Here is a 57,671-nt window from a genome sequence, read left to right as displayed (position 1 = left end):
CGCAGGGCTACGCGCTTCCTGACTACCCGGACGACCCGCGGACCGACGAGGACAAGGACGTCCGCGCGCGGTACGACAAGGTCAAGGGCAGTGCGGTCAACCCCGTCCTGCGTGAGGGCAACTCCGACCGCCGCGCCCCCGCGTCGGTCAAGAACTACGCCAAGGCCCACCCGCACCGCATGGGTGCCTGGAGCGCCGACTCGAAGACGAACGTCGCCACCATGGGCGTCGACGACTTCCGCTCGACCGAGAAGTCCGTCGTCATCGGTGAGGCCGGTTCGCTGCGCATCGAGCTCGCGGGCGACGACGGCACCACCACCGTGCTGCGCGAGTCCGTACCCGTCCTCGCGGGCGAGGTCGTGGACGCCGCCGTCATGCGTGTCGCCGCGCTGCGTGAGTTCTTCACCGCCCAGGTCGCGCGTGCCAAGGCCGAGGACGTCCTGTTCTCCGTGCACCTCAAGGCCACGATGATGAAGGTCTCCGACCCGATCATCTTCGGTCACGTGGTCCGCGCCTTCTTCCCGAACACCTTCGCCAAGTACGGTGACGTGCTCGCGGCGGCCGGTCTCACCCCGAACGACGGCCTCGGCGGCATCCTCAAGGGCCTCGACTCCGTGGACGCCGGCGCCGAGATCAAGGCGTCCTTCGAGTCCGAGCTCGCCGAGGGCCCCGCCCTGGCGATGGTCGACTCCGACAAGGGCATCACCAACCTGCACGTGCCGAGCGACGTCATCGTCGACGCGTCCATGCCGGCCATGATCCGCACCTCCGGCCACATGTGGGGCCCGGACGGCGGCGAGGCCGACACCATCGCGGTCCTCCCCGACAGCAGCTACGCCGGTGTCTACCAGGTCGTCATCGACGACTGCCGCGCCAACGGCGCCTTCGACCCGTCGACCATGGGCTCCGTGCCCAACGTCGGTCTGATGGCGCAGAAGGCCGAGGAGTACGGCAGCCACGACAAGACCTTCGAGGTCCCCACCACCGGCACGGTGCGGGTCGTCGACGGCAACGGCGACGTCCTCCTGGAGCAGGCCGTCGGCGCCGGTGACATCTTCCGCATGTGCCAGACCAAGGACCTGCCGATCCAGGACTGGGTCAAGCTCGCCGTCACCCGCGCCCGCGCGACCGGCAACCCGGCCGTGTTCTGGCTCGACGAGGGCCGCGCACACGACGCCAACCTCATCGCCAAGGTCAACACCTACCTGGCCGAGCACGACACCGACGGCCTGGACATCTCCATCCGTACGCCGGAGGAGGCCACGGCGTTCTCCCTGGAGCGCATCCGCCGCGGTGAGGACACCATCTCGGTCACCGGCAACGTGCTGCGTGACTACCTCACCGACCTGTTCCCGATCCTCGAGCTGGGCACCAGCGCGAAGATGCTCTCCGTCGTCCCGCTCATGAACGGCGGCGGACTGTTCGAGACCGGTGCCGGCGGCTCCGCGCCCAAGCACGTCCAGCAGCTGGTCAAGGAGGACTACCTGCGCTGGGACAGCCTGGGCGAGTTCCTCGCGCTCGCGGTCAGCTTCGAGCACCTCGCGACCACCACGGACAACGCGCGCGCCCGGGTGCTCGGTGACACCCTGGACCGGGCGACGGGCACCTTCCTCAACGAGGACAAGTCCCCGAGCCGCAAGCTCGGCGGCATCGACAACCGCGGCAGCCACTTCTACCTTGCGCTCTACTGGGCCCAGGAGCTGGCGCAGCAGACCGACGATGCCGCGCTCGCCGAGGCGTTCGGGCCGCTGGCCAGGACGCTGTCCGAGCAGGAGCAGACCATCGTCGACGAGCTGGTCGCCGTCCAGGGCAAGCCGGTCGACATCGGCGGCTACTACCAGCCCGACCCGGCGAAGGCGGAGGCCGTGATGCGTCCGTCGGCCACCTTCAACAAGGCCATCGCGACCCTGGGCTGACCCCTGGCCGCACCCCGCACGGACGACCGCCCCGGCAGGCACCCAGCCCGCCGGGGCGGTCGTGCGTCCGGGGTCGACGATCCTCGACGGCCGGGTCCCCGACCTGCGTGTCACCGAGCCGGGCCGCACCGGTTGCTGACCCCGTCGGCACCTCAGGGCCCCGTGGCTACGGCACCCGCGCGGTCCACTCCTCCGTGGCGAACTTCGTCTGCACCAGCTCCTCCGCCCGGGCCAGCTCCTCCGCGGTGACGTGACCGGTGGCCAGCCCGTAACGGCCGCGGAAGGAGGCGATCATGTGCTCGATCACCTGTTCACGGGCGAGGCCGGTCTGACGGCGGAGCGGGTCGACGCGCTTCTTGGCGCTCCTGGTGCCCTTGTCGGACATCTTCTCCTTGCCGATGCGGAGGACCTCCAGCATCTTGTCGGCGTCGATGTCGTACGACATGGTCACGTGGTGCAGTACGGCTCCCGGGCCACCGTCGGGGCCCACCATCCGCTTCTGGGCGGCTCCGGCGATCTTGCCCGCGTCGGTGGCGATGTCGTTGAGGGGCTGGTACCAGGCCTTGATGCCCATGTCGCCGAGCGCGCCCAGGACCCAGTCGTCGAGGTAGGCGTAACTGTCGGCGAAGGTGAGGCCGGACACCAGCGACTCCGGCACGGACAACGAGTAGGTGATGGTGCTCATGGGTTCCACGAACATGGCCCCGCCTCCGGAGACCCTGCGCACCACGGTCATCCCGTGCCTCGCCGCCCCGTCGGGGTCCACCTCGTTGCGCAGTGACTGGAAGCTGCCGATGACCACGGCGGGCGAGGCCCACTCCCACACCCGCAGCGTGGGTGCCCGCCGCCCCGCCGCCACCTCGGCGGTGAGGACCTCGTCCAGCGCCATGTGCAGGGCCGGGGCCTGCGGCGCCATGTGCACCAGCTGCCAGTCGAAGTCGCTCCATTCGGTCGCGTGCGCCAGAGCTCGCCGCACGGCGACGCCGACTCCTTCCGCGGTCAGCCCCAGCATGACGGCCGATTCCGGCAGGGCCGCCGTGATCCGGGCCGCCAGGCCGGCGGCATCCGTCGAGGAAGGGGCCCCCTCCAGGGCGCCGTTGATGGAGAGGATCGCCTCGTCGGGCTCCAGGAAGAAGTCCCCGGCGACGCGTACGTCACGCAGTACGCCTTCCCGGACGTCCAGATCCACGACGACAAGCTTGCCGCCGGGCACCTTGTACTCGCCATGCACGGCTTCGGTCCCCTTCCCGTGTGCGCGTGCCCGTGTGCGCAACGAGTCCGAGCCTGTTGCTCGCGATCCGGAAATACGCGCACATACATCGCATCGCACCTTAACGCTCGCTCGGGACCGGTGGCCACGCGGCCCGGGCTGACGCAACGGCACCGTGCGCGAGACGAACGGCCGGGCAGCGGCCCGGGCACACCTCCACACCCTGCCTCTTGCCGGGGAGCCGTGCGAACTGCTCTTGTGTACCCGCAGGCCACAGGCGCGGGCGGCGGGCCCGGGTGACGGGCGGCGTTCGAGGAATGGTGGCGGCATGGGCTCGGAGACGGATCGGGGGAGGGATGCCCGGGGCACGCTCTCCGGGCGCCTGCCCGAGGGGCTGGCCGACGCGCTGCGTGCCACGGCCGAGGAGATCGCGGAGCTGTTGCGTCGCGCCCCGGACACCGGCGCCGCCGTGCCGGGGCTGGTGTGGACGGTGGGGGAGGTGGCCGCCCACCTGGCGCAGGCCAACGAGCTGATGGCGGAGGTGGCGGCGGGGCGGTCCCGGCGTCATGGCGACGGCACCGCCGAGGGCATCGCTTCGGCCAACGAGCAGGCACTCGCCGCATTCGGCGAGCGGCGGGCGGAGCCGCTGGCCGCGATGATCGTGGCGCAGACCGAGGCGTACCTGGACGCGGTGGCCACGCGCCCCTCGCAGGAGGCGCTGCTGACGCCGATGGGTCCGATGGGCCAGAGGGCCCTCGGCTCCTACCTCCTCACGCACATGCTGGGCCATGGCTTCGACCTGGCCCGTGCGCTGAATCGTCCGCACATGGTCGACCGGGACCGGGTCGCGCTGACGCTCCCGTTCATGGTCGAGGCCATGCCCCGGGTGACCGACGCCGCTGCCACGGCGGGGCTGAACGCCCGGTACGCGGTCCGGCTGTGGGGCGGCGGCCGGTTCGGGGTGACGTTCACCGACGGTGCGGCGACCGTGGGCCACGAGTTCCCCGACCGCCCGGACTGCACCATCTCCATCGAGCCGGTGACGTTCCTGCTGATGGTCCTCGGCCGCTGCTCGCCGGCGGGCGCCATGGCCCGGGGGCGGGTCCTGGCGTGGGGACGCAGGCCGTGGCTGGGGCCACGGTTCCCGGAGTACTTCAAGGCTCCGTGAGCACGGCGCCGTCCGCTGTACGGCGCCGGCGGTGTGTCCGTGAGCCCTGTGAGGCCCTGACCGCGCTCGGGGCGCGCATCGGCGCGGAGCGATGGGCTCCGGTTCCGTATACGACCTGGCGCCCCGGCGGAGGTCCGGGCGCAGGACCTGCGGAAGTCGTGCGCCCCGCAGGGGAGCGGTCTCTCCGGTGGCCGAAGCCCGGGCGCGGCGGCTCCGTTATCCGATCGTCAGGTAAAACCTGTCCGCTATGTGAGCGGAGGTCTTGCCCTGCGGACTGTATGCGAAATACGGTCTGCGATATTCCTTGATCACCCCTGGCGGGAGGTAGGCCCCCGTGCGCCGAAAAGCGGTTGCCCTGGTGGCGGTTGCGTTGGTGTCCCTCACCTCGGGCTGCGCGTCGTTGCAGTCCTCGGCGACCGAAGTCGGTGGTGTACGCATGACCGACGACCGGTCCGTACGCGACGGCGGGACACTCACCGTCGCCCTCAACTCCGACCCCGACAAACTGGACCCCACCCTCGCGCAGACACTCGTGGGCCGCACGGTCTTCGCGGGCATGTGCGAGAAGCTCTACGACATCGACGAGGACGGCACCGTCGTGCCGCAGCTCGCCGCCTCGCTCCCGGACACCTCGGCAGACGGCCGCACCGTCACCTTCCGGGTGCGCCCCGGGGCGAAGTTCAGCGACGGCACCGCGCTGGACGCCGAGGCCGTCGTCACCTCCCTGCTGCGCCACCGCGATCTCCCCGGATCCGCGCGCGGCACCGAACTGGCCCCGGTCCGCAAGGCCGAGGCCACCGGACCGCTCACGGTCCGCCTGACGCTCGACCACGCCTACGTCCCGCTCACCGGCGTGCTCGCCGACCGGGCCGGAATGGTGATGTCACCGACCGCCCTTAAGAAGTACGGGAAGAACTTCACCAACCACCCCTCCTGCGTCGGCCCCTTCCGCTTCGTCGAGCGCGTCGGCGGCGACCGGATCGTCCTGAAGAAGGACCCGAACTACTACGACGCCGACCGGGTGCACCTGGACGGCGTGGTCTACAAGCCCATACCCGACGGCAACGTCCGGCTCGCCAACCTGCGCTCCGGCGACCTCCAGGTCGGCGACCAGATGGCCCCCGTCGACGTACGGAGCGCCCTGACCGAGCCGAAGCTCCAGCTGTTCAACTCCCCCTCACTCGGATACCAGGGCATCGGCCTCAACGTCGGCAACGTCAAGGGCCTCGGGGAGCAGCCCGGGAAGATCGACACCCCGATCGCCCGGGACGTCCGCGTCCGCGAGGCCTTCGAGCTGGCCATCGACCGCGAACTGCTCAACAAGGTCGTCTTCCAGGGCATGTACGAGCCCGCCTGCGGACCCATCTCCCCCCAGTCCGCGATCGCCCCCGGCATCAGGCCGCAGGACTGCCCCCGGCGCGACGTCGACCGTGCGAAGGAACTCCTGGAGGAGGCCGGGGTGAGGACCCCGGTGAAGATCGAGCTGAAGACCTCCACCACCCCGGAACAGGGACGCGTCGGACAGGTGCTCCAGGCCATGGTCAAGGAGGCGGGCTTCGAACTCTCGCTGCGCCCCACGGAGTACGCGACCATGCTCGCGGAGACCGACGCCGGCGACTACGACGTCTTCACCAGCGGCTGGTCCGGCCGGCTCGACCCGGACGGCAACGTCTCCAACTTCCTCAAGACCGCCGGCGCCATGAACGCCTACGGTCTCGGCGACCCGGAGATCGACAAGCTCATAGCCGAGGGCCGCAGCGTCGCGGACCCCGCGCGGCGCACCGAGATCTACGACCGGCTCACCCGGCGGGTCCAGGACGCCCACGCGCTGATCTACCTCTACCGGCAGAAGAACTACGTCGTCGCCGGCAAGGACGTCGCGGGCCTCCACGTCTACGGCGACGGACTGATCCGGGTCAAGAACGCGGGGTACACCCGATGACGAAGTACCTGCTGACGCGCCTGCGTCAGTCCCTCATCACCCTCTTCCTCGTCAGTGTCGTCGTCTTCGCCGGCATCCGGGCCCTGCCCGGCGACCCGGCGCTCGCACTGGCCGGTGAGGAACGCAGTCCCGAGGCACTCGCCGCCGTCCGCGAGAGCTACGGCCTCGACGACAACGTCGTCGTCCAGTACGGAAGGTTCATCGGGCACGCCCTCACCGGCGATCTCGGCACCTCCTCCCGTACCGGTCTCCCCGTCGCCGACGCGATCGGGCAGGCCCTGCCCGTCACCCTGGAACTGGCCGCGCTCTCCCTGCTCCTGGCGATCGTGGTCGGGATCGGTGCCGGAGTGGTCGCCGCGGTCCGGCGCGGGAGGCCGGAGGAGTGGATCGCCAACGCCATCGCGCTGATCGGCCTGTCCATCCCCACCTTCTGGCTCGGCATCGTGCTCGTCCTGGGATTCGCCATCGCCGTCCCGGTGTTCGCCGCCTCCGGTTACGTCCCCTTCGGCACCGACCCCGTGGACAACCTGCGGCGCATGGTGCTCCCCGCGATCGTGCTCGGCTCCGGCCTCGCCGCCGTCGTGATGCGCCAGACACGGGCCGCGATGCTCGACTCGCTCTCCGCCGACTACGTCCGGACCGCTCGCGCCAAGGGGCTCTCCCAGAGCTCCGTCGTCGGCGGGCACGCACTGCGCAACTCCCTGGTCACCGTCGTGACCGTGCTCGGACTCCAGCTGGGGCACCTGATCTCCGGCGCAGTCGTCACCGAGCAGATCTTCGTCCTCCCCGGCTTCGGCAAGCTCACCATCGACGCGGTCTTCACCCGCGACTACGCGACACTCCAGGCCGTGGTGCTCTGCACCTCCGCCGCGTACATCCTCATCAACCTGCTGGTCGACGTGGTCTATTCGGTCATCGACCCGCGCATCCGGCTCGGAGGTGCCCGGTGACCACCGCGACCACAGCGCTCCCCACCCCGTCCGGGACCGGCCGCCGGAAGCCCGGCGGCGGCAAGCTGCGCGCCCTGCGCCGGAACCGGCTCGCCCTCACCGGCGCGGTCATCGCCGCCGTCTTCGTCATCGCCGCCCTGTTCGCCCCGCTCATCGCCCCCTACGACCCGTCCCAGCCGGACTTCGGCAACGTACTGGCCGAGCCGAGCGCCGCGCACTGGCTCGGCACCGACGACCTCGGCCGCGACCAGCTCTCCCGGATCGTCCACGGAGCCCGCGCGTCCATGCAGGTCGGCCTCGTCGCCGTCGTACTGGCCTTCCTCGTGGGGGTGCCCCTGGGGCTGCTCGCCGGGTACTACGGCCGGTTCGCGGACACCGCCGTGTCCCGCCTCACCGACACCATGCTGGCGTTCCCCTTCCTGGTGCTCGCCGTCGGACTCGCCGCGATCCTCGGCCCTTCGCTCACCAACGCGACCATCGCCATCGGCATCTCGCAGATCCCGGCCGTCATCCGGATCACCCGGGCCGAGACCCTGAGGCTCAAGCACGTCGACTACGTCGCCGCGGCCGTGGCCAACGGAGGCGGTGACGGCACCGTCCTCTTCCGGCACATCCTGCCCAACGCCACCTCCGCCCTGATCGTCCAGGCGACCGTGGGCATCCCCGCCGCGATCATCGGCGAGGCACTGCTGAGCTTCCTCGGCCTCGGGGTCCAGCCGCCCGACCCGTCGCTCGGGGTGATGCTCTCCGGGGCACAGTCCTTCCTGGCCCCCGCGCCCTGGCTGGCGGTCTTCCCCGGACTGGCGATCGTCGCGGCGACGCTGGCCTTCAACCTGCTCGGCGACGGGTTGCGTGACGTCCTGGACCCCCGAGGAGCGACCCGATGACCGAGACCGTTCTCGAACCCGTCCCGAGTGCCGCGGCCGAACCCGTGCTGAGCGTGCGCGACCTGTCGGTCTCCTTCCACTCCGACACCCGCACCGTGCACGCCGTGGACAAGGTCTCCTACGACCTGGCGCCCGGCGAAGTGCTCGCCGTGGTGGGGGAGTCGGGCTGCGGGAAGTCCGTCACCTCGATGGCGGCCATGGGCCTCCTCCCGCCGACCGCCCGGATCGAAGGCTCGATCAGACTCGGTGGGCGCGAGCTCGTCGGCGCGTCGGAGAAGGAGCTCCGGCACGTCCGGGGCAAGGACATCGCGATGATCTTCCAGGAGCCGATGACCTCGCTGAACCCGGTCCTCACCGTCGGCCGGCAGATCGGCGAAGTACTGCGCAGGCACCAGGGTCTGAGCCGCAAGGAGGCCAAGGCGCGGGCCGTGGAACTCCTCGAGCTCGTCGGGATCCCGGCGCCGGCCCTCCGCGTCGACGAGTACCCCCACCAGCTCTCCGGCGGCATGCGGCAGCGCGTCATGATCGCCATCGCGGTGGCCTGCGACCCTGCCGTCCTCATCGCCGACGAGCCGACGACCGCCCTGGACGTCACCGTGCAGGCGGGCATCCTGGAAGTCCTCCAGTCGCTGCGCGAGCGCCTCGGCACCGCCATCGTCCTGGTCACCCACGACCTCGGGGTCGTCGCCGACGCGGCCGACCGGGTGCTCGTGATGTACGCCGGGCGTGCCGTCGAACAGGCGCCGGTGCACGACCTGTTCGCCTCAGGCCGGCACCCGTACACGCGCGGTCTGCTCGGCGCCGTGCTGCGGCCCGGCGGCGAGGGCAAGCGGCGACTGCCCGAGATCCCCGGACTGGTCCCCAGCCTGGACAGCCAGCCCGACGCCTGTACGTTCGCACCCCGCTGCTCCCGCGCCGACGACACCTGTACCGGCGGCAGGCCTGCTCTCCGGGCCGTCGACCGGCGGTCCGGGGAAGACGCGTCGCACCGGGCCGCCTGCTGGCACCCGCACGAGGAGACCGCCCCCGGCCCCGGCCCGGTCCCCGCCCCCGGCACCGAGCCGGACGGGCCCACCGGCCCCGTCGGCACTCCGAGCGGTGACCTCGAAGCCCGACCCGACCAGGAGGCCGGAAAGTGACCACCGCACACACCGTCCCCGCTCCGCGCGATACGGACGGAACACACCCCCCGGTGCTGGAGATCAGGGACATGAAGCGGCACTTCGGTGCCTCCGGCGGGGGCACCGTCCGTGCCGTCGACGGCGTCTCCATCACCATCGGCCGCGGCGAGGTCGTCGGCCTCGTCGGCGAGTCCGGCAGCGGGAAGTCGACCGTCGGCCGCTGCGCCGTGCGCCTCGACGAACCCACCGCCGGCACCGTCCACATCAACGGCACCGACGTCAGCCATCTGTCCCGTCGCGCCCTGCGGCCCCTGCGCAAGGACTTCCACCTGGTCTTCCAGGACCCCTCGTCCTCGCTCGACCCCCGGATGACCGTCGGCCAGATCATCGCCGAACCCGTCCGGCTGCACCGCTACGCCCGGGGGACGGCCGTACGCGAGCGGGTCGAGCAGCTGCTCGGCCAGGTCGGGCTGCGCCCCGAACACGCCGACAGGCACCCCCACGAACTGTCCGGCGGGCAGCGCCAGCGCATCTCGATCGCCCGGGCCCTGTCGTGCGACCCCGATCTGGTCGTCGCCGACGAGCCCACCTCGGCACTCGACGTGTCGGTCCAGGCGTCCGTACTCAACCTCCTGGCCGACCTCCAGCGCGACCGCGGCTTCGGCTGCCTGTTCATCACCCACGACCTGGCGGCCGTCGAGTACCTCGCGGACCGGATCGCCGTGATGTACCTCGGGCAGATCGTCGAACAGGCCCCGACAGCCGAGCTGTTCGCCTCGCCGAAGCACCCCTACACCCAGGCGCTGCTCTCGGCTGCCCCGGTGCCCGACCCCGTCGTCCAGCGGTCCCGCGAACGCATCGTGCTCCACGGGGACCTGCCCAGTCCGCTCGATCCGCCCACCCGTCGCGCGGCGGCCACCCCCGCCGGAGGCGCCACGGGCAGTGTGTTCGACGGCTGCCGCTTCCACACCCGCTGCCCGCTCGTCACCGACCGCTGCCGCACCGAGGTCCCCGCCCTGCGCGAGATACCCGGCGGCCGGCAGGTCTCCTGCCACCTGGTCACCGACGACGGCACCGCCCCCGACGCGGCAGCCTGACCCGCTCCCGCCCGGGCCGCGCCCGGGTCCGTACGATCCGCAGGCCCCACCGAACGCCGCAGCAAGGAGCAGTACCCGTGTTCACCACCCGCCCCACGCTTCAGGGCACCTTCGGCATGAAGTTGTCCACCGGGTGGCGCTGACCTGCATCGATGCGGCCTTACCCGCCCCTGACCTGGGCGGATAGGTCTTTCAGCTCTTTCGGGATCGTGCTGCGTTACGCGGTCGATTCTCCCCGCGCGCTCCCCAGGGCCGTCGATCCTCCCCAGATCCTCCCCAGGAAGTGCCGTTGCGGCGGGCACGGTGGCACAGGACCTCGTGCCACCGGACCCGCTGGCAAGGGTAAGTTGAGTGACTGCCTGTGCGGGCGGGGCAGGAGCCTGGCGTCGAGCGGATGAGCGCCAAGTGTGACTGATTCTGCTTGGGTAGGAGTCAAGTTCGAGCCCTCCGTTGGAAGCCGACATCTTTCCGATGACCCATCATGTCGAGTGCGTCGCGATCCTTGAACCGGCCGCGAAGGGCGTCTGACCTGCGGTTTCGCCGAGTGGGCGTTATGTGCGTTGTGTGCGTTACGGGCGATATCTTGACGCATATTCGACGCACGTGACGCACGTCTGACGCACGTTTGACGCACGTCCTGATGAGGCGTCAGGTGGTCATACCTGCAGGTGGCGGTGTGTCGAGTGCGGCTTGAGGGGGCTCCCTCTTTACCGCCTCTTGGTGAACCGGTGCTCGATATGGCCTGATTTAAGGCTCAGTAGGCACGGGGTCCGTAAGGGCTCCAGTGGCCGAGGAATGGCTTGAGGTCGTCGGCGCTGGGCTTGGGTGGGGTGGGCAGCTTCGGCGCTGCGGCGGACTCGGTGAGGTGCTGGAGCCGGGCGTCCGTGAAGGCGAGCCACGCCTCGATCTCTGTTCTTTCCTGTCCGGGTGGCAGCGATGTGGCGTGGTCGCGTACTGCTGTGACGTATCCGGTCAGGCGCTTGGTCTGGTGCCAGGCGTCTGCTTGTTCTTCGAGGTGCTTGACGCGATAGGCGTAGGCGTATGCGGTGCGCGCTTCCTCCATGGCGGTTTCCCAGCGCCTCTGCTGGGCTTCCCTGGCTTGCTGGTCTGCAAGGCGTTTGTGTTCTGCGGCTTTGCCGCGGAGGTCGACTTCTTGTGCGATTTCGGCGAGTTGGTCTTCCAGTGGCCTGTCGGGGACATCGGCCCATTCGCTCGCACGGTGCGGGCTGCCGCCGCGGAGGATGAAGCGCAGGCGGTTTGAGGGGGTGTAGTCGAAGTGGGCGATGCGCATCCATGAGTGCTTCTTGGCGTCGGCGAGTTCCTTGTCGGTGGGGATGTGTTCGCTGCGGTCCTGTTCTTGAAGGACGAGGAATCCGACGCTTTCGCCTTGGGCGGTGATGGTGAAGTGCGGTGGTGCGCTGCGGCGACGGTGGGGTGGGGGAGCGCCTTGCGTGGTCCCGAGTGCTGCCTTATGGCCTTGTGATTCGGTGGCAATGATGAGGGCCTGAATGATGCGCAGGGCTCGGCCTTGGATGGATTTGGTGAGCCCCATGGGCTGTGGCCGTTGTTGGAGGGCGGCCACGAGGGAGTGGGGTTTGGTGAGTCTGGCCGGAACGGGGAGCGGGGTGAGTTCGGCGAGCCGCCAGGCGGGGATGTCGGCGAGTTTGATTTCGTAGCCGCGATGGGTGCGGTATGCGTAGAGCTCTTGTGTGCGCGGGATCTTGCCGGACTTGCGGGCGGTGTTCACCCGTGATGTCCAATTCACTGCGTGTGGGCCGGGTTCGATGGGCTTGATGAGGCAGCCGTCGTTCGCGGCCAGGTCTTCGAGGAGTTGGTCTGTGTAGTTCGTACGGGCCCTGGGTGCGGTCTTGGGGCGTGGCGGTGCCGGTTTGCGGCTGGGCTGCGCGGGTGGTGCAGTGTTCTGCTCGACTGGGCAGATGCCGCGGTCGGTGAGATGCTGCCGCCCTTTGTCGGTGAGGTTGGCACTCCAATGCCCTCGGCGTTTGGTGATTCTGATGAGTCCGCGACTCTGCAGTGCCTGAGCGCTGACCTTGAATGTGCTGTCCTGCCAGACTCCGTCGGGACACCCCTGGCCCACCCAATCGAGCACGGTCTGCTGCCGCTCGTTGAGGGTCTGGTGCATGTGGACCTCTCGCGGTTCCCGGGTGTGTTGCCCCGGAGACGATGCCCGTAACTTCCGCGGTGATTCCGAGCGTTATGAGAGGACGGTTGTTCGGATGGGACGTGTTGCGTGGCCCGCGCATCGGAGTGCAGCAGGCTACGGAAGCGCGCTCGCCCTCGCTGACCCGCCCGTCCCGCAACAGGGCCCGGTTATCCTTCGGGTTGCCCGGGGCGCGCAGGTGGGTGTAGGCGATGCCGGCCGCATCGACGGCGCGTGTGAGGTGGGTCTTGGTAAGCCCGGCTTGCGGCTGATGGGCGTCAGGCGGACGTCGGCGACCATGCTGATCTGGGCAGAGAGCAGGGCGGCAACGAATGACGCGATGTCCCGCCCCTCGTACCCAGCGGACCACAGCCCGCGGCCTGCTGCCTCGGCCTGGCGGAACAGGTCGTCGAGTGAAACGTGAGTACGTCGGCAACACCACCCAGCACCTGTCGCAACCTCCAGCGCAACACGGGGCCGTATGAGGTGAGGCGGCGGCCGGGCCGACTCGTCACCGTGTCGCCTTGCGATTGGTGCCCACGATCTGGAGTTGGTCGCCGGTTGCGCGCACTACCAGGCCAGCGCGAGCCGCAGTTCGCGTCCGTCCTTCGACACGGCATGGTCGGACCCGTGGTCGGGGCGATGGTCTGGCGTGGAGAGCTCTTGGGCGGGCCCAGACCTCCGCCCGGGCCGGATCAGACAGCTGGATTATGGGCTGCCCCGGTGCGGGGCGTGGGAACTGCGGCCGGCTGGCGCAGTTGGTCGGGAAGAAGATCGCCGTGGCGGTGACGGAGGTAGGCGAGGGCCTGTTCGAGGGAGGGGTTGTGGTCGATGCCCTTCTTGACGAACTCCAGCCGCTGCTTGGCCTCTCGCAGGATTTCGGACCACGTGCGCACCCAGACCCGGACACTGGCGTGCTCGTACTGGGTGGGTTCGCTGTACAGGCCCTCGGGCTTGTTCGCCTGGCGAAGAGCTGGCATAAGCCTGTCCTTGACCGAACGGACGACAAGGTAGAAGTCCCAGGTGGTTTCGACGTTGGCAAAGCGCGGCTCGTTGAGGACGGCCTGCATGTAATCATCGACCTGGAGAGCCTGCTCGCGGTCGGCGTCGACGGCGGGCGCCTTGAGCTCGATCACAAGGTGCCGGACGCGATCGTGCTCGTGACTTTCAGCGGAAAGCATGAGATCGACTCGCCGTATGCTGCCGTCGACCGCGCGGACGGGCCCGTCTGGGGTTGGGTCCCAGCCAAGGGCGCGCCGATGGTGTTCCAGCATGCGGGTCAGACCGATCTCGCTGCTGCGCATCATGTTGAACTCTTCGCCAAAGATCCACAGTTCGCGTTCAAGGATCTTGTGAAGGTGATCGCGTTCCTTTACCACTCCGTAGATGTCCACGTCGAAGACCAGATGCTCAAGGGCGGTCAGGAACTGCAGCCGTGAGGTGACGATGGACGATGCACGGATGATGTTCGACAGGCTGGTCTGCTGGAGGAGGCCGTGCAGGTGGCTGACGTCGTCACCTCCCAGGCTCAGCACCTTCTCCAGGATCTCCACCATCTCGTCAGGGTTGTGCCGGAGGGAGTTCTGCAGCAGGGACAGAGTGAGTCGCTTCTTCGTCCTGTCGCCTGTGATGTGGCGGTTGATGGAGGTGGCGACCAAGTCGAACGTCGCCTGTTCGGCACGGGCCTGATCACCCTCCGCCCGGCGCGGGTAGGGGTAGACGCCTTCCTCTATCCACCGCTCGACAAGCTGGCGGCGCTGCCGTCGGCGCCGTTCTTCGAGCCGTGCGCCAATCCATTCGCGGGCGGTCCGCAACAGGGGCGTCAGGGGGGTGTCGCCACCTAACGTGATCAAAGGGATTTCGTTGCGGTGTCGGGGCATCGGTTCCCACAACACGTAGGCCGTGTAAGAGAAGTCAGCGTGTTCGGTGGAGACATCGAGGCTCTCCACCGGGGCGCTGGCGGCGTCGCACAGAGCGATGGTGCGCTCTGCGCCCGTGCGCCAGTGGATCAGCCGGATGTGGAAGGGATACGTCTGGCCCTCGTGATCGAAGGTGAGGTTCTCGAATTCTTCGGCCTGGATCTGGGTCTGTGGGTCGATGCGCTGGCCGTCGTAGATGACCCGGACATCGGTCCAGGTCAGGAGATAGGGCGCGAGGGTCGCCGTGATCTGGGTGGCGGCTTTGGGCTCCAGGAGCTTGTTGAGGTGGTTTGCCTGCTTTCCCCAGAGCTCCACCTTCGTGCCTGGGCTGTCCGTCCCCGGCATCGGCTGCGTGTCGATCCGCCACGTCGTCCGACGGCTGATCGCCGACTCGATCGTCGTGCGCATCAACTGGCCGTCCCCTGCGCGAGCTGTGCTCGTCCAGCGCGTCGCATTACCCAGCGCGAAAGCCCGCAAGCGTCCGCGGCCGGCTTTCCCATGGAGCGGACGCTGCAGCCGGTCGGTTGTGCCGCCTACCCGCTTGTCGGAATTGCCGACCTGTTTGAAGGCAGTCCGAGCCTTCTCCGGGGTGATGCCGTCGCCGTTGTCGACAACGACGATCTTGTCTATGCCCGTGGTACCAGATCGCTCGATGGTGGGCCTTGACCCCGAATTCTGAACACGGGTTATGCGGCTTGTGGCAGCGTAGTTGGTGTGCGGTGGAGGGCGTTCTCGAAGGCGATGGGTGATCGTTGTCCGAGGCGGGAGTGTCGGCGTCGGGTGTTGTAGCGGTGGAGCCATCGGAAGGCGTCGAGTCGGGCCTCGCGCTCGGTCGGCCAGCTTTTTCGTCCTTGCAGGGTCTCGCGTTTGAAGGTCGCGTTGAAGGATTCGGCGAGTGCGTTGTCCGCGCTGGACCCGACCGCGCTCATGCTTCGCCGAACCCCTGCTGACCTGCAGGCTTCGGCGAAGATTTTGCTCGTGTACTGGGCTCCGTGGTCGGTGTGCATGATCGATCCGGCGAGGCTGCCGCGGGTTCGGATCGCTGCGGTCAGGGCGTCGGTGACGAGGTCCGCGCGCATGTGGTCGGCGATCGCCCAGCCGGCCAGACGGCGTGATGCGAGGTCGATGACGGTCGCCAGGTAGCAGAACTTCCCGTCCTCGATGGGCAGGTAGGTGATGTCGCCGACGTACTTCGTGTTCGGCCTGTCCGCGGTGAAGTCGCGGCCGATCAGGTCCGGGGCCTTGGCGGCGGCCGGGTCGGGGACAGTGGTGCGGTGCCGGCGGCGCAACCGGATTCCTTCGATCCCGGACGCCCGCATGATCCTGGCGACGCGCTTGTGATTGACCGCGACACCGTTCTCCTCGCGGAGCTCGGCGGTGATCCTCGGGGCTCCGTAGGTGCCGTCCGATTCCTGGTGCACCGCCCGTATCCGGGCGGCCAGGCGGGCGTCGGCCACCTGCCGGGCGGCGCGGTCCGCAGCCGTCCGCCGCCAGTAGTAGAAGCTCGAGCGGCTGACGCCGAGGATGCTGCAGAGCCGCTTCACGCCGTGACGGCGCTGGAGGTCGGCGACACACTGGAAGCGGTTCACCAGCGCGTCTCCCCGGCGAAATACTTCGCCGCTTTGCGCAGGATCTCCCGTTCCTCCTCCAGCTCACGGACCTTCTTCCGCAAGGCGGCGTTCTCCGCCTCCAGCGGTGCCGGCGGCAGGCCTGGTTCCTGTGTCCGCCGTCCTCGGGGACGGCTCACCCCGGCTGCCCGGACCCAGTTCCGCAGGGTCTCCGGGTTGATCCCCAGATCGGCTGCGACCGACCTGATCGTCGCTTCCGGCCGCGACTCGTACAGCGCGACCGCGTCCGCCTTGAACTGTGGCGGGTAGTTCTTCATGACCACGAGATGTCCGTTCTCAGATCCTCAGGATCCAGTGTCTCGTGTGTCCAACATCCGGGGTCAAGGCCCCCCGGTCAGGTTACGACGATTTGGACGTGCGGGCTCCGGCATTTTGGGTTCCTGATCCGGGACGGTGGTTGGAGATCGGTGCCCCACCCCCCCGGCGGGTCGCGAACCTGTCCGAGCTGAGAGCCTGAGGTTGCCGCCCGAGCGTCCGAACGCTATAGCCGGGTGCGTGAGCACGGGGCGCCGGTCTGCCCCTTGGAGCGGCTAACACGGCGCCGTGTAACGACTGGTTCTGCGCCTCCCTGGCCAGGTACATGGCGTCATCGGCAGCGAGGGTAGTCGCTCCGTACGTGTGCCCGAATCTCGCTCTGTTCTTGGCCGTCGCTTCGGCCGGGAAGCGGTGCGCTTCCTCTTGGAGTTGTGTAGACGTAGCAGCACAAGGTTGCCAGGCCGATGCCGAACCCGGCGGCGAACCGGGCGCAGGTGTCGCCGCAGTGTAGATGGGCGGGGGCAAGGAGGGCCTGCCGTCCCAACGCGGGGTGCCGCCGACGGTTGACAGTTCGCTGCCGCCCGACGGCGAGTTGGCGGGCGAGGAGGCGTTAGGCCGAGCTGTACGGGTCGATTGCTGACGGGTACACAAACACCAGGGCTCCTGGTTTTGCGGTCGCTCTTGCTCGACAACCCGTCTACCAGGAGTTTCGCCACGTCCACCAGTCAGCCCTCGAGCCTCCCCCACCGCCAGGACGAGGGGCTCAGTCTGCGCCTTACCCGAGCCGCGCGCCGAGTTCGGTGGCGGCGGCGATGACAGCGCCACTGAGGAGGGCGAGTTTGGCGTCGGTCCGCCTCGCCGGGCCGGATACAGACCGAGCACCGCAGGCCAATCCTTGCCGGTTCCGTACCGTGGCGGCCACCGCGCAGAGGTCCCGTTCTCTTTTCCTCTATGTTGGTGACGTAGCCGGTCTCCCTTACCTTCTCGAGCTTGGCCTCGATCGCCCAGCGTGTACTTACCGCGCGCTCGGTTCCGCCGCAGTGAACGCTTCCTCCTCACGCGCGACGGGGTGGGACCGGCTGTGAATAGGCCAGTCCCACCGGCTATGAGACGCCGAGTGCGCGGTGGCGCGAGCGGTTGTCGCCGGACTTCGTCCGATCGCATCGCCGATGCGATGTGGTCAGGACCGGTGGACTATTGGGCGCGGCGTGCTACCTGGTACACCGCCGTGTTGATGTTGATGCCGTCGTAGAAGTTGACTGCTACGTAGTGGCGGTCCTGGAACCAGGGCTGATCGTCGTTCAGGGTGATCGGGTCGCTGTGGAAGCTGCCGTCCGGGTTCAGGTGCACGGCGATGGGGGTCGTGTCGCGGTCGAGGAAGGCGCGGATGGTGCCGGTCTGCGGGAAGTTCGGGTGGCCAGTCAGGTCCACGGCGCCGTCGAGCGTGAAGGTGCCGGCGGGTACCTGGGTGATGGCGTCTGGCTGGTCGATGCTGACGGGGGTCAGCTGGACGTCGGTGTTCGTGGAGGTGTCGCTGACGGCTCGGGTCCGGTCGAGGAGGTTCAGAGGGGTGGTGTCGTACCGGGTGGTGGCCCCGGTGTCGGGGTCGACGTAGGTGACGTTGTCGACCACGAAGTTCTTGATGATCTTGACGCTTTTGAATCCTGCTGCCAGGTTGCTGGTGGTGTGGAAGGTTGAGTCGCGGTAGTAGACGCCCTCCACAGGGCTTCGGGAAGCTGAGCTGGAGAGGGCGAAGGTCGTCTTGCCTCGGGACATGGTGGGGGCGGTGTTCACCCGGTCCACGTAGATGTTGCGGATGGTCGGGTTGAAGGCATCGGCGTTCGGGAACGGCACGGTTTCTCGGTAGTTTGCGTCGAGCTGCACCAGGCCGTGATTGGACTGTTCGAGGAGGCAGTCGCGCACGTAGACGCGTTCCACCAGGCCGCCGCGGTTTGAGTTGGTTTTGATCTTCAGGATCAAGGACAGGTCGGGTCCGCCGAAGACGCTGTCGTGGATGAAGACGTCACGAATGCTTCCCGACATCTCGCTGCCCATGGAGATGGCTGCGCCGTCTCCTCCGTCGTTGCGGTAGGCGGAGTCGCGGATGATGATGCGTTCGCTGGGGGCCCGGTGTTCACGCCCGTTCACATTGCGGCCGGCCTTGACCGCGACACCGTCGTCGCTGGTTGTGACGTGGTTGTTCTCCATGACGACATTACGGCACGATTCGGGATCGATGCCATCGTCGTTGTTCCAGTTCAGCTCGAAATCGGTGGTCTTGTTGCTGTAGATGTCGAGGTCGCGGATCAGCACGTTGGTGCAGTTGAGGGGATGCACAGTCCAGAAGGGGATATTGCGTATCCGTACCCCCTCGATCAGGACGTTGGTCGAGTCGTTCGGCTGGATGAACGAGGGTCGGAACGACGACCTCATGGGCTTGGCGTCGGCGGGCGGTGGTATCTGGCGCACACGTCCGTTGCGGACCACCGGGATCGTGGCCGGCCGGTGACCGTCGTCGGAGAAGATGCGTGTCTCTATGGGTGTGTCCTGGAAGTTCATCTGGTTGAGGATGCCGTTCTGCCCGTATGAGGCCGTGGTGGTCTTGTCCTCCACCGAGGGCTCGCCCCAGTAGCCCTTCTTCCAGGGCCGCCAGTTCCACATGTCCTCCTGCCCGTCGAGCGTCCCGTGTCCGGTCACCGCGATGTCGCGCTGGTGCAGGGCGTAGATCAACGGTGAGAACCCGTACATGTCGGTGCCCTCGTAACTGGTGCGCACGACCGGGTAGTACTCGTTTGACTTGGTGCGCATGAACTTCACGACGGCGTCTTCGGCCACGTGCAGATTCACACCGCTCAGCAGGTTGATGGCACCCGAGTAGTAGGCCCCGTCATCGTTGCGGGAGCCTCCAGCCGGGATGACGACGATGCCGCCGCCGGCGCGGTGGCAGTCCTCGATGGCCGCGTTGATGGCCTCGCCGTAGAACCACACCCGACGCGACTTGTAGACCAGGGGAGAGTCCTTGACCGCCGGGTCGCCGGCCTCGTTGCCCTCTGCGTACGTCTCTGTCGCCCTTCGGACGAACGGACGGTATGTGGGTGAGGTGATGTCGAACCGGCGGTCGGGGAAGACCGGTGTGTGAGTGTTGACGATGCGGTCGATCTCTTCGTAGAGCGCGGCGTTCCAGTAGTCGCCGTCTCGTTCAACGGCTTCGGGGTCGTGGACCGTCAGGGCGTAGCTGCGTGTCGAGTGGCCGTCCGCGGCTCGGACGACCAGGCGGTCACCGTTGCGGATTTGGCCGATGGACTTCGCTGTACCTGTCGTGTCCACCACCGTGCGCAGCTGATGGGATCGGTCGGACGCGGTCAACTGCGCCAGTACTTGACGCACGGTGGTGCGTGGTTTCACCGTGACCGTGGATGTGCCGACGGTGTGCAGGGCAGATGCGGATCCGTGCTTGGCCACTACCACGGTGCCGCTGGAAGCGGCACGGGTGGTGGTGCCGGCGTGGGCGGTTCCGGCCAAGGCGGCTTGTGCAGTCAGTGAGAGGCCGGCGGCAACGAATGTACGGCGCTTCATGTTGATCGCTCCCTGAGTTCGGACGGGTCCGGGGCGGATGCCCGGACGGGGTTCGGGCCACAGTGGGATACGGCCCGGCTCTGTTCGGCTGCTTTCGCCATCAGGATCTTGGCGGGGCCCGTCACCGGCGGGTCAGTGCCAGGGCGTCGAGGGTGATCCATCGACTGCCCGTGGTGCTGCGTACCTCGATTGCCACCGTGACGGGTCCGGCGGGGAGCAGCAGGCTGTCGAAGCTGAGGGTGTGCCACTCGCTGGTCGGCTGGTTGAGGTCGAGGAGATGTTCCTTCGCACGGCTGGTGATCCTTATGCGGGCGTAGTCGAGTCCGCCGTCGGCCCGGGCCTTGGCCGAGAGCCGATACCTTCCCGCGGGCACGGCGATTTCCTGGGACAACGAACCCGAGAACGGGCTGCTGGCGCCGAGTTTCAGAGCGAACCGTGTGGAGTCGGACCCCGGTGAGGTGTTCGCGACGAAGTTGCTGGCCGAGACGTCGGTGTCGATCCGGGTGGTCCACCCGGTGAGTGTGGTCACCGCGACCCGGTCGGCGGCGAACTCCGGGTTCAGCAGGTAGTTGTTGTCGCGCCCGGTCCTCCAGGCTCCCGTGACGGCGTTCAGTTCCCAGTGGCTCAGGGACTCGAAGGCCAGCCCGTCGCCGGTGTCCGACAGGGGCATCCACTGGTTGTAGCCGAGGCCGTTCCAGGCGAAGTCCGCCCAGCGGTCGCCGGCGAAGATGACGGCGTCCTGCTTCTGCCCCTTGACGGTGATGAAGAAGCCGGTCTGAGTGACGTGGCTGTAGTCCTTCTCGGTGCCCGGGAGAACGTACTCGGCTGTGTACTCGCCTTGGATGTCGGACGTCTTCGACTTGATGACGTATGCCTGGGAGGAGTTCCAGCCGTGCAGGTTGGAGGTGGCCACGTAGTAGTGGCCGTCGTACTTGAACATCGCGTTGCCTTCGCGGCCCTTGGCCACGTAGCCGATCTGGACGGCCGGCTCGATGCTCAGGGAGTCGGCCTCGGCGATCTTGCTGACGTAGGAGTAGACGCGGCCGGTGCCTCCGGAGAAGACGAGGTATCCGGAGCCGTCGTCGTCGATGAAGACCGTCTGGTCCTTGGTGGACTGGGTAGGGACGCCGACGATCTGCGGCTGGATGTTCGCGTAGGCGAAGTCGTCGGCCGGGTGGTCGCCCTGGAGGAAGAGGACGGCGCCGTTGTTTCCGTCCGTGTCGAGGGCGTTGCCCATCTGGATGAGCAGGACGTACTTACCGGTGTTCGGGTTGTGGACTACGCCGAGCCGGCCCAGCCATGAGGTGTCGGCGAGGTTCTTCATCTGCGAGAAGGTTGAGTCGTTTGTCTCCTTCTCCGAAGGGACCCAGAGAGGGGTGGAGACGGTCGCGATGTTCTTCTCGAAGGTCCAGCTCGTGAGATCCCGGGACGAGTAGCACGTGATCGCGACGAACGTCGAGTCGTAGGTCCGGGTGGGGCTGTTGTAGTACTGCTCCGCACCGGTGTAGCGGACGCCGTACCAGTAGTAGGTGTCGCCGAAGCGGAAGACGCCACCGCCCTGGGAGTAGATCGGGTTGCCGACCGTGTCGTGCCAGAAGGAGTCGTTTCGTATGTCGCCGAAGGCATGTGCTGCTGTCGGCGTCAAGCCGGTCGCCGCCTCCTGGAGTGTGTTCTTGGCCTGGACGACGTCCTCGCGGGTGGCGTCGTCCGTTCCCAGGACGGCTCGGGCTGCGGCGAGCGTGCGGGGCAGGTCATGCCAGGAACGTCGGGTGTAGTCGGCGTGATTCCGGTTCTGGTACTCGGCGATGAGGTGGCGGAGCCCCCTGATCATGACGAGGCGGTCAGCTGCGGTCGCGAGCGCTTGCTGGGCTTCCTGGCGTTGTTGCGGGGTCGGTGAACCTGCGAGCAGCGTGCCGGCCGCCGTGCGGACGGGGGCGAACGCACGCCACGAGACGGGCGTGTAGTCGTCTGCGACCTCGCCGGCCAGCGAACCGTACAGTCGCTCCAAGTCGTCGCCGTCCGCGGTGGCCGCACTTGCCCCGCCTGTACCCAGGGCTACCGCTGCCGCCCCGGTCGCCGCGCCGGCGAGCAGTGACCTGCGTGAAACGGCGTTGTCCCACATGGCATCCATCGGGTTTCCGTCCTATCGGGTGATGGGAGTTCCCTGGCTGCCCAGGGGAGAGTGCGGAGCCGCGCCGAGGGTCTGTTCGTCGACGCGGTGCCGTCGTGAGCGGTGTGGTCAGTGTTCGTGGATCACGGCGCTGTCCAGTGCGGACACGTGGAGTGTGCCGGTGACGTTCTGGTCGCGGAGCAGGTCACGCCCGCTCGTGGGTACGTCAACGCCGTGTTCGGTGTGGTTGATGACGAAGAGGAAGCTGGACCCGTCGGCCGCGTGGCGTCGTACGGCTTCGACTCCCGCCGGCAGCGTGGCGAGGGTGGGGGGAACTTCTGCCTCGGCGAGTACCTGGTCGACAATTCTGCCGATGGCTTCGTCGTCGGGGCGGGTGGCGACGTACCAGGCGGAGCCGTGGCCGACGTCGTTGCGGGTGACGGCCGGGAAGCCCGCCAGGGGCCCGTCGGCCCAGGTGCGTACAGCCTTGGCGCTGTGGAGGTGGGTTTTCTCGCTCCACAGATCGGCACGGGTGCCGTCGTCCAGGGTGAGCAGTTCACCGTCCTGGAGCGGGTGGAACTCTTCGGACCTTACGCCGAGGAGTTCCCGGAAGGCTCCGGGGTAGCCGCCGAGCCGGATGTGGTCGTGCTCGTCCACGATGCCGCTGAAGAAGGTGATCAGGACGCCGGCGCCTGCGTGTGCGGCCTCGGCGATGCGGGCGGCGTCGTGATCGGTGACGCTGTACAGGTTGGGGACGAGCACCAGCCTGTAGCCGCTGAGGTCGGTCTCCGCGGAAACGACATCGACCGTGATGCCCCGCAGCCACAGCGCGCGGTACCAGCGCAGCACCTCGTCCGGGTAGCTGAGGTCGTGGACGGGGTGGCCGTCCAGTTCGGTGCCCCACCAGGAGGGATAGTCGAACACGAGGGCTACGTCAGCCCTGACGCGGCTCTCCCTGACCGGGGCCAGGGCTTTGAGACGTCGTCCCAGTTCCACGGTGTTGCGCCACACGTCGGTGTCCTGGCCGGCGTGCGGCAGCATGGCGGAGTGGTACTTCTCCGCGCCCGCGACGGACTGGCGCCACTGGAAGAACATGACTGCGTCCGCACCGCGTGCCAGGTGACCAAGAGAGTTGCGCAGCATCTCTCCGGCGCCCTTGGCGCTGTTGCGCGGCTGCCAGTTGACGGCTGACGTCGAATGCTCCATCAGCATCCACGGCTCCCCGCCGGCGACACCGCGGCTGAGGTCAGCACTGAAGGCGAGCCCGATGTGCGCTTCAGGGTCACGTGCGATCAGGTAGTGGTCGTTGGCCACCACGTCCATGTCGTCGGCCCAGGAGAAATAGTCCACCCACTTGTTGTGCGTGTTCATCATGAAATTCGTCGTTGTCGGCACGCGAGGGGTCACCTCGCGCAGCACGTCACGTAGAGCGCGGTAGTGCACGAGCTGCTCGTCGGACGAGAACCGGGCGAAGTCCAGCTGCTGTGTCGGGTTGACATACGTGGGGGCTGAACGGGGCGGCAGTATCTCCCCGAAGGAGTCGTAGCGCTGTGACCAGAACGCCGTTCCCCATGCCGAGTTGAGTGCGTCGATGCTCTTGTAGCGCTCCTGGAGCCAGCTCCTGAAGGCCACCGCGGCGTTGTCGGAGTAGTCGTGCGGTACGTGGCAGCCGAGTTCGTTGTCGACGTGCCACAGCGCAAGTGCCGGGTGATCGCGGTAGCGCTCCGCCATCCGGCGGGTCATGGCCAGAGCGTATTGGCGGAAGACCGGCGAGGAGACGGCGTACGACTGGCGGGAGCCCTGGTGCAGGACGGTGCCGTCGGCCTGTTCGGGCAGGATCTCGGGATGCTTGCGGGTCAGCCACGGGGGCGGTGAAGCGGTCGCCGTGGCCAGGGCGACGCGGATGCCGCCGGTGTGCAGTCGGTCCAGGACCTCGTCCAGCCAGGCGAAGTCGTAAGCGCCTTCGCGGGGTTCGAGATGTGCCCAGGAGAAGATGGCGACGCTCACCAAATTCACCCCCGCCTCCTGCATCAGCCGGATGTCCTCCAGCTGGGTCTCCAGCGGCCACTGCTCGGGGTTGTAGTCGCCTCCGTAGGCGATCCCCGGCACGTCCAGCGGCCATGGGCGGTCGTTCGGCATGCACTGCCTCCTTCTTCGTTGACGATGGGGTCTCGCCCGCCCTCAGGAGCGGTGAGGCCCTCAACGTGATGCTGAGCCGGGCCGCTTCCCCCTCCGGACACGGGGCGGACGGAACGGCTTCAGCCGTTACGGGGCCACTGAGCGTCACCGGGCGGGAGCTCGTTGCCCAGGGTCAGATAGAGGCGATCCACGCGAAGGCGTGCTTTGCGGGCGAGGACGGACACCGTGTGCCGGCCTACGGTCAGGGTCAGTTCGCTGAGTTCGGCCCATACCCACGCCTGGGCGGAGGCGAAGGTGAAGAGGTCACCGCCGCCGAACTGTTCGCTCGCGGGCTGCGGGGTGCCGTCCAGGGCCAGCACGCAGGAGTCGTCATCGGCCCCGTCGAATTTGACGAGTGCCCACACGTGATAGCTGCCCGGCGTTCTGACCTGCACGGCGAGGTGGATTCCAGGGGCAGACCCGGGGTCCTCCCATCGGCGTCCGGGGGCGTCGACATGCAGGGCAAGGCCGGTGCCGCCCTCGGTCTCGGCCTGCGTGTGCGTCCAGCCGACGACGGGCTCGTCGATGCTCGGGGTCAGCCAGCCGTCCGCGCTGGCGAGGAGCGCCCGCTCGGCGTCGATCGCCAGAACCCCGTCGTGTTCCCGGACGGGTCCGGGCGTGAGGTCGGCCAGGAGGTCCTTCGTGCCGTCGGGCCGGGCGGGATGACGGGCGGGTCCGAGACTCCTCTGCTGAGTGGTGAGGTTCGGTGTGAAGGTGGTGTCACCGTCCCAGTAGCCGCGGGGAACATGCACGAGGGGAGGCAGCTGCAGAGTCTCCGGATCTATCCGGTAGACATCGCGGCACAACTGCTCCGGCACGGTGGTGTCGTGGGCGTGGGGCAGCGGGTCGGGCGCGTCCTGGCGCCGCTCGCCTGCCAGAGGGCTGGAGGGCGGGCCGAGCGCGGTGTGCCGGGGCGGTGCCGTGTACAGGACGAGACGACCGAAGGCGAGGTCGGCGTCGAGGGCGCGCAGGTGCAGGGTGTGCACCCCCGGGTCGGCCCAGGGGAGGCGGATCCGCAGCCGCTCGACGTCCTCGACGACCGCGTCGCTCCAGGTTCCCCGGTACTCGTCGGTGGTGGGGGACTCCAGCACGGCCGCCTGCCGGTCGTCGAGCGCGACGGCGAGCCGCATCCGGCCCGTGGAGTTCAGGGTGGGGAGGCGGTGTATTTCGAGGAGGTGTGCGCCAGCCGTGCTCAGGTGCACGTCGTACTCCAGCGCGGCGGGGCCGTCGCTCCGGTTAGTCGTGCCTGGGGTGTCGCCCTCGGGGCGCCGTCGGACTTCGAGCAGGCCACCGCCACCGCGGCCGAGCCGGTCGACCTCCACCCAGGCGGTGTCCGGACCGTCCTGGCGGGCGGCCGTGTCCGTCGCGGACATCGACACGTAGCCGTCTGCTTCCACGTGACAAGGGCGGGCGAGTTCTGGTATTGGCGTCGAAGGCTCTACGTTCACGGTCACAACGACGGTGCGCCCGTCCGTGGGGCTGTGCAGGGTGATGCGGCCGGTGCCGCCCTCGGCCCGAGCTGTGTCGGAGATGCTTACTTCCAGGCGGCGTTCGGTCCGCACGCTGCCGCTGGTTTCGGTGATGCCGATCCAGGGGTCGGCGGTGAGGGTGTAGTCGATCGTGCCGGCGCCGGTGTTGAAGACCTCGATCCACTTGGTGCCGGTGCCGTGCGCGGAGAAGCTCAGGCGCGGGTCGTCACTGGCTGTGTCGTCGCCCCAGACGATCACCCCGAGGCCTGGGTCCCCGAGCGTCAGCGCCGGCTGGCCAGCTGCGTACTGTGCCGTGGCCGGCGGAGGGAAGGAGTCGGGCGTCATGATGTCCCGCCACCGCCCCCCGGCCATAACCGTGTTGTAGTGGGCGATCAGGGCGCGGCGCAGCGCGTCGAAGCGGCGCGAGACGGCCAGCCAGTGGTCGGCGGCCGGGAACTTGCCCTGTTCGTGCGCCAGGGTGCTGCGGTCGGCGAAGTAGAACTGGGCGTTCGCAAGGTACGCGGCGTGCACCTTGAAGGCGACCAGTTGCATGAAGGCGTCGCGTTCCTCCTCCGGGAGCGCGGCCCGGACGGCGTTCACGTCGTCGTAGAGGCGGCGCAGATGCGCGAGCCGCCGCCCGCCTTCGTCGCCGTAGGCGGTCTGGGAGAAGACCCTCGACGTCAGCTGCTCGACCTTGCGCACGTTGTTCAGTTGGGCGTAGTCCTGCAGGATCTCGGCGACCTGAGGGCCATGGCCGCCGCTGAACGTGCGGTCGATCCAGTCCGCGAGGTACGCGGTGGTGTCGGCGGTGGAAGTCTCCCGACCGGCCTCCCAGGCACAGCGCAAGAACAGTTCGATGTCCTGTTCGAGGGGCTTGAGGGGGCCGACGTTATTGACCCACAGGGTGCGGATGCCTCGCTCCCACGCCTTGCTCAGTTCGTTGCGCATCTGTGCGGGCGGGGTGGAGGAGACCCACAGGTAGCTGCGCGAGGGTGGCGACCAGTAGGAGGAGTGGTAGTAGAGGCCGTGGCCGCCCGAGCGCCGGAGTTCTCGCTCGTCGGGGAATCGGCGCAGGTGGCCGTAGCTGTCGTCGGACCAGACGAGGGTGATGTCCTCGGGAAGCTCCAGCCCGTCGTCGTAGAGCGGCAGGACCTCCTTGTACGGCACGAAGATTTGCGGCGCCTGGCGGGCGCGTTCCTCACCGAGTTCGTCGCTCAGGAGCCGACGCTGGTCGGCGACCACCTGGCCGAGCAGGTCCACGCGGGCGCGGTGCTTGTCCTCGGCGGACAGGGCGCCGTCCTCATCGATGGCTCTGGTGTGGAAGCCGGAGTCGTGGATGCCGCGCATCCCCAGGGTCCAGGTGACCTCGTAGCCGCTGTTCTGCTTGATGCTGTGGTGCCAGTACTCGTGCAGGGCCTCGCGGTTGGGGCTGTCCAGGGAGTAGTCGTACTCCACGTGCTGCCCGCCGCGTTCGGCGAGCCAGGGCTCCCATTCGTGCTGGTTGCTGCGTAGCAGCATGTCGCAGTGGCTGGTCCCGATGACGACACCCATCTTGTCGGCCAGGCGGCCGTTCTCCGGGTCGGCGTTGAAGGCGTTGACGTGCATCGCCGGCCACAGGTAGTTCCCCTTGAGGCGCAGCAGCAGCTCGCACACCCTCTCGTAGGTCTGCGGGCCGATGGTGTGGTCGCTCGTGTGCCGACGGGCCCAGGCGTCGAGTTCCTCCTCGTCGTTGAGGAAGATCCCCCGATAGCGGACCGAGGGGTGGTCGGCGATCTGCATCCCGGGACGCACCGTCACGTGCTCGCGTCGGCGGGGTGGTACGTCGGCCCACCAGTACCAGGGCGAGACGCCTATTGCTTCGCACAGGTCGTAGACACCGAAGATCGTGCCGCGTCGGTCGGCTCCGACGATCCACAGCTGCCCGTCGACTTCCTGCAGCAGGTATCCCTCCCAGTGCAGTTGGCCTGCCGGGTCATGCAGAGCGCTCAACGCGAGAGCGCCCCTCGCGTCGGCATCGTCGAGGTAGGGGCTCTCGCCCAGGGTGGCGACCACGATCCGGGCGCGGGCAGGTTCGTCGACCGTGGTGGCGGTGGCGTCGCACACCTTCGTCAGGTCCTGCGCCAGGTCCTGGACGGCGCGTCGCACTGCCTCGGGTTCGACGGGTGCGACGGCGATGGGCGTATGGGTGCCTGCTGCGGCCAGGAGGGCCCCTGTCGCGGGGTCGTCGCTGAGGTAGGCCATGGTTCTTTCGACCTCGTTGGGAGTTGGGGGCGGCGGGGCGGAAAACGGCCCTCGGCGGGGCTGCGCGCCCTCGTCCTCGGACGGGCTGTGCGGCGTGTCAGCCGACCGTCACGCGGTAACTGCCGCCGGTGGTGATGGAGAGATCCGCGACGAGGCCCCGCGTCCGTACCCGGTACTCGCCGTCGTCCGTGGGAGCGTGCGGGCTGAGGAAGTGGATCACCGGGCGTGCCTGCTCGCGGGGGAGTGGGACGGTCACGGTGCCGTGGGTCCCGTCGGGCACGGTCAGTTCTAGGGCGAAACCGTCCCCGGGCCGGGTCCAGGACACCTCGATGGGGCCGTGCGGGGTCGGGACCCGGCCGCGTGCCCACGTGAGGTCCCCCGGCTGTGGGCTGATCGACCAGGTGGCGAACCCGGGAGAGGCGGGGCGGATGCCCAGGACGTGGGCGGAGAGGGCGGCGGTGGCGCCGGCTGCCCACCCGTGGGCCAGGCTGGTCTTGGCGCCGAAGCCGGGGGATCCGTCGGTGCCGACCAGTTCCCATGCGGTGCCGACCGCGTGGAGGTCGGATGTGGCCATGTGGCCCCACAGCCGACGGATGAGGTCCAGGGCATTGTAGGTGGCTCTCTCGGTGAACAGGGCCCGCAGATACATGTCGCTGACATACGGGCTGACCTGGGGCCAGAAGCCGGTGTCCGCGCTGAAGGGTGAGGGGCCGTAGGGCGTGCCGGGCAGTACCGCTTCCAGCGCGGCGAGGATCTTCGGCGCTTCGCCCTGGGGCGGCAGACCGCTCAGGACGGCCAGGGAGTTTCCGTCCAGGCTGACCCCGTCCGGCTGTTGGTCGGAAAGGCGGTAGAGGTGGCGCGCAGTGTCGTACAGGTGCTCATTGACGGCCGACCGCAGGGTGTCGGCCTGTCGCCGCAGTCCGTCGGCCTCCTCGGGCCGCCCGAGCGCCTCGGCCACGGCCGCGGCGTGGTGCAGCATCTGGTGGTAGGCCGCGTTGTAGGCGGTCACGGCTCCGGTCTTCGGACCGTCGTACCAGTCCCAGTCCAGGCCGTTGTTCTCGTCGGTGACGATCAGGCCCCGGTTGTCGAGCAGGGTGCGGCACCAGTCGAGCATCCGTCGGGCCCAGGGCCATTGTTCCTCGGAGAGTGTGAGGTCACCGGTGTAGAGGTGGTGTAGAGCCAGGTTGACCAGTTGGTGCATCGAGTAGACAGCGGAGTAGGTCTGACCGTGCTGCGGGCCGGAAGCCGGTGGCAGAACCGGGGGAACTCGGGCTGCCGACTGACCGGTCGCTTCCTGGTACCCGTTCAGCAATTCGATCGAGCCGCGCACGTAGTCCTCCGCGGCCGTGGTGGAGAAGAGGGTGGGAATCTGCACGAGCAGATCGCCGCTCCACACGGTCCGGTCGCGCTTGCCACCGTCGAGGATGACGGGCAGGGGATTCGGGTGACGCACCGCGTCGCCGCTGAAGGCGGCCAACGCCGCTTCGTCGGCAAGGGTGTCGTGGTGCAGGATGCTGCCATCGGCAGCGACGACGCGGAGGTGGCGGAAGCGTGCATGCTCGGCCCGGTGCTTGAAGCCCCAGGCTTGGTGGAAGCCGACAGACCCGTTCATCCGCGCGGGCACGCCCGCCGGCAGCCGGGAGATGTCCAGCGTGCACAGGGTCTGCCCGTCGACCGCTACGGTGATGAGGTGACCGGCCATTGTGGTGCGGACGTCGTGCCAGGAGCCGTCGAGGCCGAGGTTGAGGGGAACTCTCCCCAGCAGGGTGTAGCGCCGCACATTGTCCTGTGGACGTTCCTCGTGGCCGTCGTCGACGTAGAACTGCTCGAGGCATGCTGGGTTCCCCGGTCCCTCGGCGGCGCGCAGGACGAAGAGGTATCCGTGCCGCCCCTCCTCCGAGGCGCGGACGATCCAGCCGGCGGCCCGCTCGACCACTTGGGTCTGGAATGTCACCGTGCAGTCGCTCCAGCCAGTGCCTGACGTGAGCACCGCGAGATTGCCTCCGCGGGCCACCAGCGATCCGTCCGAGACCGTCCAGGCGACCGGCAGCGTGCAAGCGGGCAGCTGGTTGAGCTGGACGGTGTAGGCGCCGTCGTACCAGACGCGATTGAGCAGGTCCGAGCTGCAGGCGAACCAGCCTCGGTAGTCCGCGGCGGTGGCCCGAGGGGATGTGTAGTGCAGGCCGACGTCGCTGATCACGAGAGTGCCGGGAGAGCTCAGGGCTATGCGCTGGTAGCGCTGGCCGCCCTGGATGAGGCCGGAGCTGACCGTTGCCCGTTCGTGGACGTGGAACGTCTCCACCCGGTCGTGACTGCCGGTGTCGTTGTGACTGCCTTCGAAGTCTCCATCGGCGTCCGTCCAGGTGGCGCTCTCGCTGTAGGACACCAGCAGGGTGGGCTTACCGGTGGACGAGGCGACCTCGATCCACGGGACGCCGGCCACGTTCTGCCCGTAGTCCATGACTACGCTCGGTTCGCTCCCGCCGTGCTCCATCGTGAGCACGACGCTGCCCGTCCGTGTGAGGAGGGCCTCTTCGCCGGTGACGTCGCCGAAGGACGAGAGGACCGCGACCGGCCGGACAACTGACTGGGCCGGTCCACGGACGTAGTGCTGCCAGTCAGCACCGGGATCGAGGTCGTCGCCGTGTCGGCCGCCGGCGCGGGGGGCGTCGGCGCCAGCAGGGGGGTGGGGTTCGTGGGCCGTGTTCGGGAACATGTTCAGGCCGGTCCTTGAAAGGGGAGGAGGAGAAGAAGTGGTTGAGTGCTCCGCTGTGGGTGACTGCAGTCCGACGCCGCGGCATCGTTCATGCTTCAGTTCTGATCGAAGGCGTCGTCCATGTCCGTCAGGACGTCTGGGACCGAGTCCTGCTTGCTGAACAGGCCCTGGATGCCGTCGAACAGGGCCGGCTGTGTGGTGGTGCTCGGCCACAGGCGGTCCGGCCAGGTGGTGGTCCTGTTCACGTCGGTGAACTTCTGTACCACCGCCGCTACTTGAGTGACCTGGGGAAGATCGCCCGTCATCGCGGCGGCGTCACCGTACTGCTTGGCGTGCTCCACCTGTGTCTTCGGACTGGCCAGATAAGAGAGAAGCTTCTGAGCCGTACTCCGCTGACTGCTCTTCGCATTGATGCCGTACGCCGGTCCGACCGAGGTCGGCAGGTAGGTCTGCTCAGGGTCGTCGGTCGCGGGGAAGGCCGCATACGTGAGATTGAGGTCTTTCGGACCGGTGGCGGCGATGTTGCCGGTTTCGGCGGCGACGCTCACCGTGGCCAGGGTGTCTCCGGCCCGGATGGCGTCCTGCACCTGCGAGTAGGGCGTGCCATTGGGGCTCTTGTTGAAGCAGCCGGCGCGGTCCATCTGCAGGTACTGGTCCATGGCGGTGGACCAGGCGGAGTCGGCGAAGGTGGCCTCGCCCTCCAGTTGATGGTCGACGAAATCCGGTTCGGGGCCGTACACCAGCGAAGCCGTCAGGGCATAGGGGACCATCTGCGTGGTCCACGTGTCGGACAGACCCAGCCCGTAGGCGGTCTTCCCGGCGGAGCGAGCGTCCTTGCAGAGCTTGAGGACCTCACTCCAGGTCTGAGGAACGCGCAACTTGAGGGCGTCCATGGCTCCCTGGTTGTAGATACCCCCGATGGAGGACAGCGTCATCGGCACTGCGACGAGTCTGCCGTCGTCCGTGCTGAGTTGCTCGCGTGCGCTGTCGGGTACGCGCTGGGCCCACGCGGTGTCGGAGAGGTCGGTGTAATAACCCCTGGTGCCGGCGAGCTTCGCGCTGACGTTGTTGCCGCCACCGGGTGGCACCTGGATGACGTCGGGAGCGTTGCCGCCCGCCAGCTGAGGGCCGATGATCTCGCGGTAGTTCTGCGGGTAGTCCTTGACGACCACCTTGATGCCGGGATTCTGCTTCTCGAAGCCGGCCAGGACGGCTTTCAGCGCGGATCCGCCGTTGGTGGCCACGGTCAGGACCTGCTTGCCGCCCCCGACTGACGGGGTGTTGGCGGTGGAGCAGGAGGTCAGAGCTGCGGCCATCGTCAGTGCGGCACAGACCGCGCGCAGGGTGTGGCACTTTGTCGTCGATGACATCGTGCAGCCTTTCACGGGAGGAGTGGTGCGGGTGGAGGGGTGGTTCAGCCTTTGAGCCCGGAGGCGAAGCCGCGCATGATGAAGCGCTGCATGAGGAAGTAGGCGACCAGGATGGGGATCACCGAGGTGATCAGGGCCGAGAACACGAGCGGCCAGTTGGCGCTGTACTCACCGACGAAGGTGTAGACCGATAGTGGTGCGGTCCTGGTGTTTCCGCCGGTCAGGTACAGCAGCGGGTTGAGGAAGTCGTTCCACACCCCCAGGGCCGTGAGGATGGCCACGGTGCCGGTCACCGGCCGGGCCAGTGGGAAGACCACGGTCCAGAACATTCGCAGTGACCCGGCGCCATCGATGGTCGCCGCTTCCTCGTAGTCGCGGGGCAGGTCCCTCAGGAAGGCGCAGTACAGGAAGACGGTGAAGGGCATATGGCCGGCGACGTAGATCAGGATCACCGTGACCGGGTTGCCGACGAGACCCGCCTTGGAGAACGTCAGGTACAGCGGCAGCATCGCCAGTTGCCCGGGGAAGAGGAACCCGGTCAGGAAAAGATAGAAGACGCCGCGGGACCACCGCTGGGTCCGCCGGGTGATGGTGTAACTCGCCGCGGAGGCGACGACGATGATGAGGGCGACGGAAACCGTGGTGATCACGATGCTGTTGACGAGGCTGGGCCCCATGGCCGACGCGGTCCAGGCCGTCGAGATGTTCTCGAAATGCAGCGGCCAGGTGAAGCCGAGGAAGCCCGGCGTACTGTTCGGGTCCCGCAGCGCCACCGAGATGAGCACGAGGATCGGGACCATGAAGATCGCCGCGACGGCGATCAGCACCAGCTCCAGAGCGAAGGTTCGCCCCGTGTAACGGTTCATGCCAGGGCCTTCCGTTGCGTCAGCCGGTACTGAACGAAGCCGATGACCCCCACGACAAGGGTCAGGAGGACGCCCTGCGCCAGGGCGTTGGGGTACTGCAGGTAGAGGAAGGCCGACTTGTACACGGTCGTCGCCATCGTTTCGCTGGCTCCGGCGGGCCCTCCGCTGGTCATGGAGAAGACGGTGTCGAACTGTTTGAGATTGCCCAGCACGGTGAGCAGCAGGTTGACGACGATGGCACCGTTGATGAGCGGAAGGGTGATCGACCAGGTGCGGCGCACCGGGCCCGCCCCGTCCATCGCTGCCGCCTCGAGCGCCTCGCTCGGCACTGCTTGCAGGCCGGCCAGGTAGATGACCATGGAGTAGCCCGCACCCTGCCAGACGATCGCCGCGCAGACCGCGTACAACACCAGGTCGGGATCACCGAGCCAGTCCTGCTGCAGTCCGTCCAGTCCCAGCGAGCCGAGGACCGCGTTGAGTGTTCCTTCCGGCATGAGCAGGTATTTCCACAGGTAGCCGGCGACGATCGGGGTGAGCACGACCGGAAGGAAGAACACCAGACGGAGCAAGTACCGGCTTTTGACCTGTGAGTTGAGGCCCAAGGCGAGCAGGAGGCCGATCACGTTCTGGCCGACGGTGACAAGCAGCGTCAGTACGAACGTGTTCACGATGGATCCGACGGCGTTGTCGTCGGCGAACACGTGGCGGTAGTTGTCGATGCCGACGAAGGACGCGGCCGCGCCGAAGCCGTCCCAGTCGGTGAACGAATAGGCCAGTCCCTGGACGTTCGGTGCGATGACCACGGCCACATAGACCAGCACGGCCGGGATGACGAACCACACCGGCGGGCGGAGGCCTGCACGTCGACGGGGCGGTGGGATCGTCTTACGATCCGGCGGAACCCGCACGGCATTGGCCGGAGCGGGGATTGTCGTCTGGGATGGGGTCATAGCGACCGGTCCGGCGGGGCGTAGACGACTCTCACAAGGCTCATCTCCTTCGATGGCGTGTCCCGAGGCCGGACGCTCGGTGTCGAGCGCCGTCGCAGGTCGGGCACACGTCTCCGAAGAGACGGGTGTGCTGCCGACTGCAGTAAAGTTATCGAGAACGTGACGTTAGTTATCGATAACGAAAGGCGTCAAGAGTTTGGACCGCATTCATATGCGTGAACGGGATCGGTCCTCTGCGCGGACACCCGGATGCGATCATCGGGTCGTGCCCACTTCCACGCCTCCGCCCCGACGCACGACGATCTACGACATCGCACGCATCGCAGGGGTTTCCCACACGACGGTGTCGCGCTACCTGCGCTTCGACGGTCAAGGGGTGCGCGACGCCACCAAGGAAGCGATCAGCGCAGCCATCGATGAGCTCGGCTACCGCCCCAACCTGGCCGCCCGGGCGATGCGGACCCGCCGCACGGGGCGCCTGGCAATCCTCCTGCCCGCCGGGCAGGCCGCCGGCGCTGTGCGGATGCTCGTCGGCGCGACCGAGAAGGCCCACGCCCACGGCTATCAGATCGAAGGTGTCACCCTCGACGGGTCGGCAGAAACGCTTGCCGTCCGCATGCTCGAACTCGCCGAGTCAGGCATGTTCGAAGGGGTGCTCTCCTTGACCCCCCTCCTCGCCGACCCGCCCGGGAAGGCCCCGCCGCCCACCCCCATCGTGGTGGCCGCCGAGTACGACGAAGAGCTGCGCGCCATGGGCGAGCTCGCTGACGCCACTCCCATTGCCGAGATCATCGAAGGGCTGGCCTCCGCAGGGCATCGGACTTTCCTGCACGTGGCCGGCGACCGCGACTACCCGACTGCACGGTCCCGCGAACGGGTTTACCTCGAAACCGTTCAACGCCTCGGCCTGCACTCGGCCGGCGTCGTCGGGGGTGACTGGTCACCGGAGACCAGTCGGCGCGCGATCCTCGACCTGCCCGCCGCTGAGAGAGTCACGGCGGTCATCGCTGCGAACGACATCCTGGCCGCCGCAGCGGTCCGCGGGGCACACGAGCGTGGATGGCGCGTACCCGACGACATGGTGATCACCGGTTGGGACAACAACCCTGTCGGTGCCTGGCTGTTTCCGGCTCTGACTACCGTCGAGGTCGACTACGAGGAGCTCGGCCGCCGGGCCATGCACCGGCTCGTCGCGCTCGTGCGCGGCGAAGCACCCCCGGAACAGAACGGATTGGTCGCAACCGTTCTCTGGCGTCGGTCCACGGGCCATAGTGATTGAAGCCTCGTCAGCCTGCAGCGTGAGGGTGATGGGCGGAGTGATCGAGGGGTGGGGCAAGGTAAAGATCTTGGTCTTCAACTTCCCGCGCGTTTATGTCGAGGCTGGGCGCGCCGGGAGTGGTGTCGCGCTCGGCGCCCGTGCCCACGACTATTGGGCTTGCCTGAACCACAGCCCTCAACCGGGCAGTTGTTCGCGCGAAGCAGGCAGGCCAGGCACATGTCGCTCTGGCCTTCGATCGGGTGGCCAGGCCACTGCCTTCGCCTGTCTCCGTGGAGGTGTCCAGAGTCAGGCGCGGGCAAGTGCGGCGCAGTCGGTCACAAAGCACGAGGCCCAGGGGTGTCCCGAGGGCGGTGGCTGATCTGTCTGCTTCGTGCAGTAGTCAAGTCCAGGCTGCCGGACATCGGCTGGGCAGACGGGCCCTCCCGGCATGGTGATGCGGCCGTTGCCACGTCATCACGTATCCGCCCGCAGCTGTCGAGTCAGCGCGATCTGACCCTGATCGCCGGAACCCTCGGATTTCCGTACTGTTCGGCACCGCCACGGCGGCCACCGAGAGTCCTGCGGTTACGCAGCGTCGGTGCGCAGGAAGGCCAGGGTCATCGCGCCGAGGTCCTCCAGCAGGGTGGACATGTCTGTGCCCTCCGCTGCCTCGACGGCCACGTCGAGGGCGAGGCCACGAGCCAACGCGGCGTAGACCGTGGTGAAACACGAGCCCACTGCCCGCACCGGATCGGGGTGGCTGATCTCGTCCCGCCGTGACAGCAGGAGACCGATGAAACGGTCCCGGATGTCGAAGTACGACACTTTGCCCGCCCGAGCCACCTCTGGATCGACGGCCCCACGCTGGAGGAACGCTCCCAGCACCCGGCCCTGCCGTTCGAGCAATTCTGCGAACTCTGCGATCAACCGTGGCAGCAACTCTTCCAGGGGGACCCCCACCCACCGGTCGGGCTCCGCAAGCGAGCGGTGCTCTGCGAGCATCCGCTCTTGGAACCTGGACTGCGCCGCCCGCAGCAGGTCGTCCCTGCCGTCCACGCGCGTGTAGATGGAACCGATGGACACTCCCGACCGCTTGCTGACCTCCGTCAGGGCGAAGCCCGCGTAACCCTTCTCCGCCAGCAGCTCCAGCGTCGTGTCGAGGGCCAACTCGAACGAGCGCTGGCTCCGCTCCTGCTTGGGAGCTCGGATGCCGTGCGTTGCTGAGGACTGCTCGGAAGATGAAGACACGCTATGCAGTCTAGGCACTCCGCCCGTGGTCGGGGCGGGGGCGGCCCGGCCATCGTCGGTGGGCTATGCCGTCAGGACCGGAGGGCGAGCGGGCCCCGGCGCGGTGGCTGCGGGCCCCGTTCACTCGTCGAGGGCGGGCGGTCGGCCCAGCAGCGTGGCCACGAAGAAGTCGAGCGAACGGTCGACCTCTTCGAGTGACGGGCCACGGTTCAGGTGCCCGTGCATCATGCCCGTCGCGAGGTAGGTCCGGACCGGGACTCCTGATTCCTCCAGCTGTCGGGCGAGCAGGTCGCCGGACGGCCGGAGGTCGTCGTACTCGGAGAGGACGAGGCCGGTCGGGGGGAGACCGGCGAGATTCGCCGCCCCGGGCATCGCGTCAGGGGGCAGATCGGTCAGGCGGCCCGCATAGGTGTGCACCATGTGCTCGATGGACTCGGTGGTGAACCGCAGAAGCTGTGGTACGTCCCGCATTCTGGCCGCCGCCGTCTCGTCCAGGGCCGGTGCTGGAAAGTGGACGAAGGGATAGGCGAGCAGTAGGGCGGCTGGACGGAGTTCGTCCCGGTCGCGTAGCCGGATCGCCGTGGACAGGGCGAGCGCGGCTCCCGCGCTGGCACCTCCGAGGCAGATCGGGCCGGATCGAGCCGACCACTCCCCGGCGAGCCAGAGCCACGCGGCGTGCGCGTCGTCGACGGGAACCGGGTAGTGGGTGCCGTCAACGGCCAGTCGATAGTCGACGGACACCACCGATGTCCGGGCGCGGGCGGCGAGCTCGGCGGACACGAGGTGTGCCTCCGGCATGTCGAGATCCCCGCTCGAGAACCCACCACCGTGAAGCCAGAGCACCGCGCCGTGAGACGTGTCGCGTGGACTGTAGATGCGCACGGGTACTTCTCCGTGCGGGCCCGGCACCTTGCGGTCTTCAACCGAGACGTCCGGCATGGTCCACTGATCGGGATCGCGGAAGTACTCCGTGAAGCGGGCCATGGCCTCCGGGTCGGACTGAAGGTCCGCCCAGCCGAGTCCCTCCAGAAGGTGTGACTTCTTGGCGAGGAAGGGGTTGAGTGGCATAGCTGCTCCAGGCGTGTCGATTGGTGGAAGACTGACTGACATCCAGCAAAAAGCACCAGCAAAGGGGCCTTTGTCTTCTCCCAGTACTGGCCCAAGGCGCCAGTGTCAGTGGGGAGGAGCCGGGCGCGCCACCCCACGCCTGCCGGCCGGCGAGACGCGGTGGGTACCTGCACCGGTACCTCACGAGGTGCTCCGGGGCAGTCGGCCGACTGCCCCGGAGCACCGTCCACCGCGGCCCCGGTCAGGAGGGCCCGCGGAATCTGGGGAGTGCGCCTCGGTGCTCAGGCGGCCTGCACGGCCGGGGCCGGTGCGCTGAAACGGGCGGCGAACTCGTGTACCTGGTGACCGAGGAGATCGAGCTGGGCCGCGGCGGTCTTGTCAGTGCAGGTGCCGTCGGGAGTGAACAGGGGGCCCTGGCCCGAGTTGAGGGTGACACCCAGCGGGGTGGGCCAGCCGCGCATGGCATGCACGACGTTGCGCAGGGCGGAGAGTGTGGTGCCGCATGCCTGCCAGCCGGCGGCGGTGACGACCAGGCCGACGGCTCGGCCGTCGAAGTAGACGCGGGTGTCGTCGCGGAGGTCCTCCAGGAGGTCGACGGCATTTTTGACCAGGCCGGAGATCCCGCCGTGGTAGCCAGGTGAGCCGATGACGATCCCGTCGGCTTGGCGCACCGCCTCGACCAACTGCCGCTGTTCCTTGCTGCGGTCGGGGCGTTCGGGGGCGAAGTGGGGGAGGGCTGCGAGGAAGTCGCCGCCGAAGTGCAGGGTGCGGGCGCCGCGTACCTCGGCGGCGGCCAGGGCGGTGCGGACGGCGAGTTCGCTGCTGGAGCCGACGCGGGTGGTGCCGCCGATGCCGACGACGAGGTGGCTCATGGCGATGTTCCGTTCTGGGTGGGGGCGGGGGGGAAAGGGGGTGTGGCCTCGTGACCCGGATCGGGCAGCACCGGGCACCGTTCTGATAACAGAATATTGATTCTGAAACCTAAGTGGGATTGGCTGCTGCGTCAAGCCGTTCGCTCGAGCATCTCGGAGTCGTTCCCGCTCTGCCCGAGGATCAGGCCGCACCTGGCTCGCCGGGCCCTGGGGTCTCGCCGTTGTGCGCGGTGGGCCTGCTCCTGGTGGCGGTGGGCAACCATCTCCTTCTGCGGGTCGATCGCTGCGGGCCTGCCCCTGAGGATGAACGCCCTGGCTCCCGTGCTGCCGCGGTCATCGCGGATGTCTTGCTCGACGCCGTGGATCCGGTCGGCCGGAGGGCGGTCATCCTGGCTGAGCTCGGGGAGGGGGTCGATTTCCGGCTGAGTGTCGCGGCGGCGTGCGCTGGCGGGTGCCGCCGCGGTGCGGTGCCCCCGCGCCTCCGGTGGAACGACCACGGTCGACTTCGCCCCCGCCCGTGGTGAGCTGAGTTTCTGGGCGGCAGTCGAGGTCGAGCCGCACCTCCTGGTGGAACCGGGCGGCTCGTGCTGCGTGCGGGACGTCATTGGGCTTCGCCCTCCCGCGCGGTGTCTCCCTGCCCTCGCGCTGCCCAGAGGTGGAGACGGGACGCCAAGTGTAATAGAATTAGTATTCTAAATTTGATGTCTGCCGTGCCCACTTCGCGGCGGACCGAGTCACAGGGGCGCGGAGGGCTCCGCCGCCCCGCACAGGAGGACCGCACCATGACCGAGCCGGCATACCCCCCGAGAACCTGGGAAGCCACCCCGGAGACCGGCCGCGCCGGTCTGCCGTCAATCGGTGCTGTCGACCCTGCCGCCCGCGCTCGGCTCACCGCCGGTGCCTCAGGTTGGGCCACGCTCGCCGAACCCCGTCTCGGGTTGGAGCCCGTCACGCTGGTCGATGGGCCGCTCGGCCTGGTCAGCCCAACCTTCGACGAACGCGATACCTCCCTGTTGCTGCCCAGCGGCATTGCCCTCGGTGCCACCTGGGACCCCGACGTCGTCCGCACAGTTGCCGCCGCGGAGGCGTCCGAGGCCCGCCGAAAGGGCTTCGACGCTGTCTACGGTCCCAACCTCAACCTCGCTCGCACCGGACTGTCCGGCCGTACCTTCGAGATGCTTTCCGAGGACCCGCTGCTGGCCGGGCTGCTCGGCGCTGCCTTCGTTCAAGGCATGCAGGGCCAAGGCGTGGCCTCGGTCCCGAAACACCTCGTCGCCAACGACACCGAGACCGAGCGGCAGCGCATGAGTAGCGAGGTGGACGACACCGCGCTGCGCGAGGTGTATCTGAGGCCCTTCGAACTTGCAGTCCAAGCCGGGGCCTGGGCCCTGATGGCGGCCTACAACCGGCTCAACGGGGTGCCCTGCGCCGCCAACGCCGACCTGCTGGACATCGTCAAGGCGGAGTGGGGCTTCGACGGCCTGGTCCTCTCCGACTACTTCGCCCTGCACGAGACCCCCGGCCCGGCTCTCGCCGGCTGTGACCTGGAGATGCCCGGCCCGGCTATCCACTTCGGTCACCGTCTCGCCGAGGCCGTCGAACGCGGGGAGGTGCCGCAGGAGCGGGTCGACGACGCGGTGACCCGACTGCTGCGCCTGGCCCGGCGCGTCGGCCGGCTCGACGGCGGCGCCGGACGCGCCGTAGTCCGCACCGAGGAGTACGTGCCCGCCGAACGTGCCCACGAGATCCTGGTACGCGCCGCCTCCGCCTCTTTCGTCCTGGTGCGCAACGAGGACAGCCTGCTACCCCTTGCCCCGCACGGTCTCACACGGCTCGCCGTCATCGGTCCCAACGCTGACCGCCCCTGTTACCAGGGCGCGACCTTCGGCCGGGTGCGCCCGGCCGACGATGCCGCCACCCCCCTCGAAGCAATCCGTGCACGCTTCGGACCGACCTGCGAGATCGTCCACGAGCGCGGCGTCGACACCACGCCCGCGGTCTCCCTGGGCGCCTTGCCGGTCACCACACCTGACGGCGAACCAGGAGTCCTGCTGGAACACTTCCGGGGCGGCACCCGCGTACTCGCCGAGACCCGCGGCGACAGCTCCTTCATCTGGTTCGGGCAGGTACCGGACGTAGGCCCGACCACCGAGCCGGGCAGGCTGCGCCTGACCGCCGTTCTCACACCGGACGAGGACGGCCCGTGGACGATCGGAGTGGGGGGATCCGGTGACACCGTGCTCACCGTCGAAGGCCGACGACTGGCTCACCGGCCCGCCCCCGCGCCGGGCGACCTCATGGGCCAGATCGCCCGGGCCGAGACCGTCACCGGCACCGTCGACCTGCGGGGCGGGAAACCCGTCACCGTAGTTGCCGAGATGACTACCGAGGGCGGGCGGGTCCAAGCCCTCACCGTCAGCGCCGCGCCCCCGCGTACACCGGACGCGCTGGAGCGCGCCGTACGCACCGCGGAGGAGGCCGACACCGTCGTCCTCGTCGTCGGCGACGAACTGCGCTCCTCCCGCGAAAGCCGCGACCTCGAGGACTCCTCCCTCCCCGCCGAGCAGCGGGAGCTGATCCGGCGGGTGGCGTGTGCCAACCCGCGCACCGTCGTCGTCGTCAACGCCGGCCGGCCCGTCGACGCCCCCTGGGCCGACGACGTCGCCGCCGTGTTGCAGACCTGGTTCGCCGGACAGGGATACGGTGAGGCGCTCGCCCGCGTCTTGGCTGGAGACGACGAGCCCGGCGGCCGTATGCCAGTTACCGTCCCCCGTACTGACGCCGACCGCTCCACACATGGTGAGGCCCTCGACGTGAACCTCACCCGCAACTACACACCCGCCGAACCGACCGGTTACCGCCACCTCCTGGGCATCGGCACTTCCGCGCGCTTCGCCTTCGGCGCCGGTCAGGGCTACACCACCTGGCGTTATGCCCATGCCACGCTCATCAGGACGGAGGGCGGTTCGGGGTCGTTGGCGGTGCGCCTGAGGGTGGCCAACACGGGTGAGCGGACCGGTCGGGACGTCGTGCAAGTGTATGTTCGGGCGCCCGGTGAGACCGACGCCCGACTGGCCGGCTTCACCGGGGTCGCCCTGGCGGCGGGGGAGTCCGCCGAGGTGCGAGTGCGCCTGGACAGCCGTACCTGGTTGCGGTGGGACACGGAGTCGGCCGGCTGGCGGACTCCGGTGGGTGTCTACCAGGTCCTGATCGGCCGGTCCGCCGAGGATATCGAGCACACCCTCACTCGGATTGTCCCCGCGCCCCGCTGAGGCGCCGTCAGCCCGTTGCCCGCACGGATACCAGTGCATACGGGCCGGTCGCCATCCTGATCAGGATGGCGACCGCCCCGTATGCAGGCTCTCAGGGCCGGAGGCGCCGGGACATTGCCCGAGACCACACGTCCTCGTGTAAGGCTGGCGGTGCGGTCTTTCACCGTGAGACCCGGCTGTCGGGCTGATCGCCGAGAGGTGGTTCTGCACGCGCTCGATGCGGCGGCGGGGATCCCTGCAGGGTTGAGGGCACCCTTACCCGGCAGAGGGCGGGGCTCGACTTCGACGACGAGCGGACCGCCCTTGAGGACGGTCCGCTGCCGCACCTGCGCATCGCATCAGCGGCTGTCTTGTGATGCGTCCTCGATGTATGCGCGGTCAGGTGGTCTGCTCAGCCGTGGTGGGGTGCTCACGGGTGGCTTCTCCGGCGCTGTGCCTCTCCATGGGCCCGGGGGCGAAGGCGGCGTCGATCTGCTCGATCGTGCGGCCAGAGTCGCGCGGTTGGAAGAGGAATCCGAGCCCCATGGCGACGGTGGTGGCCACCAGAAGAATCGTGAGCACGATCTTGGGGTCGTTGTGGAGCAGAGTGGGGGAGACAACGGTGAAGGCCGCGGCTCCTATGCGGGCGATGCCGAAGCTGATTCCCTGGGCCGTGCCGCGCAGTGAGGTCGGGAAGATCTCCTGGGACCAGACCTTGTAGTTGCCTTCGCCGGCGAAGCTGGCGCCCGCGATCACGACCATGAAACAGATGACGAAGACGGTCGCATCCAGCGGGAGGACGACGAGGAGAAGCAGACCGGCGAGCTGCACTACGGCACCGACGGCGAACATGGCGGTCCGGGCTGTGCGATGGTCGACCAGGCGCATGAAGACGATGCCGCAGACGAGGCCGACGGGGCCGATCATGACCATGATCGACGTGACGGTGGGCAGGTCGAAGTGGAACAGGCTGATCATGGCGTACGGACCGAAGTTGCCGAAGAACTGCGTCATGACGGTGCTCAGTAGGTAGAACGCGGTGGTGAACGCAAGGCCGCCGAGGATGGGCAGGCGCATCAGCAGGGCCCAGGAGCGATCCTTCTTCCCGTTCCTACGTTCCCGCTCGGCGACCCAGACCTCGGACTCGGGCAGCCGTTGGCGCAGCGCCCAGGTGACCAAGGCGACCAAGAGCAACTGGCCGAACAGGATCCGGGGCATGAGCGTGCCGCTGAAGGCGGTGAGCTTGGCGACGACCTGCACCACGATGATGCCGAGACCCCACATCAACTGCGCGTAGGAGACCATGCGTCCGCGCTTGGCGGCCGGAGCGCTCTCCCCGACCAGGGCTAGCGAGGCGGGCAGGTCGGCGCCGGCCGCCAGGCCGGTCAGGACGACGCCGACGTAGAGCATCGGCTCATTGGCCGCGAAAATCAGCCACAGGAGGCCGAAGGCGAAGACGATCAGGTCCGCGGAGTAGACCCGCTTGCGCCCGAAGCGGTCTCCGACGTGTCCGCCGACCAGCGACCCGATGCCGATGGACACGGTGAGGGCGGCAGTGATCGCTCCGACCGACCACGCGCTCAGGCCGAACTGGCCCTGCCAGAGTGAGATGGACAGCGCGGTCGCGAAAAGCACGCCGCTGTCGAGATAGGAGGCGAGTCCTCCGAGTGTGGCCAGGTACCAGGGGCGTCCGGCTGCAGCGGGGGAGGGCGAGTGGGACATCGAGGCGGCTCCTCGTTGAGCGCTCTGGCCAGGCTGCCGTGTTTCGTGACAGAAGGATCCAGCCATCGGGCAATCAGAATTTTGATTCTTGATTGGGATGATGCATGGGGTCACATCCTTTGGCTAGACCCCTGGCCAATGAAAAATCAGAAGATTGATTCTGATGGCAGCGTTGGCGGCAGTGGAGAGCCAGGGTGTGCTGCGGTTGTCAGCTCGGCAGGTGAGCGCCCGCGCTCTGAGTGGGTCGGCGCGACCTGGTGTTCAGAATCAAAATTTTGTTATTTCGGTGAGGGGCGGCACAATGGGCCCGCACGGCGGGGTGAGCCACCCGTCGGGGAGCCGATCCCTCTCCGCACCTGATGTCGCCGTGCCGGTTATGGAGCGGATACGTGTCCTCAACTCTGTCCGAAACGAGTCTGGTCCAGCGGCCCCGGAGGTTCTTCCTCTGCCTCATTCTGGTGACCGCCCTGGGTGCGCTCGACCACACGATCGTCGCCACGGCGCTGCCCGATATCGCCGGGGAGCTCGGCAGTCCGCAGCGCACCTCTTGGGTCGTCGCCGCGTACACACTGGCGATCACCGCAGCGATGCCCGCGGTCGGCGCGTTGGGTGACCGGTTCGGCCGCCGTCAGGTCCTGGCCGGTTCCGTTCTGGTGTTCCTGATCGCCTCGGTCGCCTGCGGGCTTGCGACCGGCATCGAGATGCTCGCTCTGGCCCGGTTCTTCCAGGGGCTCGGCGGTGCCGGCCTCCTGGTGTTGCCGCAGGCCGTGGTGGCCGATGTCGTGCCGGTCCGGGAACGGGCCGCCTATCTAGGCCCGCTCGGGGCGGTCTTCGCCGTCGCCACTGTGGTCAGCCCCCTGCTGGGTGGCTGGCTCACCGACTTCGCGTCTTGGCGCTGGACCTTCTGGATCAACCTGCCGATCGGCGCGCTCGCCCTGCTGTTCGTTCTCGTCGCAGTGCCGGGCACCGGCGTGCCCGTCACCTCCGCCCGCCCCCGGTTCGACACGGTGGGCGCCGCGCTGATCGCGGTGTCGGCCGTGGGGTTCGTCCTGGTCGCCTCGGCGGCGGGGGAGGCGGGCTGGACTCCCGGTGTCGCCGTCGGTGCCGCCCTTACCGCGGTCCTCACGGCGGTGACGCTGTGGTGGGAAAGTCGTTGCGCTCTCCCCGTACTGCCGGTGCGGACGCTCGTCCGGGGGGTGGTGGCCCAGTGCTGCGCGCTCGGACTGCTCGCCGGCCTCGGCCTGTTCGGCGCGCTTGCCTATGTGCCGATGTGGGTGGAAGGTATCCACGGCTCTTCCGCGACTGTGTCCGGACTCATGCTGCTGCCGGTGACGCTCGGGATCGTCGCAGGGATCAACGGTTCGGGACTGGCCGTTCGCAAGTGGGGCCTATGGCGGCCCTTTCCCGTGGCCGGCTGTGCGACGGCGATCGGAGCCGGGGCCGCCCTGGCCGTCCTCAGTAGCAGCCATCCGCCGCTCCCGGTCATCGCGCTCCTGCTGATGCTGCTCGGTCTGGGAGCCGGACTGTTCATGCAGGTCGTCGTGGTCGTCGCCCAGGACGCAGCCGGCCGGGAAGCCGCCGGTGCGGTGACGGCGGGGTTGAGCTTTCTGCGGGAGCTGGGCGTGCTGGCCGGCGCCGTCGTGCTCGGGGCCGTCGCGGCGCACGGGCTGGGCGGCAGTACGGACGGCGCACGCACGGCAGCCGAGTACGGTGCGGCCTTCACGCCCGTCTTCGCGGTCACGGCTGCCTGCTTTGCGGCCGGCCTGGTCGTTGCCCTCTTTCTTCCGAAAGGGCGCCTGGGGCGCCGGCCGGACGACCGGGCGTCGGGGGGCGCTGCCGCCCCACCCTCCGCGTGAGGGCTGCTCGGCGGCTTGTGAACCGGCCGCGCCAACACGAAGGCGCGCGCGACCCTTTGACCGGTCAGGGCTCCCGCTCTAATCTAAAATCAGAGTTTGGATTCTGAAGTGAGGCAACGATTCGCCATGGACACTCCTACGACCAAGCCGATCGCGCCCGCCAAGTTCCGCAAGGCGCTCGGTCACTACCCGACAGGTGTCGCTCTGGTGGCATCCCGCGACGCGGTCGGCACGCCGGTCGGGATGGTCGTGGGCACCTTCACCTCCGTCTCGCTCGCCCCGCCCCTCGTCGCTTTCCTTCCGGACCGCTCCAGCACCTCTTGGCCGCGCATCCGTGAGGCCGGCCGGTTCTGTGTGAGTGTTCTCGGGGCCGGCCAGGAGGAGGTGTGCCGGTCGTTCTTCACCAAGGAGATGGACCGGTTCCAGCGTTACTGCGCCGACGACGCCCCGTCCGGCAGTCCCCGAGTGAGTGGAGCCGTCCTGTGGGTCGACTGTGCCGTCGAGTCTGTGATCGAAGCCGGTGACCACGACATCGTGCTCGGACGGGTCCAGGACATCGCGGTACCCGAATCACCCGCACTGCCCCTGCTGTTCCTGCGCGGCGGGTATGGCGCCCCGGCTCCCCTCTCCCTCCAGGCCGAGTCGCCGGAGCCGGGCGCACGGCTGCGGCTCGCCGACGCCGTTCGCCCGGAGGCCGAGGCCATCGCCCGCGAACTCGGCCTTGAATGCCTCGTCAGCGCGGCGATGGACGATCACGTCGTCTCCCTCGTGGCGGCTGGTGTCGGATCCTCGCCCCACGGCAGTCCCACGCGGGTCGGCGCGGCCTTCCCGCTCGCGGCCCCCTTCGGACCGCTCTTCGCCGCCTGGGCCTCGCCGGCCGAACAGGAGACATGGATCGCCAGGAGCAGCCAGCTTCTGGGCGAACAGGGCGGACGCACCGCTCGTGAGGATCTCGAGGCCGTCCGGGCTCTGGGCTACCAGGTGACCACCGGCCGGGCGACCGCCGACCGGTTCGAGCGGGTGGTTGAGAACGGCGCGAACGACACAGACCGGGCCGGAGACCTCCTCCGCCGGATCGCCGAACGGGGTCCTGAGCCCGGCCTGCGGGTCCCGCTGCGCGAGCTGACGGACGTCACCTCACTCGCGGCGGCGGTGCACACCGCCGACGGGCGTGTCGGGCTCTCCTTGCACCTCATCGGCTTCACCGGAAACGAGACACCCGACCGGCTGGTCGAGTGCCGCGACCGCCTGCTGGCCGGCGTCGAACGCGCTCGCGCGCTGATCGGTTCCTGACCCGGGACCTGGACTGCCCATATACCACTCACCTTGTTCCTCTGAGGCGGGCGACCCGGGCGTCGCCCACCTCCTCGTTTTCCCCGACCACCCCCACGCCCGACGTGGGCAGACCAGGAGGCCACCGTGCGCTTCTCCGCATTTCTCACCACCCGCTCAGCAGGTCCGGACGAGGATCGGCGCATCACCAAGGCACTCGTCGACCATGCTGTCGACGTCGAACGCCTCGGCTTCGACGCAGTCTTCCTCCCCGACCACCACTTCACGGGCTACTGCCCGCCCGCCAGCGACCCGATGATGTTCGCCTCGTTCCTGGCAGCCCGGCTGCCCCGCCTGTACTACGGGTTCTCCGTGCAGACCATCGCGCTGCACCACCCCGTGCGCTTTGCCGAGCGCCTCAACCTCCTGGACCAGCTCACCGACGGCAAGCTCCTCGTCGGCACCGGCAGCGGCACCACCCCCGAGGAGATGATCGGCCTCGGCATCAACTTCAAGGACACGCCGGAACTGTCCAAGTCCCACCTCGCCCTGGTGCGGCAGCTGTGGGACAAGAAGGCCGAGGACGAGCCGTTCGTGTTCGACAACGGTCACTACAAGGGCGCCGTGGTCTCCCGCATCGTCCCCGCCTCGTACACCGAAGGTGGCCCGCAGCTGATGTCGGTCGCCCTGCGCCCGTCGAGCGTCGAGCGGGCGGCAGCCGAGGCTCAGCCCGCATTCATCCCGGCCTTCACGCCACCCGCCCTGGACGATGGCGAGCCGCTGAAGCACCTGCGCACGCACTTTACGGCCTACCGCACGGCCCTGGAGGCCGCCGGACACCCGCAGGACAAGGTGGCCCGGGCGCTGGAGTGGACTACACACACCTACCAGCACGTCCACGTCGCCGAGACGGACGAGCAGGCCGAGGAGGAGTTCCAGATCCTCATGGGGCAGTACCAGGCGGCCGTCGAGCGCGAGCACGAGGCCAACCTGGAGGCCGAGAAGCTGTCCGGCGTCACCCTCAAGTCGCCGCCCAACGCCCTGGATTCCGGATGGCAGCGCACCTGGTGCGTCTGGGGCAGCCCGGCCACCGTTGCCGAGCACCTCCAGGAGGTGTCCGGGATCGGCATCGGCAACGTGCTCGGCGGATTCCTGGGCGGTCCGCTCACCCTGGAGCGTGCTGAGTTCGGCAAGAAGTCGCTCGAACTCTTCGCCACCGAGGTGATGCCCAAGTTCCGGTCGAACTGACCGTAAGGCGAAACCGACCCAGCCGACGCTTGCGCGCCTGCCCTTTCGCACCGCTGTCCCCTGTTCCCGCCCGGCACCGATCCGGAACAGCGGGACGGCGGGGACGCCCGACGCCCACACTCACTCTTGGTGACGTCGTATCACCTGCATCTCAGCAGGAAAGCACAAGGAAGGTAATCCCGTGAGCGCACCCACACGGCTTCGAGTCGAGTTCTTGGACGACGCACACGGCATCACGGAGCCCCGGCCGAGACTGTCCTGGCTGCTTCCGTCCGATTGCCGGGTGCAACACGCCTACCAGCTGCGCATGGGGGAGTGGGACTCGGGCAAGGTGGAGTCCGGTGAGAGCGTGCTGGTCGCCACCGGGGCACCGCCACTGCGCTCGCGGGAGCGCCGCGCCTGGCAGGTCCGCGTCTGGACGGACGCCGGTCGCAGCGATTGGTCGGCGCCGTCGTGGCTGGAGGCCGGACTGTTGGAGCCGGAGGACTGGCAGGCGGCCTGGATCCAGCCCGCCGAGGAGACCGTGGCAGCTGCGGGGGAGCGGCCCGCCCATCTCCTGCGCGGGATACTGACCCTGCCCGGCGCGGTGACGACCGCGCGGGCGCACGTCACTGCCGAGGGCATCTACGAACTCTTCGTCAACGGTGTCCGGATCGGAGACGACGAACTCACCCCCGGCTTCACCGATTACCGCAGCACCCTCCAGGTGCAGACCTACGACGTCGGCTCCCTGCTCCGCCCCGGCGCCAACACCGTCGGTGCCGTCCTGTCCGACGGCTGGTTCCGCGGCGTCAACGGCATGTTCCGGGACGCCGACTGCTTCGGGACCCGCACTGCCCTGCTCCTCCAGATGCATCTCACCCTGCATGACGGCACGGAGGACGTCTTCTGCACCGACGCGACCTGGACCAGCACCACAGGCGGAATCACCCGCGCAGACCTCCTGGGCGGGGTCACCGCAGACCTGCGGGCGGAACCGGTCGGATGGACCTCCGGCGTCTCCGACGCCCGTACCTGGACACCCGTCACCGTGGCAGACACCGGGTACGACCGCCTGGCCGCGTCCCCCGCGCCCCCGGTCCGCAGGACCGGGTACCGCAGACCCCTGTCGGTCAGCCGCTCCCCCTCCGGCGCTCAGGTGGCCGACTTCGGCGAGAACGTCGTCGGATGGGTGCGCCTGTCCGAACTCGGCCCCCGGGGCACCCGGCTGACCCTCATCCATGGCGAGGCCCTGACCCCGGACGGGGAGGTCACCCGGCGCAATCTGCTCCCGGACCACATGCCGCCCGACTGGGAGGAAAAACTGAACCCCGGCCAGGTGGACGTGGTCGTCTCCGCCGGCCGCACAGGTGAGGTTTTCGAACCCCGGCACGCCACCAAGGGGTTCCGGTACGTGGCCGTGGAGGGCGACCTGCGCGACCTCACCCCCGACGACCTCACCGCCGTCGTCGTCCACACCGACCTGCGACCGACCGGAACCTTCCGCTGCGCCGACGAACGCCTGAATCGGCTGCACGAGATCGCCGTACGCAGTTTCCTGGGCAACGCTGTCGACATCCCCACAGACTGCCCAACCAGAGAGCGATCGGGGTGGACCGGCGACTGGGCTCTCTTCGTCCCGACCGCCGCCTTCCTCTTCGACGTGGCCGGCTTCTCTCGGAAATGGCTGCGAGATCTGGCCACGCAGCAGTTCGAAGACGGTGTCGTACCCAACTTCGTCCCCGACCAGCTGGGCCCCGCCACACGCGACCATCCCCTCATCGGGGAGAACCTGGGCTCGGCGGGCTGGGGGGATGCCGCGGTGATCGTGCCGTGGGAGATCTTCCGGGCGTACGGAGACCGGGAGTTGCTGGAGCGGCAGTGGCCGTCGATGGTGGCGTGGGTCGAACGGGCAATCCGGATGGCGCGAGAGGGACGGCACCCGCACCGCGCCGCGAACCTTCCCGAGCCCGCGCCGCACGAGGAGTACCTCTGGGACACCGGCTTCCACTTCGGCGAGTGGCTGGAACCAGGGGATCAGCCCGGCTGGGAGGAGCTGCGCACCCTCGACCAGTCCGCGGTCGCCACCGCCTATCTGCGGCACTCCAGCTGTCTGCTGAGCCGCATCGCTGTTGTACTGGGGCGTGAGGCCGAGGCTGAGCGCTACCGTGAGATCAGCGAACACGCCCGCCTCGCCTGGCAGACCGAGTTCGTGGACGAGACGGGCCGAGTGCAGCCCGAGACCCAGGCCACCCTGGTCCGAGCGCTCGCCTTCGACCTTGTCGACGCGGACCTGCGGCCGTCCCTCGCCCATCGCCTGGCCGAACTAGTGAGAGCTGTTGGCACCCGAGTCGGGACTGGCTTCCTGGCCACGCCGCATCTTCTTCCCGTCCTTGCCGAGACGGGTTATGCCGACCTCGCCTACGAGCTGCTGCTGCAGAACACGCCGCCGTCATGGATGCACATGCTGGATAACGGGGCCACCACGGTCTGGGAGTTGTGGGAGGCCATAGACGCCGATGGGGTGGCGCACGAATCGCTGAACCACTACAGCAAGGGCGCGGTCATTTCCTTCCTGCACCGGTTCGTAGCAGGGCTGCGTGTCCTTGACGAGGGACCGGGCTACCGGCGCTTCAGGGTGCAACCGTGCCCAGGTAGCGGGCTGACCTGGGCGGAAGCCGGCCATGACAGTCCTTACGGCCGCATCGAAGTGGCTTGGCGGAACCACGGGGAAACCACCCGCATGCGCGTAGTGGTGCCCCCGGGCACCCAGGCCGAAGTCAGGCTTCCCGACGGCCGACGTGCTGACATCGGCCCCGGGACAGCGCTCTTCGAATGGACTAACCGCCAGGACGAAGCATGACCAGCGAGACGCATCGGCCTGAGCGGTAACCAACTCGCAACGGGGCCGACTTCTCGTTCGGCCTGATCGCAGATCAGGCGTGGACCTTTCCCGACAGGAGAGACAATGCACCTGCCCACCCGGCCCGTCGTCAGCGGCTTTCACCCCGACCCCACGATCTGCCGTGTCGACGGTACGTACTACATGGCCCACTCCAGCTTTGAGTACGCACCTGGAGTCCCGCTGTACCGGTCGACCGACCTGCGGACCTGGGAGCACATCGGGCACGCGCTCGACAGGCCTTCGCAGCTGTCCCTCACCGGAGCGGCGGCGTCAGGAGGCATCTTCGCGCCGACGCTACGCCACCATGATGGCTTGTTCTGGCTCATCACCACGAACCTGACCGATGGCGGAGGCCACCTCCTGGTGACCGCCCAGGACCCGGCTGGGCCCTGGTCGGATCCGGTGCGGTTCCCCGACGCTCCGGGCATCGATCCAGACCTGGCCTGGGACAGGGACGGCACCTGCTACCTGACATGGTCGGGCTTCGACGACCACGGGCCCATGGGCCTGGTCCAAGCGGAGGTCGACCCCACGACGGGCAAGGTCCTCTCCGAGCCACGGCAGCTGTGGCAGGGCACCGGTGGCAAATTCCCGGAAGGGCCACACCTCTATCGCATCGGGGATATCTGGTACCAGCTCATCGCCGAGGGCGGGACCGAGCGTGGGCACACGATCACGATCGCTCGTGGTTCTTCCCCCGCCGGACCGTTCGAGCCGTGTCCGTGGAACCCGATCCTCACCGCTCGAGGCACCGATTCACCGGTGCAGAACGCCGGCCACGGCGACCTCGTCGAGCTACCGGACGGGCAGTGGGTCCTGGTGTACCACGGCGTCAGGACCCGGGGGACCAGTCCCGAGTGGCACGTTCTCGGGCGGGAGACCTTCGCCTCGCGGATCACCTGGGAGGACGGATGGCCCCAGGTCGGGGAGCCGGTGGAAGCGGCCTACCCGGCCATCGTGACCGAGGAACTGTCAGGCACCATCCTTCCTCCGTCCTGGGCCGCCCCCGGCCGGTTTCCCGACGAGCTCCTGCAGCCGGCCAAGAACGGCTGGCGACTCACTCCCGCCGACTCCGGGGAGCCTGTTTTCGTGGGACGCCGTCAGGAGCACCTCTACGCCCGAATCCGTGCGGAGGTCCGCGTCGAGGACGGCGAGGGCGGATTGGAACTGCGTATCGACCCCCGGCACGCGGTGCGGCTGGAAGTTGCCGGCGGGCAGGTACGTGCCGTTGCCCGCATCGGCTCACTTGTGTCACTCCTCGGTGAGACCAACATCGACGGTCAAACCGACCTCACCTTGACACTCCGGATAGAGCCAGCCGACGGCCATATCTTCAGCACCGAACTGGGCCCCGACAAGCTTGTCGCCACAGTCACCGGCCGCGACGGCACCACCGAGATCGGCCGTGTCGACGGCCGGTACTTCTCGACGGAGGTCGCCGGAGGGATGACCGGTCGCTTGATCGGCGTCTTCTGTGACCGAGGTGACCTGATCGTCCGATCGTTCACCTACACGGGATCCGATGACCCCGATGCCTTGGACCGGGACGGCTGACCCGATTCGAGTATGCCCAGCGACTACCGCCGAGGAACTCTGGAGGACCACACGTCCTCGGTAGCCCGGGCGGAGACGGCCGACAAGCCATATCTACCCTTGCCCTCTCCCTGACGTATGACGTGAGTTGCCGATCTCGCTACATGAACGATCCTGGTTGCCACCGCGTTTGATGGCTAGGTGCTGGATTTTTCTGACCTCCCGTCACCTGTCATCACCTCCCATATCCGTACCGTGCCGGATTCGTGCTGGATGCCGACGGAGTGCGCCGACCGGGAGGTCCTCGTGGCCGCGCTCCGGGGACTACTCACCCGGTCGATTGCCCCTCGGCATACGCTCTTTACAGACTTAACGATCGTTGCGGAAACAAATCGCTACCCACTCGACGTTGTCGATCTCCGATGCGATGACGGGGGTGGTCGGCTTGAAGCTATTTCGTACGGACACAACGAAAAGCGGCATGACTGAGGTCACGCCGCGTCTTGCAGAGGCCGAGGCAGATGTGCAGGGTCTCGTCGAGGCACACATGGAGACGCTGCTGGGGGTGCGGTTCCTGGCGAGCGAGTACGGGACTGGGCCCGTCCACGGGGGCCGGATCGATTCGCTCGGGCTGGACGAGAACGGATCGCCGGTTATCGTCGAGTACAAGCGCGGTACGGACGCCGGCGTCATCAACCAGGGCTTGTTCTACCTGGCGTGGTTGATGGACCATCGGGCCGAGTTCGAGCACCTGGTCCGCGACCGGCTCGGGGTGACGGCCGCGTCCCAGGTCCTGTGGAGCGGGCCGCGCTTGATCTGTATCGCCGGCGACTTCACGCGCTACGACGTGCATGCCGTGCGCGAGCACCGCCGCTCGATCGACCTGGTCCGATACCGACTCTTCGGCAGTGATCTGTTCGGCCTTGAGGCCGTGGCGTCCGTGAGCGGTGGCATGCAGGTAGCCCGACGGGTGCGCCGGCAGGCGGTTGCCCAGGCGGCAGCCGACGTCGAGGGCGCGTCGATGGCGGAGCTGGCGAGCGCGGTCGACGAGGCGCTCCTCGGGCTCGGTGACGGCGTGAGCCGCGTTGAACGCAAGCAGTATCGGGCGTACCAGCGGCTGCGGAACTTCGCTTGCCTGTGCCCGCCGCAGCGCAGCAAGGTGCTCGTCTACTTGAAGGTCGATCCGAAAGACGTCGACCTCGTTCCGGGGTTCACCCGGGACGTGTCCGGGCTCGGTCACCACGGGACGGGCGATCTGGAGGTGCAACTGCGTACGGGCCTTGACCCCGAATCCTGAACACGGGTTATGCGGCTTGTGGCAGCGTAGTTGGTGTGCGGTGGAGGGCGTTCTCGAAGGCGATGGGTGATCGTTGTCCGAGGCGGGAGTGTCGGCGTCGGGTGTTGTAGCGGTGGAGCCATCGGAAGGCGTCGAGTCGGGCCTCGCGCTCGGTCGGCCAGCTTTTTCGTCCTTGCAGGGTCTCGCGTTTGAAGGTCGCGTTGAAGGATTCGGCGAGTGCGTTGTCCGCGCTGGACCCGACCGCGCTCATGCTTCGCCGCACCCCTGCTGACCTGCAGGCTTCGGCGAAAATTTTGCTCGTGTACTGAGCTCCGTGGTCGGTGTGCATGATCGATCCGGCGAGGCTGCCGCGGGTTCGGATCGCTGCGGTCAGGGCGTCGGTGACGAGGTCCGCGCGCATGTGGTCGGCGATCGCCCAGCCGGCCAGACGGCGTGATGCGAGGTCGATGACGGTCGCCAGGTAGCAGAACTTCCCGTCCTCGATGGGCAGGTAGGTGATGTCGCCGACGTACTTCGTGTTCGGCTGGCCTGCGGTGAAGTCGCGGCCGATCAGGTCCGGGGCCTTGGCGGCGGCCAGGTCGGAGACGGTGGTGCGGTGCCGGCGGCGCAACCGGATTCCTTCGATCCCGGACGCCCGCATGATCCGGGCGACGCGCTTGTGATTGACCGCGACACCGTTCTCCTCGCGGAGCTCGGCGGTGATCCTCGGGGCTCCGTAGGTGCCGTCCGATTCCTGGTGCACCGCCCGTATCCGGGCGGCCAGGCGGGCGTCGGCCACCTGCCGGGCGGCCCGGTCCACAGCCGTCCGCCGCCAGCAGTAGAAGCTCGAGCGGCTGACACCGAGGATGCTGCAGAGCCGCTTCACGCCGTGACGGCGCTGGAGGTCGGCGACACACTGGAAGCGGTTCACCAGCGCGTCTCCCCGGCGAAATACTTCGCCGCTTTGCGCAGGATCTCCCGTTCCTCCTCCAGCTCACGGACCTTCTTCCGCAAGGCGGCGTTCTCCGCCTCCAGCGGTGCCGGCGGCAGGCCTGGTTCCTGTGTCCGCCGTCCTCGGGGACGGCTCACCCCGGCTGCCCGGACCCAGTTCCGCAGGGTCTCCGGGTTGATCCCCAGATCGGCTGCGACCGACCTGATCGTCGCTTCCGGCCGCGACTCGTACATCGCGACCGCGTCCGCCTTGAACTGCGGCGGGTAGTTCTTCATGACCACGAGATGTCCGTTCTCAGATCCTCAGGATCCAGTGTCTCGTGTGTCCAACATCCGGGGTCAAGGCCCCTGGTCGAGCATCTGAAGACCTACCCATCGCTAAAGGTTGAGCTCCCCTGGGGTGGCCCGGAGCCGGAACGGGAGAGGAAGGGGCACGACCTCGTTCTCACTACGATGTACGGAAACGCTGTGGCGGCGAACACGTGGAACACCGAGATCTGGAAGCCGGCACTGGCCAAGGCCGGTGTGATTCCGCCCCTTGCCAAGGGAGCGAAGCCATGGCAATGGCAGGCGGCCCCCCGGGACGGCTTTCATGTGCTGCGGCACACATACGCCTCCGTAGTCCTAGAGGCGGGGGAGTCGGTAGTGACATTGGCCAGGTGGCTCGGGCACGCGTCACCCACCATCACCCTCGACCACTACGCGCACTTCATGCCGGAGGCGGGTCGCAGGGGGCGACAGGCGATCGATAGCCTGCTCGACGATCAGGTGAACGACCTTGCAGGGCGAAACTCCCCAGATTCTCCCCAGGCCCGATCGTGAGCCGTGATCGGTCTGCTTAGCACGTACAACTAGCAAGGTGATGCGCGATGTTCACGACCCGGCCCACCCTCCAGGGCACCTTCGGCATGGTGTCCTCCACCCACTGGCTCGCCTCGCAGTCCGCGATGGCCGTCCTGGAGGACGGCGGCAACGCCTACGACGCGGCCGTCGCAGCCGGCTTCGTCCTGCACGTCGTCGAGCCCCACCTCAACGGCCCGGCCGGCGAGGTCCCGATGATCCTCGCGCCGAAGGACGGCGACGTGCGGGTGCTGTGCGGCCAGGGCCCCGCCCCCGCCGGAGCCTCCGCCGCGCACTACCGCTCGCTCGGCCTAGACCTGGTCCCGGGCACCGGGCCGCTCGCCGCCGCCGTGCCGGGCGCCTTCGACGCCTGGATGCTGCTGCTGCGCGACCACGGGACCAAGCCACTCGCCGAGGTCCTGCGGTACGCCATCGGATACGCCGAGGACGGCCACGCCCCCGTGGAGCGTGTCGGCCAGACCGTGGAGACGGTCCGCGAGCTGTTCGAGACCGAGTGGCCGGCCTCCGCCGAGGTCTACCTCCCCGGCGGAAAGGCGCCCGAGCCCGGCAAGCTGTTCCGCAACCCGGCACTCGCCGCGACCTGGCGCCGTCTGACGGCCGAGGCACAGGAGAAGGGCGGCGAGGACCGCGTCGCCCAGATCGAGGCCGCACGCGAGATCTGGCGCACGGGCTTCATAGCCGAGGCGCTGGTCCGCCAGGCGGGCGTCCCCACCATGGACACCAGCGGCACCCGCCACACCGGCACCCTCACCGCCGCGGACCTGGCGGGCTGGTCCGCGACGTACGAAGCGCCGGCGACCTACGACTGGAACGGCTGGACGCTGGCCAAGGCGGGCGGCTGGAGCCAGGGCCCCGCCTTCCTCCAGCAGCTCGCGCTCCTCCCGGCGGAGCTCCCGGAGTACGGCTCGGCGGAGTACGTCCACCTGCTCGTCGAGGGCTGCAAGCTCGCCATGGCCGACCGTGAGGCCTGGTACGGCGACGCCGCCGACGTCCCCGTCGACACCCTGCTCTCCGACTCCTACAACGACGAGCGCCGCGCCCTGATCGAGGACACCGCCTCCCTGGAGCTGCGCCCCGGCAGCCCCGGCGGCCGCACCCCGGCCCTCAGCGCGCACGCCCACGGCGTCTCCACCGGCGCCTCCGGCTTCGACGCCATGGGGATCCCGGTCGCCGGAGCGGGCGAGCCGACCGTCGCCAAGGACGGCGCCACCCGCGGCGACACCTGCCACCTCGACATCGTCGACCGCTGGGGGAACATGGTCGCCGCCACACCCAGCGGCGGCTGGCTCCAGTCCAACCCCGTCGTGCCCGAGCTGGGCTTCCCGCTCGGCACCCGGCTGCAGATGGCCTGGCTCGACGAGGGCCTGCCGAACACGCTGACCCCCGGCCGCCGCCCGCGCACCACGCTGACCCCGTCCCTCGCCCTGCGCGACGGAGTCCCCGTGATGGCGTTCGGCACTCCCGGCGGTGACCAGCAGGACCAGTGGCAGCTGCACTTCTTCCTCGCCGTGGCTCTGCGGGACCGGGTCCGTGGCGGCCTCGACCTCCAGGGCGCGATCGACGCCCCCAACTGGCACAACGACAGCTTCCCCGGATCCTTCTTCCCGCGCGGGATGCGCCCCGGCAGCGTCACCGTCGAGGAGGGCATGGACCCCGGGGTCGTCGAGGAGCTGCGCCGGCGCGGCCATGACGTCACGGTGGGCGACCCGTGGTCCGAGGGCCGCATGTGCGCCGTCGCCCGCGACCCGGAGACCGGCGTCCTGTCCGCCGCCGCGAACCCCCGGGGGATGCAGGGTTACGCCGTCGGGCGCTGAACACCTGCCCGGTGCGCCCCCGGCGGACCGTGCTTAGCTGGAGTCATGATCGATGACTTCCTGTACGGGACCGCCGGGCACGCCGGGGCGACTGCCGAGGTCGAGGCGGCGGTCCGGGCGGCGGCCGCCGCCGAGATCCTGCCGCGCTACCGGCAGCTGGCCGCGCACGAGATCGTCGAGAAGAGCGGCCCCCACGACCTGGTCACCGCCGCCGACCGGCTCGCCGAGGAGCACCTCACCGCGTCCCTGACCCGGCTGCTTCCCGGTTCGGTCGTCGTCGGCGAGGAGGCCGTGCACGCCGACCCGGCCGTCTACGACGCCCTCGGCGGCGACGCACCCGTGTGGATCGTCGACCCGGTCGACGGCACCCGCCAGTTCGTGCGCGGCGAACCCGGTTTCTGCACCCTGGTGGCCCTCGCCAGGCACGGCGAGGTGTACGCCTCGTGGACGTACGCCCCCGTGCTCGACGAGATCGCCGTCGCTGTGCGGGGGCGGGGCGCCACGCTCAACGGCACGGCGCTGCACAGCGGTTCGCCCGCGCCCGGCGCCGTTCTCAAGGTGGCCATGTCCCATCCCGACTACACCTCCGACGCCCAGAAGCGGGCCCTGCTCGGCCTGCGTACCGAGGGCATCGACGCCCGCGCGTGCGGATCGGCCGGCCTGGAGTACCTTGCTGTCGCCTGCGGCGCGCAGGACGGCGTTGCCTTCAACTGGGAGTTCGCCTGGGACCACGCGGCGGGGCTGCTCCTCGTCACCGAGGCGGGCGGGAGCCAGTCGACGCTCTCCGGAGCCCCGTTCCGCATCACCGGCGGGAACGACCTGCCGTT

General features: G+C 68.5%; 35 protein-coding genes (2 of these 35 running past the window's edge). 17 read left to right on the top strand and 18 right to left on the bottom strand.

The features are described from left to right. Window positions 1–1,916, top strand: the 3' portion of a protein-coding gene (locus P8A20_RS05300; protein WP_147958079.1) for an NADP-dependent isocitrate dehydrogenase. 304 nt of this gene lie to the left of the window's left edge; only the last 1,916 of its 2,220 coding nucleotides appear in the window; its start codon lies off the left edge, out of view; the stop codon is at window positions 1,914–1,916. A 166-nt stretch (window positions 1,917–2,082) separates the two neighbouring features. Here the strand turns inward: P8A20_RS05300 and lplAB are convergent, their stop codons facing one another. Continuing rightward, entirely contained in the window at window positions 2,083–3,147 is a 1,065-nt protein-coding gene (lplAB, locus tag P8A20_RS05295) for a lipoate-protein ligase LplAB (protein ID WP_147958078.1), read from the bottom strand. 307 nt (window positions 3,148–3,454) lie between these two features. Here lplAB and P8A20_RS05290 point away from each other — a divergent pair, with 307 nt between their 5' ends. The 6 genes from P8A20_RS05290 to P8A20_RS05265 all read left to right on the top strand — a co-directional run bounded on the left by P8A20_RS05290 (window position 3,455) and on the right by P8A20_RS05265 (window position 10,291). Next, entirely contained in the window at window positions 3,455–4,294 is an 840-nt protein-coding gene (locus tag P8A20_RS05290; RefSeq protein WP_306102977.1) for a maleylpyruvate isomerase family mycothiol-dependent enzyme, read from the top strand. Window positions 4,295–4,730: 436 nt separating this feature from the next. Beyond that, window positions 4,731–6,236, top strand: a complete 1,506-nt coding sequence (locus P8A20_RS05285) for an ABC transporter substrate-binding protein (protein ID WP_306102976.1) — start codon at window positions 4,731–4,733, stop codon at window positions 6,234–6,236. Continuing rightward, window positions 6,233–7,186: an ABC transporter permease gene (locus tag P8A20_RS05280; RefSeq protein ID WP_147960840.1), complete on the top strand. Its 954-nt coding sequence runs from the start codon at window positions 6,233–6,235 to the stop codon at window positions 7,184–7,186. The genes P8A20_RS05285 and P8A20_RS05280 overlap by 4 nt, the downstream gene beginning before the upstream one ends. Continuing rightward, the gene (locus P8A20_RS05275) at window positions 7,183–8,073 is read left to right on the top strand and encodes an ABC transporter permease (RefSeq protein WP_147960841.1); all 891 of its coding nucleotides are present in this window, start codon (window positions 7,183–7,185) and stop codon (window positions 8,071–8,073) included. The genes P8A20_RS05280 and P8A20_RS05275 overlap by 4 nt, the downstream gene beginning before the upstream one ends. After that, entirely contained in the window at window positions 8,070–9,212 is a 1,143-nt protein-coding gene (locus P8A20_RS05270) for an ABC transporter ATP-binding protein (RefSeq protein WP_306102975.1), read from the top strand. The genes P8A20_RS05275 and P8A20_RS05270 overlap by 4 nt, the downstream gene beginning before the upstream one ends. Window positions 9,213–9,283: 71 nt before the next feature. Continuing rightward, window positions 9,284–10,291 carry an ABC transporter ATP-binding protein gene (locus P8A20_RS05265; protein ID WP_306105118.1) on the top strand — a complete coding sequence of 336 codons (1,008 nt, stop codon included), beginning with the start codon at window positions 9,284–9,286 and terminating at the stop codon, window positions 10,289–10,291. A 754-nt stretch (window positions 10,292–11,045) separates the two neighbouring features. Here P8A20_RS05265 and P8A20_RS05260 read toward each other — a convergent pair. The 11 genes from P8A20_RS05260 to P8A20_RS05205 all read right to left on the bottom strand — a co-directional run bounded on the left by P8A20_RS05260 (window position 11,046) and on the right by P8A20_RS05205 (window position 33,622). After that, entirely contained in the window at window positions 11,046–12,434 is a 1,389-nt protein-coding gene (locus P8A20_RS05260) for a hypothetical protein (RefSeq protein WP_306102974.1), read from the bottom strand. Window positions 12,435–13,147: 713 nt separating this feature from the next. Then, on the bottom strand, window positions 13,148–15,172 hold the full coding sequence (locus P8A20_RS05255) for an ATP-binding protein (RefSeq protein ID WP_306102973.1): 2,025 nt from the start codon (window positions 15,170–15,172) through the stop codon (window positions 13,148–13,150). Next, window positions 15,058–16,262 (bottom strand): IS3 family transposase gene (locus P8A20_RS05250; protein ID WP_306102972.1). Its coding sequence is split into 2 segments (ribosomal slippage): window positions 15,058–15,971 and window positions 15,971–16,262, totalling 1,206 coding nucleotides; the frame shifts between segments, so codons are not numbered across the junction. Before P8A20_RS05250 ends, P8A20_RS05255 begins: the two co-directional genes overlap by 115 nt. Window positions 16,263–17,448: 1,186 nt before the next feature. Next, window positions 17,449–19,830, bottom strand: coding sequence for a glycoside hydrolase family 28 protein (locus P8A20_RS05240; RefSeq protein ID WP_147964303.1), 2,382 nt, complete (start codon window positions 19,828–19,830; stop codon window positions 17,449–17,451). 121 nt (window positions 19,831–19,951) lie between these two features. Continuing rightward, window positions 19,952–21,961 carry a glycoside hydrolase family protein gene (locus tag P8A20_RS05235; protein WP_147964304.1) on the bottom strand — a complete coding sequence of 670 codons (2,010 nt, stop codon included), beginning with the start codon at window positions 21,959–21,961 and terminating at the stop codon, window positions 19,952–19,954. Between the two features lie 108 nt (window positions 21,962–22,069). Beyond that, window positions 22,070–24,079: a beta-galactosidase gene (locus P8A20_RS05230; RefSeq protein WP_147964305.1), complete on the bottom strand. Its 2,010-nt coding sequence runs from the start codon at window positions 24,077–24,079 to the stop codon at window positions 22,070–22,072. Window positions 24,080–24,198: 119 nt separating this feature from the next. After that, window positions 24,199–27,828, bottom strand: a complete 3,630-nt coding sequence (locus P8A20_RS05225; RefSeq protein ID WP_306102971.1) for a glycosyl hydrolase 115 family protein — start codon at window positions 27,826–27,828, stop codon at window positions 24,199–24,201. A 97-nt stretch (window positions 27,829–27,925) separates the two neighbouring features. Beyond that, window positions 27,926–30,544 carry an alpha-L-rhamnosidase C-terminal domain-containing protein gene (locus P8A20_RS05220; protein ID WP_306102970.1) on the bottom strand — a complete coding sequence of 873 codons (2,619 nt, stop codon included), beginning with the start codon at window positions 30,542–30,544 and terminating at the stop codon, window positions 27,926–27,928. Window positions 30,545–30,639: 95 nt separating this feature from the next. Then, window positions 30,640–31,914, bottom strand: a complete 1,275-nt coding sequence (locus tag P8A20_RS05215; protein WP_147964308.1) for an ABC transporter substrate-binding protein — start codon at window positions 31,912–31,914, stop codon at window positions 30,640–30,642. A gap of 44 nt (window positions 31,915–31,958) precedes the next feature. Continuing rightward, complete coding sequence (locus P8A20_RS05210) at window positions 31,959–32,780, bottom strand: carbohydrate ABC transporter permease (protein WP_147964309.1); 822 nt, start codon at window positions 32,778–32,780, stop codon at window positions 31,959–31,961. Then, window positions 32,777–33,622: a carbohydrate ABC transporter permease gene (locus P8A20_RS05205; protein ID WP_261989059.1), complete on the bottom strand. Its 846-nt coding sequence runs from the start codon at window positions 33,620–33,622 to the stop codon at window positions 32,777–32,779. The genes P8A20_RS05210 and P8A20_RS05205 overlap by 4 nt, the downstream gene beginning before the upstream one ends. Before the next feature lie 373 nt (window positions 33,623–33,995). Between P8A20_RS05205 and P8A20_RS05200 the strand changes: the two genes are divergently transcribed. Next, window positions 33,996–35,009, top strand: a complete 1,014-nt coding sequence (locus P8A20_RS05200; RefSeq protein ID WP_306102969.1) for a LacI family DNA-binding transcriptional regulator — start codon at window positions 33,996–33,998, stop codon at window positions 35,007–35,009. A gap of 564 nt (window positions 35,010–35,573) precedes the next feature. On the opposite strand, the gene P8A20_RS05195 is transcribed toward P8A20_RS05200, so the two are convergent. The 4 genes from P8A20_RS05195 to P8A20_RS05180 form a co-directional block, all read right to left on the bottom strand. After that, window positions 35,574–36,236, bottom strand: coding sequence for a TetR/AcrR family transcriptional regulator (locus tag P8A20_RS05195; RefSeq protein ID WP_187282473.1), 663 nt, complete (start codon window positions 36,234–36,236; stop codon window positions 35,574–35,576). Between the two features lie 120 nt (window positions 36,237–36,356). Beyond that, window positions 36,357–37,304, bottom strand: a complete 948-nt coding sequence (locus tag P8A20_RS05190) for an alpha/beta hydrolase fold domain-containing protein (protein WP_147964329.1) — start codon at window positions 37,302–37,304, stop codon at window positions 36,357–36,359. A 281-nt stretch (window positions 37,305–37,585) separates the two neighbouring features. Continuing rightward, window positions 37,586–38,176 (bottom strand): NADPH-dependent FMN reductase, encoded by a 591-nt coding sequence (locus P8A20_RS05185; RefSeq protein WP_306102968.1) that lies wholly within the window; start codon window positions 38,174–38,176, stop codon window positions 37,586–37,588. A 131-nt stretch (window positions 38,177–38,307) separates the two neighbouring features. Next, window positions 38,308–38,781, bottom strand: coding sequence for a hypothetical protein (locus P8A20_RS05180; protein ID WP_306102967.1), 474 nt, complete (start codon window positions 38,779–38,781; stop codon window positions 38,308–38,310). A gap of 177 nt (window positions 38,782–38,958) precedes the next feature. Here P8A20_RS05180 and P8A20_RS05175 point away from each other — a divergent pair, with 177 nt between their 5' ends. Then, a complete protein-coding gene (locus P8A20_RS05175) occupies window positions 38,959–41,448 on the top strand; it encodes a glycoside hydrolase family 3 protein (protein WP_147958111.1) in 2,490 nt (829 codons plus the stop codon). 378 nt (window positions 41,449–41,826) lie between these two features. Here the strand turns inward: P8A20_RS05175 and P8A20_RS05170 are convergent, their stop codons facing one another. Further along, entirely contained in the window at window positions 41,827–43,149 is a 1,323-nt protein-coding gene (locus P8A20_RS05170) for an MFS transporter (protein WP_306102966.1), read from the bottom strand. Window positions 43,150–43,538: 389 nt separating this feature from the next. On the opposite strand from P8A20_RS05170, the gene P8A20_RS05165 reads away from it, so the two are divergent. The 6 genes from P8A20_RS05165 (at window position 43,539) to P8A20_RS05140 (ending at window position 53,239) form a co-directional block, all read left to right on the top strand. Beyond that, the gene (locus P8A20_RS05165) at window positions 43,539–45,005 is read left to right on the top strand and encodes an MFS transporter (RefSeq protein ID WP_187282049.1); all 1,467 of its coding nucleotides are present in this window, start codon (window positions 43,539–43,541) and stop codon (window positions 45,003–45,005) included. Between the two features lie 126 nt (window positions 45,006–45,131). Then, window positions 45,132–46,298, top strand: coding sequence for a flavin reductase (locus tag P8A20_RS05160; protein WP_306102965.1), 1,167 nt, complete (start codon window positions 45,132–45,134; stop codon window positions 46,296–46,298). 126 nt (window positions 46,299–46,424) lie between these two features. Further along, window positions 46,425–47,525, top strand: a complete 1,101-nt coding sequence (locus P8A20_RS05155; protein ID WP_147958115.1) for an LLM class flavin-dependent oxidoreductase — start codon at window positions 46,425–46,427, stop codon at window positions 47,523–47,525. Between the two features lie 181 nt (window positions 47,526–47,706). After that, window positions 47,707–50,367, top strand: a complete 2,661-nt coding sequence (locus tag P8A20_RS05150) for a family 78 glycoside hydrolase catalytic domain (RefSeq protein WP_306102964.1) — start codon at window positions 47,707–47,709, stop codon at window positions 50,365–50,367. A 105-nt stretch (window positions 50,368–50,472) separates the two neighbouring features. After that, a complete protein-coding gene (locus P8A20_RS05145; protein WP_306102963.1) occupies window positions 50,473–51,963 on the top strand; it encodes a glycoside hydrolase family 43 protein in 1,491 nt (496 codons plus the stop codon). 415 nt (window positions 51,964–52,378) lie between these two features. Then, entirely contained in the window at window positions 52,379–53,239 is an 861-nt protein-coding gene (locus tag P8A20_RS05140) for a DUF5655 domain-containing protein (RefSeq protein ID WP_306105117.1), read from the top strand. A gap of 7 nt (window positions 53,240–53,246) precedes the next feature. Here the strand turns inward: P8A20_RS05140 and P8A20_RS05135 are convergent. Further along, a protein-coding gene (locus P8A20_RS05135) for an IS3 family transposase (RefSeq protein WP_306102962.1) occupies window positions 53,247–54,451 on the bottom strand; the annotation gives its coding sequence in 2 pieces (ribosomal slippage) (window positions 53,247–54,160 and window positions 54,160–54,451; 1,206 coding nt in all). A gap of 587 nt (window positions 54,452–55,038) precedes the next feature. Here P8A20_RS05135 and P8A20_RS05125 point away from each other — a divergent pair. Together P8A20_RS05125 and P8A20_RS05120 are read left to right on the top strand one after the other, a co-directional pair. Further along, window positions 55,039–56,844, top strand: a complete 1,806-nt coding sequence (locus tag P8A20_RS05125; protein ID WP_147960174.1) for a gamma-glutamyltransferase family protein — start codon at window positions 55,039–55,041, stop codon at window positions 56,842–56,844. A 45-nt stretch (window positions 56,845–56,889) separates the two neighbouring features. Further along, window positions 56,890–57,671 carry the 5' portion of an inositol monophosphatase family protein gene (locus tag P8A20_RS05120; RefSeq protein ID WP_306102961.1) on the top strand. The gene runs 70 nt beyond the window's last position, so 782 of the gene's 852 nt are visible here — the first part of the coding sequence; it begins with the start codon at window positions 56,890–56,892; its stop codon lies beyond the right edge, outside the window.

This window comes from Streptomyces sp. Alt3, assembly GCF_030719215.1.
Taxonomy (GTDB): Bacteria; Actinomycetota; Actinomycetes; order Streptomycetales; family Streptomycetaceae; genus Streptomyces; species Streptomyces glycanivorans.
This window is presented reverse-complemented; position numbering and strand designations above follow the sequence as displayed.

Coding starts and splice junctions, on each gene's coding strand:
- P8A20_RS05185 (WP_306102968.1), bottom strand. CDS start 38,176: ATGAGCCACCTCGTCGTCGGCATCGGCGGCACCACCCGCGTCGGCTCC.
- P8A20_RS05175 (WP_147958111.1), top strand. CDS start 38,959: ATGACCGAGCCGGCATACCCCCCGAGAACCTGGGAAGCCACCCCGGAG.
- P8A20_RS05255 (WP_306102973.1), bottom strand. CDS start 15,172: ATGGCTCCACCGCTACAACACCCGACGCCGACACTCCCGCCTCGGACA.
- P8A20_RS05225 (WP_306102971.1), bottom strand. CDS start 27,828: ATGGCCTACCTCAGCGACGACCCCGCGACAGGGGCCCTCCTGGCCGCA.
- P8A20_RS05145 (WP_306102963.1), top strand. CDS start 50,473: ATGCACCTGCCCACCCGGCCCGTCGTCAGCGGCTTTCACCCCGACCCC.
- P8A20_RS05240 (WP_147964303.1), bottom strand. CDS start 19,830: ATGAAGCGCCGTACATTCGTTGCCGCCGGCCTCTCACTGACTGCACAA.
- P8A20_RS05270 (WP_306102975.1), top strand. CDS start 8,070: ATGACCGAGACCGTTCTCGAACCCGTCCCGAGTGCCGCGGCCGAACCC.
- P8A20_RS05125 (WP_147960174.1), top strand. CDS start 55,039: ATGTTCACGACCCGGCCCACCCTCCAGGGCACCTTCGGCATGGTGTCC.
- P8A20_RS05220 (WP_306102970.1), bottom strand. CDS start 30,544: ATGTTCCCGAACACGGCCCACGAACCCCACCCCCCTGCTGGCGCCGAC.
- P8A20_RS05230 (WP_147964305.1), bottom strand. CDS start 24,079: ATGCCGAACGACCGCCCATGGCCGCTGGACGTGCCGGGGATCGCCTAC.
- P8A20_RS05210 (WP_147964309.1), bottom strand. CDS start 32,780: ATGAACCGTTACACGGGGCGAACCTTCGCTCTGGAGCTGGTGCTGATC.
- P8A20_RS05285 (WP_306102976.1), top strand. CDS start 4,731: ATGACCGACGACCGGTCCGTACGCGACGGCGGGACACTCACCGTCGCC.
- P8A20_RS05290 (WP_306102977.1), top strand. CDS start 3,455: ATGGGCTCGGAGACGGATCGGGGGAGGGATGCCCGGGGCACGCTCTCC.
- P8A20_RS05160 (WP_306102965.1), top strand. CDS start 45,132: ATGGACACTCCTACGACCAAGCCGATCGCGCCCGCCAAGTTCCGCAAG.
- P8A20_RS05180 (WP_306102967.1), bottom strand. CDS start 38,781: ATGACGTCCCGCACGCAGCACGAGCCGCCCGGTTCCACCAGGAGGTGC.
- P8A20_RS05260 (WP_306102974.1), bottom strand. CDS start 12,434: ATGCACCAGACCCTCAACGAGCGGCAGCAGACCGTGCTCGATTGGGTG.
- P8A20_RS05280 (WP_147960840.1), top strand. CDS start 6,233: ATGACGAAGTACCTGCTGACGCGCCTGCGTCAGTCCCTCATCACCCTC.
- P8A20_RS05235 (WP_147964304.1), bottom strand. CDS start 21,961: ATGGATGCCATGTGGGACAACGCCGTTTCACGCAGGTCACTGCTCGCC.
- P8A20_RS05170 (WP_306102966.1), bottom strand. CDS start 43,149: ATGTCCCACTCGCCCTCCCCCGCTGCAGCCGGACGCCCCTGGTACCTG.
- P8A20_RS05215 (WP_147964308.1), bottom strand. CDS start 31,914: ATGTCATCGACGACAAAGTGCCACACCCTGCGCGCGGTCTGTGCCGCA.
- P8A20_RS05190 (WP_147964329.1), bottom strand. CDS start 37,304: ATGCCACTCAACCCCTTCCTCGCCAAGAAGTCACACCTTCTGGAGGGA.
- P8A20_RS05265 (WP_306105118.1), top strand. CDS start 9,284: ATGAAGCGGCACTTCGGTGCCTCCGGCGGGGGCACCGTCCGTGCCGTC.